At 59.8% G+C, this 57499-nt stretch carries 56 protein-coding genes (2 of these 56 cut by a window edge); 17 read left to right on the forward strand and 39 right to left on the reverse strand.

What is annotated here, in order from left to right:
• The 6 genes from ACZ25R_RS03155 to ACZ25R_RS03180 form a co-directional block, all read left to right on the forward strand.
• On the forward strand, positions 1 to 67 hold the 3' portion of the coding sequence (locus ACZ25R_RS03155) for an extracellular solute-binding protein (RefSeq protein ID WP_472460018.1). The gene continues 1172 nt to the left of window position 1, outside the view; only the last 67 of its 1239 coding nucleotides appear in the window; its start codon lies off the left edge, out of view; it ends in the stop codon at positions 65 to 67.
• A 216-nt stretch (positions 68 to 283) separates the two neighbouring features.
• Positions 284 to 1165 (forward strand): carbohydrate ABC transporter permease, encoded by an 882-nt coding sequence (locus ACZ25R_RS03160; protein ID WP_464664817.1) that lies wholly within the window; start codon positions 284 to 286, stop codon positions 1163 to 1165.
• Entirely contained in the window at positions 1165 to 2010 is an 846-nt protein-coding gene (locus ACZ25R_RS03165) for a carbohydrate ABC transporter permease (RefSeq protein WP_130271882.1), read from the forward strand. The genes ACZ25R_RS03160 and ACZ25R_RS03165 overlap by 1 nt, the downstream gene beginning before the upstream one ends.
• Positions 2007 to 3029, forward strand: a complete 1023-nt coding sequence (locus ACZ25R_RS03170; RefSeq protein ID WP_472460019.1) for an SIS domain-containing protein — start codon at positions 2007 to 2009, stop codon at positions 3027 to 3029. The genes ACZ25R_RS03165 and ACZ25R_RS03170 overlap by 4 nt, the downstream gene beginning before the upstream one ends.
• 4 nt (positions 3030 to 3033) lie before the next feature.
• Positions 3034 to 3969 carry a PfkB family carbohydrate kinase gene (locus ACZ25R_RS03175; protein WP_472460020.1) on the forward strand — a complete coding sequence of 312 codons (936 nt, stop codon included), beginning with the start codon at positions 3034 to 3036 and terminating at the stop codon, positions 3967 to 3969.
• A complete protein-coding gene (locus ACZ25R_RS03180) occupies positions 3966 to 5042 on the forward strand; it encodes an ABC transporter ATP-binding protein (RefSeq protein WP_472460021.1) in 1077 nt (358 codons plus the stop codon). Before ACZ25R_RS03175 ends, ACZ25R_RS03180 begins: the two co-directional genes overlap by 4 nt.
• Here ACZ25R_RS03180 and ACZ25R_RS03185 read toward each other — a convergent pair.
• From ACZ25R_RS03185 to ACZ25R_RS03245, 13 genes are all read right to left on the reverse strand, one after another.
• Positions 5039 to 5941: an AraC family transcriptional regulator gene (locus ACZ25R_RS03185; protein ID WP_105733355.1), complete on the reverse strand. Its 903-nt coding sequence runs from the start codon at positions 5939 to 5941 to the stop codon at positions 5039 to 5041. The genes ACZ25R_RS03180 and ACZ25R_RS03185 overlap by 4 nt on opposite strands.
• Positions 5942 to 6077: 136 nt before the next feature.
• Positions 6078 to 7004 carry an ABC transporter ATP-binding protein gene (locus tag ACZ25R_RS03190; RefSeq protein WP_472460022.1) on the reverse strand — a complete coding sequence of 309 codons (927 nt, stop codon included), beginning with the start codon at positions 7002 to 7004 and terminating at the stop codon, positions 6078 to 6080.
• Positions 7001 to 7816 carry an ABC transporter ATP-binding protein gene (locus tag ACZ25R_RS03195; RefSeq protein ID WP_472460023.1) on the reverse strand — a complete coding sequence of 272 codons (816 nt, stop codon included), beginning with the start codon at positions 7814 to 7816 and terminating at the stop codon, positions 7001 to 7003. Before ACZ25R_RS03195 ends, ACZ25R_RS03190 begins: the two co-directional genes overlap by 4 nt.
• Positions 7813 to 8691 (reverse strand): ABC transporter permease, encoded by an 879-nt coding sequence (locus ACZ25R_RS03200; protein WP_223614936.1) that lies wholly within the window; start codon positions 8689 to 8691, stop codon positions 7813 to 7815. The genes ACZ25R_RS03195 and ACZ25R_RS03200 overlap by 4 nt, the downstream gene beginning before the upstream one ends.
• Positions 8692 to 8706: 15 nt before the next feature.
• Positions 8707 to 9684 carry an ABC transporter permease gene (locus tag ACZ25R_RS03205; protein WP_105733352.1) on the reverse strand — a complete coding sequence of 326 codons (978 nt, stop codon included), beginning with the start codon at positions 9682 to 9684 and terminating at the stop codon, positions 8707 to 8709.
• A 55-nt stretch (positions 9685 to 9739) separates the two neighbouring features.
• On the reverse strand, positions 9740 to 11392 hold the full coding sequence (locus tag ACZ25R_RS03210) for an ABC transporter substrate-binding protein (RefSeq protein WP_472460024.1): 1653 nt from the start codon (positions 11390 to 11392) through the stop codon (positions 9740 to 9742).
• 33 nt (positions 11393 to 11425) lie between these two features.
• On the reverse strand, positions 11426 to 12451 hold the full coding sequence (locus tag ACZ25R_RS03215) for a glycoside hydrolase family 3 N-terminal domain-containing protein (RefSeq protein WP_472460025.1): 1026 nt from the start codon (positions 12449 to 12451) through the stop codon (positions 11426 to 11428).
• A gap of 38 nt (positions 12452 to 12489) precedes the next feature.
• Entirely contained in the window at positions 12490 to 12969 is a 480-nt protein-coding gene (locus tag ACZ25R_RS03220; RefSeq protein ID WP_472460026.1) for a GNAT family N-acetyltransferase, read from the reverse strand.
• Positions 12970 to 13220: 251 nt separating this feature from the next.
• Positions 13221 to 13592: a YbaN family protein gene (locus tag ACZ25R_RS03225; protein ID WP_472460027.1), complete on the reverse strand. Its 372-nt coding sequence runs from the start codon at positions 13590 to 13592 to the stop codon at positions 13221 to 13223.
• Between the two features lie 95 nt (positions 13593 to 13687).
• On the reverse strand, positions 13688 to 14113 hold the full coding sequence (locus tag ACZ25R_RS03230) for a hypothetical protein (protein WP_223614728.1): 426 nt from the start codon (positions 14111 to 14113) through the stop codon (positions 13688 to 13690).
• A gap of 166 nt (positions 14114 to 14279) precedes the next feature.
• Positions 14280 to 14978 (reverse strand): hypothetical protein, encoded by a 699-nt coding sequence (locus ACZ25R_RS03235; RefSeq protein WP_403181982.1) that lies wholly within the window; start codon positions 14976 to 14978, stop codon positions 14280 to 14282.
• A gap of 414 nt (positions 14979 to 15392) precedes the next feature.
• On the reverse strand, positions 15393 to 16439 hold the full coding sequence (locus ACZ25R_RS03240; protein WP_464664804.1) for a glutamine synthetase beta-grasp domain-containing protein: 1047 nt from the start codon (positions 16437 to 16439) through the stop codon (positions 15393 to 15395).
• A 364-nt stretch (positions 16440 to 16803) separates the two neighbouring features.
• On the reverse strand, positions 16804 to 17058 hold the full coding sequence (locus ACZ25R_RS03245) for a hypothetical protein (protein WP_223614725.1): 255 nt from the start codon (positions 17056 to 17058) through the stop codon (positions 16804 to 16806).
• Between the two features lie 238 nt (positions 17059 to 17296).
• Here ACZ25R_RS03245 and ACZ25R_RS03250 point away from each other — a divergent pair, with 238 nt between their 5' ends.
• The 3 genes from ACZ25R_RS03250 to ACZ25R_RS03260 all read left to right on the forward strand — a co-directional run bounded on the left by ACZ25R_RS03250 (position 17297) and on the right by ACZ25R_RS03260 (position 20765).
• The gene (locus ACZ25R_RS03250; RefSeq protein ID WP_223614724.1) at positions 17297 to 17854 is read left to right on the forward strand and encodes a TetR/AcrR family transcriptional regulator; all 558 of its coding nucleotides are present in this window, start codon (positions 17297 to 17299) and stop codon (positions 17852 to 17854) included.
• A 297-nt stretch (positions 17855 to 18151) separates the two neighbouring features.
• Positions 18152 to 19084 (forward strand): helix-turn-helix domain-containing protein, encoded by a 933-nt coding sequence (locus tag ACZ25R_RS03255; RefSeq protein WP_223614723.1) that lies wholly within the window; start codon positions 18152 to 18154, stop codon positions 19082 to 19084.
• Between the two features lie 592 nt (positions 19085 to 19676).
• Entirely contained in the window at positions 19677 to 20765 is a 1089-nt protein-coding gene (locus tag ACZ25R_RS03260; protein ID WP_223614722.1) for a porin, read from the forward strand.
• A gap of 82 nt (positions 20766 to 20847) precedes the next feature.
• Here the strand turns inward: ACZ25R_RS03260 and ACZ25R_RS03265 are convergent, their stop codons facing one another.
• The 3 genes from ACZ25R_RS03265 to ACZ25R_RS03275 are packed head-to-tail and all read right to left on the reverse strand — an operon-like array spanning position 20848 to position 26161.
• Positions 20848 to 23937, reverse strand: coding sequence for an efflux RND transporter permease subunit (locus ACZ25R_RS03265; protein WP_472460028.1), 3090 nt, complete (start codon positions 23935 to 23937; stop codon positions 20848 to 20850).
• Positions 23934 to 25019: an efflux RND transporter periplasmic adaptor subunit gene (locus ACZ25R_RS03270; protein ID WP_472460029.1), complete on the reverse strand. Its 1086-nt coding sequence runs from the start codon at positions 25017 to 25019 to the stop codon at positions 23934 to 23936. The genes ACZ25R_RS03265 and ACZ25R_RS03270 overlap by 4 nt, the downstream gene beginning before the upstream one ends.
• The gene (locus ACZ25R_RS03275) at positions 25016 to 26161 is read right to left on the reverse strand and encodes an efflux RND transporter periplasmic adaptor subunit (RefSeq protein WP_464664800.1); all 1146 of its coding nucleotides are present in this window, start codon (positions 26159 to 26161) and stop codon (positions 25016 to 25018) included. The genes ACZ25R_RS03270 and ACZ25R_RS03275 overlap by 4 nt, the downstream gene beginning before the upstream one ends.
• A 103-nt stretch (positions 26162 to 26264) precedes the next feature.
• On the opposite strand from ACZ25R_RS03275, the gene ACZ25R_RS03280 reads away from it, so the two are divergent.
• Positions 26265 to 26924, forward strand: coding sequence for a TetR/AcrR family transcriptional regulator (locus tag ACZ25R_RS03280; protein WP_464664799.1), 660 nt, complete (start codon positions 26265 to 26267; stop codon positions 26922 to 26924).
• Positions 26925 to 26956: 32 nt separating this feature from the next.
• Here the strand turns inward: ACZ25R_RS03280 and ACZ25R_RS03285 are convergent, their stop codons facing one another.
• The 6 genes from ACZ25R_RS03285 to ACZ25R_RS03310 all read right to left on the reverse strand — a co-directional run bounded on the left by ACZ25R_RS03285 (position 26957) and on the right by ACZ25R_RS03310 (position 32827).
• On the reverse strand, positions 26957 to 27931 hold the full coding sequence (locus ACZ25R_RS03285) for a beta-ketoacyl-ACP synthase III (protein WP_472460030.1): 975 nt from the start codon (positions 27929 to 27931) through the stop codon (positions 26957 to 26959).
• Positions 27928 to 29208, reverse strand: a complete 1281-nt coding sequence (locus ACZ25R_RS03290) for an adenosylmethionine--8-amino-7-oxononanoate transaminase (protein WP_472460031.1) — start codon at positions 29206 to 29208, stop codon at positions 27928 to 27930. The genes ACZ25R_RS03285 and ACZ25R_RS03290 overlap by 4 nt, the downstream gene beginning before the upstream one ends.
• The gene (gene bioD / locus ACZ25R_RS03295) at positions 29205 to 29843 is read right to left on the reverse strand and encodes a dethiobiotin synthase (RefSeq protein WP_472460032.1); all 639 of its coding nucleotides are present in this window, start codon (positions 29841 to 29843) and stop codon (positions 29205 to 29207) included. Before bioD ends, ACZ25R_RS03290 begins: the two co-directional genes overlap by 4 nt.
• Positions 29840 to 30985 (reverse strand): 8-amino-7-oxononanoate synthase, encoded by a 1146-nt coding sequence (locus ACZ25R_RS03300; protein WP_472460033.1) that lies wholly within the window; start codon positions 30983 to 30985, stop codon positions 29840 to 29842. Before ACZ25R_RS03300 ends, bioD begins: the two co-directional genes overlap by 4 nt.
• Positions 30982 to 31986, reverse strand: a complete 1005-nt coding sequence (gene bioB, locus ACZ25R_RS03305; protein WP_472460034.1) for a biotin synthase BioB — start codon at positions 31984 to 31986, stop codon at positions 30982 to 30984. Before bioB ends, ACZ25R_RS03300 begins: the two co-directional genes overlap by 4 nt.
• Before the next feature lie 172 nt (positions 31987 to 32158).
• Positions 32159 to 32827, reverse strand: a complete 669-nt coding sequence (locus ACZ25R_RS03310) for a GntR family transcriptional regulator (RefSeq protein WP_346308006.1) — start codon at positions 32825 to 32827, stop codon at positions 32159 to 32161.
• 292 nt (positions 32828 to 33119) lie between these two features.
• Here ACZ25R_RS03310 and ACZ25R_RS03315 point away from each other — a divergent pair, with 292 nt between their 5' ends.
• The 3 genes from ACZ25R_RS03315 to ACZ25R_RS03325 all read left to right on the forward strand — a co-directional run bounded on the left by ACZ25R_RS03315 (position 33120) and on the right by ACZ25R_RS03325 (position 35299).
• Positions 33120 to 34196, forward strand: a complete 1077-nt coding sequence (locus ACZ25R_RS03315) for a porin (protein WP_403181937.1) — start codon at positions 33120 to 33122, stop codon at positions 34194 to 34196.
• A gap of 84 nt (positions 34197 to 34280) precedes the next feature.
• Positions 34281 to 34853, forward strand: coding sequence for a hypothetical protein (locus tag ACZ25R_RS03320; protein WP_472460035.1), 573 nt, complete (start codon positions 34281 to 34283; stop codon positions 34851 to 34853).
• Positions 34829 to 35299: a sensor histidine kinase gene (locus ACZ25R_RS03325; protein WP_472460036.1), complete on the forward strand. Its 471-nt coding sequence runs from the start codon at positions 34829 to 34831 to the stop codon at positions 35297 to 35299. The genes ACZ25R_RS03320 and ACZ25R_RS03325 overlap by 25 nt, the downstream gene beginning before the upstream one ends.
• Here the strand turns inward: ACZ25R_RS03325 and ACZ25R_RS03330 are convergent.
• The 15 genes from ACZ25R_RS03330 to ACZ25R_RS03400 all read right to left on the reverse strand — a co-directional run bounded on the left by ACZ25R_RS03330 (position 35269) and on the right by ACZ25R_RS03400 (position 50737).
• Positions 35269 to 37419: a carboxy terminal-processing peptidase gene (locus tag ACZ25R_RS03330; protein ID WP_472460037.1), complete on the reverse strand. Its 2151-nt coding sequence runs from the start codon at positions 37417 to 37419 to the stop codon at positions 35269 to 35271. The genes ACZ25R_RS03325 and ACZ25R_RS03330 overlap by 31 nt on opposite strands.
• A 195-nt stretch (positions 37420 to 37614) precedes the next feature.
• The gene (locus ACZ25R_RS03335; RefSeq protein WP_472460038.1) at positions 37615 to 38514 is read right to left on the reverse strand and encodes a ribokinase; all 900 of its coding nucleotides are present in this window, start codon (positions 38512 to 38514) and stop codon (positions 37615 to 37617) included.
• 18 nt (positions 38515 to 38532) lie between these two features.
• A complete protein-coding gene (locus tag ACZ25R_RS03340; RefSeq protein WP_472460039.1) occupies positions 38533 to 39180 on the reverse strand; it encodes a TenA family protein in 648 nt (215 codons plus the stop codon).
• A 4-nt stretch (positions 39181 to 39184) separates the two neighbouring features.
• A complete protein-coding gene (locus tag ACZ25R_RS03345) occupies positions 39185 to 40027 on the reverse strand; it encodes a BtpA/SgcQ family protein (RefSeq protein ID WP_464664787.1) in 843 nt (280 codons plus the stop codon).
• A 51-nt stretch (positions 40028 to 40078) separates the two neighbouring features.
• Positions 40079 to 40843, reverse strand: a complete 765-nt coding sequence (locus tag ACZ25R_RS03350; RefSeq protein ID WP_472460040.1) for a glutamine amidotransferase — start codon at positions 40841 to 40843, stop codon at positions 40079 to 40081.
• A gap of 42 nt (positions 40844 to 40885) precedes the next feature.
• On the reverse strand, positions 40886 to 41908 hold the full coding sequence (locus ACZ25R_RS03355; RefSeq protein ID WP_472460141.1) for a phosphotriesterase family protein: 1023 nt from the start codon (positions 41906 to 41908) through the stop codon (positions 40886 to 40888).
• Positions 41909 to 41958: 50 nt separating this feature from the next.
• Complete coding sequence (locus tag ACZ25R_RS03360; protein ID WP_472460041.1) at positions 41959 to 42963, reverse strand: ABC transporter permease; 1005 nt, start codon at positions 42961 to 42963, stop codon at positions 41959 to 41961.
• Positions 42960 to 43775, reverse strand: a complete 816-nt coding sequence (locus tag ACZ25R_RS03365; protein WP_464664786.1) for an ATP-binding cassette domain-containing protein — start codon at positions 43773 to 43775, stop codon at positions 42960 to 42962. The genes ACZ25R_RS03360 and ACZ25R_RS03365 overlap by 4 nt, the downstream gene beginning before the upstream one ends.
• Positions 43772 to 44725, reverse strand: coding sequence for an ABC transporter substrate-binding protein (locus ACZ25R_RS03370; RefSeq protein WP_346306291.1), 954 nt, complete (start codon positions 44723 to 44725; stop codon positions 43772 to 43774). The genes ACZ25R_RS03365 and ACZ25R_RS03370 overlap by 4 nt, the downstream gene beginning before the upstream one ends.
• 39 nt (positions 44726 to 44764) lie before the next feature.
• A complete protein-coding gene (locus ACZ25R_RS03375; RefSeq protein ID WP_472460042.1) occupies positions 44765 to 45787 on the reverse strand; it encodes a LacI family DNA-binding transcriptional regulator in 1023 nt (340 codons plus the stop codon).
• Between the two features lie 185 nt (positions 45788 to 45972).
• The gene (locus tag ACZ25R_RS03380; RefSeq protein ID WP_403181894.1) at positions 45973 to 46470 is read right to left on the reverse strand and encodes a GAF domain-containing protein; all 498 of its coding nucleotides are present in this window, start codon (positions 46468 to 46470) and stop codon (positions 45973 to 45975) included.
• A 179-nt stretch (positions 46471 to 46649) separates the two neighbouring features.
• Entirely contained in the window at positions 46650 to 47822 is a 1173-nt protein-coding gene (locus ACZ25R_RS03385) for an ABC transporter permease (RefSeq protein WP_472460043.1), read from the reverse strand.
• Positions 47823 to 48016: 194 nt separating this feature from the next.
• Positions 48017 to 49036, reverse strand: coding sequence for an ABC transporter substrate-binding protein (locus ACZ25R_RS03390; protein WP_288192113.1), 1020 nt, complete (start codon positions 49034 to 49036; stop codon positions 48017 to 48019).
• A 43-nt stretch (positions 49037 to 49079) separates the two neighbouring features.
• On the reverse strand, positions 49080 to 49946 hold the full coding sequence (locus ACZ25R_RS03395; RefSeq protein WP_223614693.1) for an ABC transporter permease: 867 nt from the start codon (positions 49944 to 49946) through the stop codon (positions 49080 to 49082).
• Between the two features lie 14 nt (positions 49947 to 49960).
• A complete protein-coding gene (locus ACZ25R_RS03400) occupies positions 49961 to 50737 on the reverse strand; it encodes an ABC transporter ATP-binding protein (RefSeq protein WP_472460044.1) in 777 nt (258 codons plus the stop codon).
• 115 nt (positions 50738 to 50852) lie between these two features.
• On the opposite strand from ACZ25R_RS03400, the gene ACZ25R_RS03405 reads away from it, so the two are divergent.
• Genes ACZ25R_RS03405 through ACZ25R_RS03420 form a run of 4 tightly spaced genes read left to right on the forward strand, consistent with a single transcriptional unit; the run spans position 50853 to position 54406 of the window.
• Positions 50853 to 51518, forward strand: a complete 666-nt coding sequence (locus ACZ25R_RS03405) for a response regulator transcription factor (protein WP_403181881.1) — start codon at positions 50853 to 50855, stop codon at positions 51516 to 51518.
• Positions 51505 to 52896 carry a sensor histidine kinase gene (locus tag ACZ25R_RS03410; protein WP_472460045.1) on the forward strand — a complete coding sequence of 464 codons (1392 nt, stop codon included), beginning with the start codon at positions 51505 to 51507 and terminating at the stop codon, positions 52894 to 52896. The genes ACZ25R_RS03405 and ACZ25R_RS03410 overlap by 14 nt, the downstream gene beginning before the upstream one ends.
• Positions 52897 to 52914: 18 nt before the next feature.
• Positions 52915 to 53451, forward strand: coding sequence for a DUF1003 domain-containing protein (locus ACZ25R_RS03415; RefSeq protein WP_472460046.1), 537 nt, complete (start codon positions 52915 to 52917; stop codon positions 53449 to 53451).
• A gap of 19 nt (positions 53452 to 53470) precedes the next feature.
• Positions 53471 to 54406, forward strand: a complete 936-nt coding sequence (locus ACZ25R_RS03420; RefSeq protein WP_472460047.1) for an alpha/beta hydrolase — start codon at positions 53471 to 53473, stop codon at positions 54404 to 54406.
• A 22-nt stretch (positions 54407 to 54428) separates the two neighbouring features.
• Here the strand turns inward: ACZ25R_RS03420 and ACZ25R_RS03425 are convergent, their stop codons facing one another.
• Positions 54429 to 56729, reverse strand: coding sequence for an FdhF/YdeP family oxidoreductase (locus tag ACZ25R_RS03425; protein WP_472460048.1), 2301 nt, complete (start codon positions 56727 to 56729; stop codon positions 54429 to 54431).
• Between the two features lie 260 nt (positions 56730 to 56989).
• Positions 56990 to 57499, reverse strand: partial view of a DUF992 domain-containing protein gene (locus tag ACZ25R_RS03430; RefSeq protein WP_223614686.1) — the 3' portion only. The gene runs 9 nt beyond the window's last position; 510 of the gene's 519 nt are visible here — the last part of the coding sequence; its start codon lies beyond the right edge, outside the window; the stop codon is at positions 56990 to 56992.

A 57499-nucleotide genomic window follows, 5' to 3' on the forward strand; every position in this document is an offset into this window, starting at 1 on the left:
ATCGCTGCTCGGCCAGGCCAAGCCGGAAGATGCGCTCAAGACAGCCGCCGCAAACAGCGGCCTGTGATACCGCGACGTGCTGCTTCACCCCCCTCTGCCCTGCCGGGCATCTCCCCCACAAGGGGGGAGATCACATCGACATGAAGCTCTTGAGCGATTTGTCATGGTGAAGTGTGCTTGATGTCGCTTAAGCTGGCTGATCTCCCCCCTTGTGGGGGAGATGGGCGGCAGCCCAGAGGGGGGGTGAATTGACACCACGAATTGATGAAACAGGCGTTCCTTCATGACGAGCAATTGGATTACGACACGCGCGTGGCTCCTGATGCTGCCACTTCTCATCGTCATGATTGCGATTATCGGCTGGCCGCTGGTCGATACCGTGCGCCTTTCCTTTACCGATGCCAAACTGGTCGGCACGGCAGGCAGCTTCGTTGGCCTCGACAACTACGTGAAAATGCTGTCCGGTTCGAATTTTCAGCGGACCCTCGTTACCACCACGCTGTTCGCCGTGCTTTCGGTCGCAGCGGAAATGGTGATCGGCGTTCTCGCCGCTCTGCTCCTGAACCAGCAGTTCTATGGCCGCTCCGTCTTGCGGGCGCTGATGATCCTGCCATGGGCCCTCCCCACTGTGGTCAATGCCACCTTGTGGCGGCTGATCTACAACCCGGAATATGGCGCGCTTAACGCGGCGCTCACGCAGATCGGCCTTCTCGATACCTATCGCTCATGGCTCGGCGAGCCCGGCACGGCACTGACCGCCCTCATCGTTGCAGACTGCTGGAAGAATTTTCCGCTGGTGGCGCTGATCGCGCTCGCCGCGCTGCAGGCCGTGCCGCGTGACATCACGGCTGCGTCGATGGTGGACGGTGCCGGTGCCTGGTCCCGGTTCCGTTTCGTCATCATGCCCTATCTCGCCGGCCCGCTGATGGTGGCGCTGGTCCTGCGCACCATCGAAGCATTCAAGGTCTTTGACCTCATCTGGGTGATGACGCGCGGCGGCCCGGCTAACAGCACCCGCACGCTGTCCATCCTCGTGTATCAGGAAGCCTTCTCGTTTCAGCGCGCAGGGTCCGGAGCGTCGCTTGCCCTGATCGTCACGCTTCTCGTCACCGTTCTTGCCGTCGCCTATGCCGCCTTGATCCGAAAAAGCGCAGGAGCCTCCTGATGGAACGCCGCAGCCTGACAGCCACGATCCTTGTCCATGCCGCAGCGCTCCTGCTGGCGGCGGTCATCCTTGCGCCGGTGGTCTGGCTGTTCATCATGAGCATTTCGTCGACCACCGACCTCATCACCAAGCCGTTGCGCTGGTGGCCCGAAACCATCGACCTCTCACGCTATGGCGTTCTCCTGTCGAGCGTCGCCAACAGCGCCGGGGAGGCATTTGTCGCCTCGCTTTTCAACAGTCTCAAAGTGGCGGGCATGGCAACAGCGGCGGCGCTTGTTGTCGCCATACCCTCGGCCTGGGCGGTGTCGCGCACGCCAAGCGTCGGCTGGTCCCTCTATGCGGTCATCGCCACCTACATGCTGCCGCCGGTGGCGCTCGCCGTTCCACTCTATATGGCACTGTCAGCCCTAGGTCTTCTCAACAATGTTTTCGGACTGGCCCTGGTGTATCTGACCATCCTTGCGCCCTTCACCACATGGCTGATGAAATCCGGCTTCGATTCCATTCCGCGCGAAATCGAAAGCGCCGCGACGGTCGATGGTGCGCGGCTTGACCAGATCCTGCGCCTGATCACCCTGCCGTTGGCTGCGCCCGTTATGGCCACGGCGGCGCTCTTTGCCTTCCTGCTCGCCTGGGATGAATTCTTCTATGCCCTGCTGTTCACCTCCGACCAGCGGGCCAAGACCCTCACCGTCGCCATCGCCGATCTTGCAGGCGGCCGGGTCTCCGATTACGGACTGATCGCCACAGCGGGTGTGCTGGCCGCCCTGCCGCCGCTGATCATCGGTCTGTTCATGCAGCGTGCCCTGATTTCGGGCCTGACCAATGGCGGCGTCAAGGGATGAGCATGACATCTGACCAGAACCGGCCCGCCGGCCTTGTGGCGATCGAAAAGGAAATGGCGCGGCAGAATGCCGATGCAATCGCGTCCTTCGAAGCGGCAAAGCCGCTTGCCACAACAATCGCCCAATCGCTGCGCAAGACCGGACGCCTCCTTCTGCTCGGCATGGGGGGCTCCCACGCGGTCAGCCGGGCCGTCGAGCCGCTCTATCGCAGCCTGGGGATCGATGCGGTGGCACTGCCCCTGTCGGAACAGCTCGGGCAGCCGGTGCCGATAAGCGGCAAGACAGTGTTTGTAACGTCCCAGTCCGGTGAAAGCGCCGAAGTGCTGCGCTGGTTTGCCGAAGCGGGCGTGGCGCCCGATACGTTCGGCCTGACGCTCGAAGGCGGATCGACGCTGGCCCGCACCGTGCCCTCGCTCGTGGGTGCCGGCGGCACCGAAAACGCCTTTGCCGCTACACGTAGCCTGACCGTCAGTTTTGCTCTGCATCTTGCTGTTTTGACAGCGCTTGGCGACGATCCCTCGGCAGCGCTCGAGCGCCTTCAACGCGGCAGCACAGCGCAGATCGATGCGGCCGTCAAAACACTCTCCGATGTTTCCTCGGTGGTTACATCGGGGCGCCGTCTGCAGGGTGTTGCAGAAGCCATAGCGCTCGGCCTCACCGAACTGTCGCGCATCCCCTGCTTCTCGCTGGAAGGCGGGCAACTGCGGCACGGGCCGATGGAAATGCTTGGCCCAAAGGTCGGTGTCGTGCTGTTCCGCGGCAAGGATGCCACCGCCGGACTGGTTGCCGGAATGGCTGTGTCTGCGTGCGAAGCAGGATCGCCTGTGGTGGTGTTCGAGGCCTCGGGCGAAAAGCCGATTGATGGCGTTACCACCGTCAATGCCGGAGAAGCTGCCGGGATCGCCGCCATTTTCGCGCTGCTGCCCGCCGCGCAGCATTTCATGATCGCCTTTGCCGGTGAACGGGTCGCCGATGTCGGAACGCCCGTGCGCTCCACCAAGATTACGCGGAGCGAATAGGATCATGCGCCCACTGGCCGTCATTGGAAACGTCAACGTGGACCTGATCCTCGGCCCCGCCGACCCCTGGCCGACGCCCGGCACCGAGATCATGGTCGATTACGACGAACTGCGTGTCGGCGGTTCGGCCGGCAATTCGGCTTTGACCTGGGAAGGGCTCGGCATCGACTTCCAGATCGCCGCCAATGTCGGCAGCGACCAGTTCGGCCAATGGCTGCGCGAGGAATTCGGCGTGCGCGGCCAGCGCTGGCCTGTCGCCCCGATGGGAACAACCCTGTCCGTCGGCATTACCCACCCCAATGGCGAGCGCACGTTCTTCACGACGCGCGGCCATCTCGGCGCCCTGTCCTGCCCGGATGTGCTCGCCATGCTGGACACGCACCGGTTGCGCGGCGGTCATGTCCTCCTGTGCGGTTCATTCCTGACCGATGCGCTCGTTGCGGACTATGACGCGCTGTTTGACTGGGCCGATGCCAACGATATCCGCGTCGCGCTCGATACCGGCTGGCCAGCCGACGGCTGGAGCGACGCCAACCGTGCGGCGACCCGCCGATGGCTGTCGCGCTGTCACTGCGCCCTGTTCAACGAGGTGGAAACAACGCGGCTTGCCAACAGCATCGAGCCCGCAGACGCGGCGCGCACGCTGAAGGCGCTGATGCCGGAAAACGCCATCGTCGTGGTCAAATGCGGATCGGACGGTGCCCTGGCCATCGGTCCGGACAATCAGCTGGTGACGACCGATGCACCGATGGTGTCCGTTGCCGACACGATCGGCGCCGGCGATGTTTTCAATGCGGCCTTCCTGGCCGCCCTTGCGCGGGAAATGCCCCTGCAACACTGCATCGCCGCCGGTGTCCATGTGGCGTCCAAAGCCATCTCGACCGTACCGCGCCGCTATGACAGCCATGACCTCGACACCACGCCGGAGAATGCGCAATGAGCGCCCTTGAACTCATCGACATCAGGAAACGCTACGGCGTCATCGAAACCCTGAGAGGTATTGACCTGTCGCTTGCCAGCGGCGAGTTCCTGGTGCTGCTCGGCTCCTCCGGCTGCGGCAAGTCCACGCTCCTCAACATCATTGCGGGGCTGGCGGAAGCAACCGAAGGCGACGTGCGCATCGGCGACCGCTCCGTGACCGGCGTGCATCCGAAGGACCGGGACATCGCCATGGTGTTCCAGTCCTACGCGCTCTATCCGAACATGTCGGTGGCGCGCAACATCGGCTTCGGGCTGGAAATGCGCAAGGTTCCGGCGGCCGAACGCACGGACGCCGTGCGCAAGACCGCAAAAATCCTGCAGATCGAAAACCTGCTTGAACGCAAGCCTTCCGAACTTTCCGGCGGCCAGCGCCAGCGCGTCGCCATCGGCCGGGCTCTGGTGCGCGATCCGCAAATTTTCCTGTTCGACGAGCCGCTGTCGAACCTCGATGCGAAACTGCGCATGGAAATGCGCACCGAACTGAAGCGCCTGCACCTGATGCTGGGGACGACGATTGTCTATGTCACCCATGACCAGATCGAAGCGATGACGCTGGCAACCCGCATCGCCGTGATGCGCGACGGCCAGATCGAGCAATTGGCAACGCCTGATGAGATCTACAACCGCCCGGCCACCCGTTATGTCGCCAGCTTCGTCGGCTCGCCGCCGATGAACATGCTGGAGGCCACGGTCGCCGAGGGTATCGCCCATATTGACGGATCGCTGAGCGGCTTTGCGCTTCCCGCCGATATCCGGGAAAAGGCCGGTCAGGCACGCGATGTCGTCATCGGCATCCGCCCCGAAAGCCTCAGCCTTGCTCCGGCTGGCGATGCGGCGCTCGGCATCGATGCCATGGTCGAGGTGGTGGAGCTGACCGGCCCCGAACTGGTGGTCACATCAACCATCGGCAGCCAGCGCCTGACCGCCAGCCTGCCACCGAAATCGGCGGTGACAGCCGAGATGGCCCAGCGCTTTGCCATCGATGCCGGTGCCCTGCACATTTTCGACAAGGCGACCGATAGGCGGCTCTAGCCTTCCAGCAGATAGTCCGGCATGTCCTTCAGCCGGGCGATATCGCGCAGCGGCGGCTGGCCGAACAGGCGCGCATATTCGCGGCTGAACTGCGACGGACTGTCATAACCCACCGCGTGGCCTGCCGTTGCCGCGTCCAGCGACTGGCTGAGGATCAGCCGCCGTGCTTCCTGCAGCCGCAATTGCTTCTGGTATTGCAGCGGGCTCATCGACGTCACCGCCTTGAAATGCTGATGGAAGGAGGACGGGCTCATATTGGCTTCGGAGGCCACATGCTCGATGCGCAGCGTCTTGCGGAAATTGCGCTTGATCAGTCCGATGGCCTTGTTCACCTGATGCAGGCGGCTTTCCGACTGGGCGATCTGGCGCAGGCGGCCGGACTGTTCGCCCGTCAGGAGCCGGTAGAGCAGTTCACGCTCGGTCAGCGGCGCCAGCATGGAAATGTCCTTCGGCGTATCGAGAAGGCGGACAAGCCGCACGACATTGTCGAGCAGGTCCGGCCCCATCGGATTGAGCGACATGCCGCGGTCGGGCAGCTGGTTGCTGAAACTTTCCTTCGGCGCTTCCAGCAGCAATGCGCTGAGCATGGTGGGATCAAGGTCAAGGCGCAGCGACAGATAGGGCTCGTCTTCCGACGCTTCGATGACATGACCCACAATCGGCAGATCAACGGAAACGGTCAGATAGGTCGCCTTGTCATAATAATAGACCTCGTCACCCAGCATGGTGCGCTTGCGGCCCTGGGCGATCACACAGACCGCCGGTTCATGCACCACATGGTTCGGCTCCGTCGGTGCCGTGGCACGGGCGAGGTTCAGGCGCGGAATATCCGTCGAAAACAACCCATCGGCACCCGTGTGCTTTTCGATCAATTGTGCAAGCTCGGTAATTTTGTCCACGGCAGCTCTCCTCGGGTAATGCCCACCCTATCTAGGTGTCATCACGCGCGCGAACCAGAGCCGAACCGCCAGCTTTGATCCGCTTTGGAGGATTGTGCAATCATCCGGCAGTTTTGGTCAATCGCGACGGCGCGCTCTACGCCGCCCTGCCGCTTGCGATCTGGCGGATGAAATGGCCGGGCTCGATAGCGACGATGCGATCCTGCGGCACCGCTGACAACCGCCGGACTTCGTCGACATTGGCCGCCTTCAATTGCGCCTTCGGATCGTCGAACCGCATCTGCGGATCGGGCACCGCCGACAGGAGAAGCCGGGTGTAGGGATGCTGCGGGTTGTCGATGACCTTGTTGACATTGCCCCATTCGACGATCTGGCCGGCATACATGACGACAATGTCCTCGGCGACGTAGCGGGCAGTGGCGATGTCATGGGTGATATAAAGTAGCGCAAGCTTCATGTCCCGCTTCATCTCGTTGAGCAGGTTGAGCACGCCGAGACGCACCGAGACATCCAGCATGGATGTCGGCTCGTCCGCCACGATCACTTCGGCGCCGACCGCCAGCGTGCGGGCGATGTTGACGCGCTGGCGCTGTCCACCCGACAGTTCATGCGGGTGTTTGCGCGCGACGATTTTCGGGTCGAGCTTGACCCGGGTCAGCAGTTCCTCGATGGCAGCATCAACCTGTTTTCCCTTGAGGTCACGCCGGTGCAGCTGCAGCGGGCGGCGCAGGTGATAATCGATGGTATGGGCCGGGTTCAGCGAGGAAAACGGATCCTGGAAGATCATCTGCACCGAGCGGCGATAGGCGGCGAGCGCCCTGGCGTTGTCGGTCGCGACAGGTTTGCCCTTGAACAGCAGCTGGCCTTCGCTTGGCATGTATTCCCGCATCACCAGCCGGGCGCAGGTGGTCTTGCCGCTGCCGGATTCACCGACAAGCGCAAGGGTCCGGCCGGCATGCAGCTCGAAGGAAACCGACTGCGCCGCATTCACCTTGAAGGGCGCCGTGCCGAAGGACTTCGACACGCGGTCGAGCGCAAGGATAGCGGTTTGCGGATCGCTCATATCGATACCTTCTCCATCACCGGTTCTCCGTGCAGCGACGGGAAGGAAGCCCAGAGCTTTTTGGTGTAGTCGTGCTGCGGCGCGCCAAAAATGTTTTCCGCGGTGTTCTGCTCCACGAGCCTGCCCGCCAGCATGATGCCGATGCGGTCGCAGAACTGCACCATCAGGCCGAGGTCATGGGTGATGAACAGCACGGAAAAACCGAAGGTGCGGCGCAGTTCGTTGATGCGCTGCAGGATTTCGCGCTGCACCACCACATCGAGCGCGGTGGTCGGCTCGTCCATCACGACGATCTTCGGATTGAGCGCGAGACAAATGGCAATGACGATACGCTGGCGCATGCCACCGGAAAACTGGTGCGGATAGTCCTTCATGCGATCCGGCGGAATATCGACAAGACGCAGCATCTCCGCCGTCCGCTCGCGCGCCTGCGCCCTGTTCATCTTCTGGTGCGTGCGCAGCACGTCATAAAACTGTTCCTGGACGCGCAGCACGGGATTGAGCGAATTCATGGCGCTCTGGAACACCATGGCCACTTCACGCCAGCGGAAATCCCGCAGCTGTGCCGGGTTGAGATCGAGCACATCCCTGTCCTCGAGCAGTATCCGGCCGGAGCGGATCAATGCCGGCGGCTTGTGCAGCCGGCTGATGGCAAAGGCGATGGTGCTCTTGCCGCAACCGGATTCTCCGGCAAGACCGAAGACTTCGCCGCGGGCGACGTCGAAGCTGACATCGTCCACAGCGCGGAAATCCAAGGTGTCGCCGATATAGTCGATGGTGAGGTTTTTCACCTGAAGCAGCGGTGCAGTCACAGGCGGCCCTCCCCGGAGCGGATCAGTGCCGACCAGCGGCTCATGCTGTTTCCCGTGCGAAGGCGCGGATTGGCGATCTCATCGACGGCAAAGTTCAGCAGCGACAGGCCGATCCCCAGCAGCGCGAGAGCAAAACACGGGGTCAGGATATCCCACCAGGCGCCGACGGACAGGGCTGACGCTTTTTGCGCGTTATACAGCATCATGCCCCAGGACACGGTCTTGGGATCACCAAGACCAAGGAACTCCAACGTTGCTTCCGTGATGATCGCAAAAATAACGCTGCCGATGAAGTTGATGCCGACGATGGAAATCAGATTGGGGAAGATTTCAAAGGTCATGATGCGCCAGCGCGGCTCGCCCATCATTTCGGCCGATTTGACGAAATCCTTCTGCTTGACCGACAGGGTTTCGGCGCGGGTAACGCGCGCGCCCCAGGCCCAGGACGTGCAGCCGAGGATGATGGCAATGACCAGCGGGCTGGCCTGACCGATGAAGGAGGCAAGCACCAGCAGCAGCGGCAGGTTGGGCACCACCAGCACCATATTGGTGAAGAAGCTGATGACTTCATCCGTCTTGCCGCCGCGATACCCGGCAATGATGCCGAGCGCCGTGCCCAGCACCGTGATCAGGAGCCCGGCGCCGAAGCCGACGGCAAGCGATGTCCGCGCCCCGTAGATCAGCCGGGCAAAGACATCCTGGCCGATGCGCGTGGTGCCGAGCCAATGCTCGGCCGATGGCGGCTGATGCGGCCGGCCGACGCGCGCTGCCGGGTTATACTCTGTCAGCAGCGGTGCCGCGAGGGCGATCAGGACGATGATCAGAAGAATGATCATGCCGACCAGGGCTTTGCGGTTGCGGACAAGTCCGGCGATGAGAGGTTGCATGGCTCATGTCCTCCGCAGGCGCGGATCGAGCAGCACATAGCTGATATCCACGATGAAATTGGCGACAAGCATGGCGATGGTCATGATCAGGAGCTGGCCCTGAATGACGGGATAGTCGCGGGCGAGAATGGCCTGATAGAGGATATTGCCGAGGCCGGGATAGTTGAACACGACTTCGGTCACCAGCGAACCGCCGAGCACGGTGCCGATGGCGATGGCAAGACTGCTGACCGTTGGCAGCAGTGCATTGCGCGCCGCATACCAGATCATGACCCGGCTGTCGGAAAGCCCCTTGGCCCGCCCCATGACTATATAATCCTCGCCAAGAAGATTGATCATGTTGTTGCGCATGGTGACGGCAAAGCCGCCGGTCAGCACCGTACACAGGGTCAGCATCGGCAGGATGCCGTGATAGAGCACGCTGAGGATATAGGTCAGGGAGAACGCGGGATCGAGCGCCGGATCGGCGGAATAGCCGGTCGGGAACCAGTTGAGCGTGAAGCCGAAGAAGAAGAGTACGATGAGCGACGTGACCACCGCCGGAACGGAGGTGGCGAAGATCGCGCCGACGGACACGACAACGTCGAAGACACTGCCGCGCCGCCAGGCGGCGAGAATGCCGAGGAATGTCCCAAGCGTGAAACTGATCAGCGTGGCGGTTCCCATCAGCGCCACGGTCCAGATCAGGGCGTGGCCGAGAACCTCCGTCACCGGCAGCGGGAAATATTTGATCGACCGGCCGAGGTCACCGGTAAAAATGCTCTTGAGATAGGTGAGGTACTGCTGCCAGAGCGGCCCGTCGACAAAGCCGAACGTCAGTTTCAGCGACGCGAGATTTTCCGCCGACAGTTCCGTGCCGGTGCTGGAAAACATGATCTGGATCGGATCCCCCGGCATCAGGCGCGGCAGGAAGAAATTGATCGTGGCAGCCGCAATGAAGGCAGCCAGATAGAATCCGAGGCGTCGAAGCAAAAAAGCCATATGCATCTCCCATCGCGGCGGGGACAGGTTTCACCCGTCCCCGCCTGTGCGATGCCTATTTGACCGGCTCGAGCGCCAGGAGGTGGATGAGACGCGCCGGGTTGTTGCGGGTGATCGACGGATTGACGAAGGGGTGCTCCTTTGTCGACCAGCCGGTGAACCGCTTGGTGTTGTACTGATACCAGTTCGGATTGTTGAACACCGGCATCATCGGCAGGTTTTCCGCAACAATGCGCTGGGCCTTGTTCATCACGGTCTTCTGTTCAGCCGGATCAGCGGTCCGCGTGAAATCCACCATCAGCTTGGCAAGATCAGGGTTGAACCAGCGCTGCGCGGTAAAGCGGGTCTTGCCCTTGTCCTGCTCGTTATAGGCGCGCTGATAGGGATAGTAAGGCGAGGCCGCCGCCGGCAGGCTGTTGATGGCCATGTCGAAATTGCCGTTGATCAGGTTACCCGACCAGACGGCTTCTTCCGGCGTTGCGATCTTCACATCGAGCCCGGCCGCCTGCATGCCTTCAATGGCGATCTGCACCGTGTCGATCCAGTCCGTCCAGGCATTGGGCACGATCAGCGAGAACGACAGCTTGGTGCCATCGGGGTTGTCGCGGAAGCCGTCGCCGTCCTTGTCGACATAGCCCGCCTCGTCGAGCAGGGCCTTGGCCGCGTCCGTGTCATATTTGCCGTATTTGCCGAAGTCGGTGAGCACAGACGGATCGGACCAGTTCTTGTACAGTTCGCCCATGCCCGAGGGATCGTCGTTCAGCGTGGGATAGCCGTAACCGGCCACGTCGATCATGCCCTTGCGGTCCAGCGCCATGCTGACCGCGCGGCGGAATTTCACGTCGTTGAAGGCCTTGCGGTTGTTGGCGTTGGCCGTTTCCAGATTGAACAGGAAAGCAACCATGCTGCCCGGCGTGTACCAGTAGTGGAAGTTCTTGGGGTCCTTTGCCACATAGGTGTTCTCGATATCCGGCAGGAACGACACACCCCAATCGAGCGTGCCATTGGCGGTTGCGGTCAGGATCTGGTTGTTATCGGCCAATTGCGGGAAGCGCATGCAGTCGATCTTGAGGTCCTTGGCATCCCAATAGTTCGGATTGCGGCACTGGTCGTAGGTCTGGCCGGTGAACCGGGCAATCTCGGTCATCGGGCCGCTGCCGACCGGATTCTCGTTGGCGAAAGTCACCGGATCGGCAATGTCCTTCCAGACATGTTCCGGGATGATCGGAACCTGCACCAGCTGGTCGGCGGCCAGCGAGCTTGGATTGACCAGCGTGAACCGAACGGTCTGCGCGTCGACAACCTCGACGCCGCTGATGAATTTCCAGATGCTGACGAAATCCAGCGCCGGGAACTTCTGCAGATAGTCATAGGTGAATTTGACGTCGGCCGAGGTCAGCGGCTTGCCATCCGACCATTTCATGTCCGGCCGCAGCTTGAACTCGATGCTCTTCAGATCGTCCGCCAGCTTGAAACTTTCGGCGAGGCGATAGTTCGGCTTGTTGTTGTCGAAGCGGTTGAAAACGACGAGCGGCTCATAAATGAAATCAAGCGTGCTCTGACGGGCCGACGTCTGGTTGAACGGATTGAAATTGCGCACCCAGGTGGTGGCCGGCTCGATGTTGACGGTCAGCACTGTCTGCGCCATGGCAGGCACAGACAGGAGCATCATTGCAGAAGCTGCTGCAAACAGACGGTTTCTCGACATGCGTATTCCCCTGTTTTTATTGATTAAAGACGATCAGCTGACCAGTGCACCCGCAAACATGTCTTCCACTTCCGCATGCACCGCCTTGACATCGACTTTCAGCGATCCAAGCCGGGCATTGGCGGCGGCGATGCGGCGGGCGGCGTCTGCGGTCAGCGGGCGGGATGCCTTCGCCGCCGCTTCGCTGTCCGCAAGATCGCCATGGCTGTGCAGCGCGATATCGAAGCCCGCGTCGAGAACCTGCGCGACGCGCTCCGGCATGGTGCCGGTCAGAGAATTCATGAAAATGCAGTCGGAGATGAGGACGCCGTCATACCCCAGGTCCTTGCGGATGACATCCAGCATGACGGGAGAGACGGAAGCTGGCTGCTCCTTGTCATAGGCCGAATAGACCACATGGGCCACCATCGCCCAGGGCGTATCCTTGAGATCGATGAACGGCTTGAAATCCGTGGCAAGGAGGGTTTCCTTGCTCGCATCGACGACCGGCCGCTCCTTGTGGGAATCCAGCGTGGCGCGGCCGTGGCCCGGGATGTGCTTCATGACCGGCATGTTGCCCGTCTCCAGCAAACCGTCGATGACCTCGCGGCCGAGCAGCGTCACGCGTTCCGGATCAGCCCCGAACGACCGGGCGCCGATGACGTCGCTTGTGGTATCGAACACCAGATCGAGTACCGGCGAGCAGCCGCTGGAAAGACCAAGCTCGGCCATCATGGTGCCCATGGCACGGGAAGAGAGCCGCAGCGCCTTTCGCGCCAGCTCAAGATCATGCCGGGCGAGACGGGCAAACTCGCCAAAACTGCGGAACAGCGGCCACGGACCGGCGTCGAGATGCTGAACGCGGCCGCCCTCCTGGTCGGTGAAGACCGGCGCATCGGCACGCCCGACAGCCTCGCGGAAACTTTCGATCAATGCCTTGACCTGCTCGGGCTCACGCTGGTTGCGGCGGCCGACAAAGAGGCCGAGCGGGTTGGTCTCGCGAAACAGCGCGATCTCATCGGATGACAGGACCGGGTTGGGAATGCCGACGAACAGGGCGAGAGGCAATTGGCTGGACACTGTATTCACTCCATGGGAACTGTGATGGGGGATAGGCTTCAGGTTCGCTTGGCGCGCAACATGCCCTGATAGATGCCTTTGTTTTCGGATGGGATTTCGATGGCGCCGGCGGCCTTCACGTAGAAGTCCACCGGACCGGCATCACCGATGAACGCATAGGCATGGCCGAGCGTTTTCATGGTTTGCAAGGAGGCTGAAAAGAGGGCAAGGCCGAAACCCTTTCCCTGCTTGTCGGGATGGACGCCCGTCGGGCCGAAAAAGCCGCGCGCTATCGCGTCGTAGCAGGCAAATCCTGCAAGCGCGCCATCCTCGATGGCGATGAGACAGGCCGAGGGCTGGCGGGTGATGGCAACCGTGACTTCGCTGGCCCAATTGGCGCTGAAATGTTCGCGGACCCAGTCCGTGACCAGTTGCGCCTCGGGCGCAAGCACCGGACGGATGGTCACAGCAACGCCGTCAGCCTTGGTCTTCAGTTCGGCCAGCTTGTCGGTGTACAAGCTTACAAGTAAATCAGACACCGCTGCTCCTCATCCAAATAATTCCATTGTAATGGAATATATCCCCTTTTAATGTAATAGAGTTGGATTTTTGCGCACGCTTGTCAACTGTTTTTCGGGGCGGCATCTCTCCCGCGCGCCCGCTGTCCACCCGATTCCTGCAACTTCCGGGTTTGCGCGATCCCGCTTATCCGCAGGACGGAACCTCCCTGCATCGCCGACGGGACGTCAATGGCCTTGAATGGGCGTTTCGATTCGCACGAGGTCGCCCGTCATTTTCCGGTCGGGCGGGAAACGACATAAACGGCGCAGGCGATGAAGAACAACATGACGACACCGCCGAGAAGCGGCGTCGGCCGAGCAAAATACCAGAAGGAGCCGTAACCGAACGCCATGCCGCCGGAGGCAATCCATTTCACCCGGAGCGGAATGGCGCCGTGGTGCTGCCACTGCACCAGAGTCGGGCCGAAGACCGGGTGTTCCAGCAGCCATTTCTCGAAACGCGGCGAAGAACGGCCGAAACACCAGGCGGCGATGATCAGGAAAATGGTGGTGGGCATGACCGGAAGGAGCGCGCCGATAAAGCCGAGCGCCACCATCACCCAGCCAAGCGCGAAGTAAAACGCGCGTCGCGTTCCGTTCATTCTGCCCGCTCCTTCGCTAGCCCCTGGCGATACGAGAAGCGGTTTATCCGGTGGCGATGCGGTTGTCAGCAAGCAACCGCATCAACCCCATTGCTTCAGAGACCAAAATGTCCCTTCAGGCCGGGAACCGACGCAACGATCTTGTCGACCAGCTGCGGATCGGCGGATTGCTTGGCATGGGCGATCACAGCGGTACCCGCCTGCTGAATCTGCTCCACCGTCAAGCCGCTGGCCTTGAGCGCCGCCATGCCATTGACCAGCGCGCCGACTTTTTCACCCGCAGCGCCGCTGAGAAACCCGGTTATGCTGGAGATGAGCCCGCCCGACTGATTGCCAGCAGCCATGACGTCGAAACTCTGCGCCAACTGGGCCGCGCCCGGCATCTTGGCAAAGAGGCTGGCTGCCTGTTCCGGAGCTTCATGCTGGAGCACGGACAGCACGGTTCCTGCCGCCTTTTCCGCTGCCTGCGGATCGAGATTGGCTTGGGTGGCTATGGTGTTCACCAGATCCTGGATCGGCATGGCATTCTCCTGTTTGCGAGCGCAGAGCCGGATATTATACCGCCTCTGTGAGCGTTGGATGACGCCAGAAATGCCACGACGTTGCAAGCAGAAACGCCCGGACAGGCAATTGGCCGTCCGGGCGTGCTTGGAATTCAATCGCGGCCTGCCGAATGGCAGGTTGTTCCTATTCAGACTTCAGGCGGGTGTTGCAAGCACTCCAGTATTGCGGCCATGTCTGGCCGGCGACCTTGTTGGCAGCCTTTGCCTTCTGCCACTCATCGCCGCATTCGCGAATGCGGGAACGGAATGCAATTTCACCGGCAGACAAAGGTTTGCCGTTGGCGGCGGTTTCGGTGGCTGCGCCCGCTTTGCCGGCGGTCGCCTTGGCTGGCGCGGCGGCCGGTTCCGGCGGCGTTGCCGCATCGGATTTGTCTGCCTTGAGGCTGTCGCTGCACGCCGACAGGAATTGCGGCCACTTCTGGTCCTTCAATGTACCGGCGGTTTTGGCTGCCTGATACTGGGTGCTGCATTCCTTGGTCACGGCTTTGGCCGACATGGTTCCGGCTGCTGCCGGCGCTGCTGCCATTGCCGGGGTCTTGGCCGGCTTGGTGGCATCCTGGGCCTGCTTGACCGCCGGTGCCGTGGCCGCAGGAGCCGGTGCCGCAGCATCGGTCTTCAGGCTCGCACTGCAGGTCGACAGGAACTGCGGCCATTTCTGGCCATTGAGCGTACCCGCCTGCTTGGCCGCATTGTACTTCGTGCTGCACTCCTTGGTGACAGACTGGGCAGCGGTGCTCGCTGCGGATGCAGGGAGGGCAAATAGTGTCAATCCGGCGCCGACAATCACCGATGCGGCGAGCGTATGTGTCAGAAACTGGTTCATCTTCACATGTTCCTTGCGATCTGGTTCGCGTTTCCCCCGGGCACGCACCATGCGTTCCGGTTTAACAATGCCTTGATGCCTCCCGTCCCTGGGGAGTGAAGCGCATTTTCAACGCACCACTCGAAGTCATCAAGTGGAATCTGCACGTCGATTGTGGCTGAAAATGTCTCGCTTCCAGGAATATTTGCAGGTGAATTGCGCATCAGCGTGACCCGGCATGATTGATCCATGGCATTGCAAACACAGCATGATCTTCTCACTTACTGATTGCAAGTGAGTTCATATTCTACCGGAGGTATGGCAAAGGGTTGGCTGCGAACAGGCCTGCAGCCGACTTCGGATCTCGATCGATTGGCATCGCTCATCCGAGGGAAGCGGCATGGCGCGAGAAAACCCGCGCCATGCCCGAACAACTTAAGCGACGGCAGCGAGCCTGTCTTCGACCGGCTCCGGAACCGATGCGATCGTGCGCAGAATCTGCGACGCGATCTGGTAGGGATCGCCCTGGGAATTCGGACGGCGATCTTCGAGGTAGCCCCGATAGCCATTGGCGACAAAGCTGTGCGGCACGCGGATCGACGCACCGCGATCGGCAACGCCATAGCTGAACTGATGGATGGACTGGGTCTCGTGCTTGCCGGTCAGACGCAGATGGTTGTCCGGTCCGTAGACGGCAATATGCTCGTCGCAGGCGGTTTCGAACGCAGCCATGACCTGTTCGAAATAATCCTTGCCGCCGACTTCGCGCATATAGTCCGTCGAGAAGTTGGCATGCATGCCGGAACCATTCCAATCGGTATCACCGAGCGGCTTGCAATGGTATTCGACGTCGATACCGTACTTTTCGCACAGACGCTGCAGGAGATAGCGCGCCATCCAGATTTCGTCCGCGGCCTTCTTGGAGCCCTTGCCGAAAATCTGGAATTCCCACTGTCCCTTGGCCACTTCGGCATTGATGCCTTCGTGGTTCAGACCGGCAGCAAGACAGATATCGAGATGTTCTTCGACGATCTTGCGGGCGACATCGCCGACATTGCTGTAGCCGACGCCCGTATAATAGGGGCCCTGGGGTGCAGGAAAGCCGGCCTCGGGGAAACCGAGCGGGCGGCCGTTCTTGTAGAGGAAATATTCCTGTTCGAACCCGAACCATGCGCCTTCATCGTCATTGATGCTTGCACGCGTATTGGAAGGATGCGGTGTCTTGCCATCGGGCATCATCACTTCGCACATCACGAGAACGCCATTCTTGCGCTCGCTGTCCGGATAGACGGCAACCGGCTTCAAAACACAGTCCGAACTTCTGCCTTCGGCCTGCATCGTCGAACTTCCGTCAAAGTTCCAGAGAGGCAGCTGTTCCAGTTTGGGGAAAGCATCGAATTCCTTGACCTGCGTCTTGCCGCGAAGGTTGGGGACCGGCGTGTAACCGTCGAGCCAGATGTATTCGAGTTTGTATTTTGTCATTATGGCTTCTCTCATAGGTAGTTGTGCGTGCTGATCCTTTTTGCGGGTGCTGCGCCCAATCGTGCGCCATCACCTGCGGATACACTAGCCAAAGCAATTTGCGTGCCACTTTCGACGGAGGCTTAATTGCGGCCCCGCCCGGAGGCGTAAAAACAGCAAATGATAGCTTGCCAGCAAACAAAACCGGGCCACCAAGGCAGACAGCCGCGCTCAACAATTGCACATTGTCTGCCGATATTTTGTGCAACTGCGAAAATCCTGTGCAGCATCGCTTGCTGCAAAACAAAACCGGCAGCTCCCATGGGAACTGCCGGCGATCATTTGCATTGGCAATCCGTGGACTGCCCGAACTCCAACCCGAACGCTAAACGGACCCTTCGCAGCAGGCCGAGCGAACGCGCGCGCCCATGGCAAGCAGGCTCTTGGATACTGCGGGTTGATCCACCGTAAACGGGCGCTGCCAATTGTTGGATGCGACAGCCTCGATATTTTTTCGCGCCACAGATTTCATAAGGAGTTCAAGCTCGCTGCGGGTCACATGGTCAGCGCGCATGACGGCGTTGATCATGGGATCTGATAAAGCTTCAGCAAGGGTAAGATCGGCATATGTCTGTGGCATGATGCTCTCCTTCTGCGCGGCAACGGCGCCGCAATAACGAATAGAATGGTAAATCAGTACTTTTGTAAGGCGTCGGCCCGAACACCAATTTGAAAAATTGACATGAGAACCAAATGCGTGTTACCGGTAAGTAACAACCCATAGTTACTGGACGGTAACATCTATGTCAAGCGCGCCTACGCAGGAAATTTCGAAACCTCACGATACTGTTATATCAGGGGAATCCGACGGCAGCCGAATGCCGCCGCGCGCCCGCATCGTGGCCAGTGCCATCGAGCTGTTTCGCCAGCAGGGCATCAAGGGCGTTGGTGTCGACGCAATTGCCGAGGCCGCCGATTCCAATAAGATGACGCTGTATCGCCACTTCGGATCGAAGGACGACCTGATCTGCGAGTGCCTCAAACAGGTTTCCGCCCGGCGCGAACAGATCTGGCGCGATCTGGAAACGGCCTTTCCGGATGATCCGCTGGCGCAGATACGCGGCTGGATTCATGAAGCCGCCGAATGCGTGTTCAGTGACCCGCGCGGCTGCGACCTGGCCAATGCCGCCATTGAACTCAAGGAAGCGAATCACCCCGCTTTCAAAGTGATCGTCGATGCCAAGAAAGTGCACAAGCAGCGCCTGATCGATCTTTGCCGCATGGCAGGGGTCACACAGGCCGAACAATTGGCGGATGCGCTTGTGCTGCTTGTCGAGGGGGCCCGCGTGTGCGGCCAAAGTGCTGGCGTGGAAGGCCCTCAGCAACAGTTGAAGCGGGCGTGCGACGCCATGATTGCCGCCTATTCCGCCAAGTAACGGCTATGGACGCCCTGTCTTTACCGTCCCAAACCTGACCATCCCGCCGAGACCAGTCGCGCAACAGGCAAGACCGCTTGCGCGGGGTGAAGGCAATGTCTGCACCCGGGGAAGCCAGACCACACGCAAGGCATGCCGTTTGATTCACGCACTTGTTATCAGCGTTCATCGCAGGAGCATGTACATTGCGTGATCAGGACAGGGCTCCCCGACACCCGCCGAACCAACTGCCCGCAAAGGGCAAAACGACACTGGTGCAAATCCAGACGGAGTGGCAATCGAATGGGAATAGCCTTCATGAACGACCGGATGCCCGAAACCCTTCCCTTCATAAGTCATGAAACACGTTCCGAGTGGCTGCTGCAGCGCGTCGCGATCCTGCGCCAGCATCCCAATTTCAGCGAAGCAGCGGCGGACTATGCGGACGACGCCGTCGGAATTTTTGAAGGCCGCTACATGGCCAACAAGGTCATGGCGAATGTCGCCCGGCAAGTCATCTGCATGTCGATTCTCGCACTGCATTTCACGCGCGACAATGGACATCACGGCGCAACCATTTCCAGCATCCAGAACATAACGTCGAGCCTGAAGCTCTGCAGCAAGAACACCACCTCGGCGACAATCGATCTTCTGGAGAATATCGGGCTCGTCAGCCGCGTGCTCGACGAAACCGACCACCGGAACCATCTGATCCAGCCGACGGACAAGCTGATATCCGGCATGCGTAGGATTGTCGGCGTTGCCATTGCTGCGGCCGACAAATTGTTTCCTTCGAGACATTACAAGCAATTGATCGACGGCACGGACGGCTTCCTCGAACGCTATTTCGCCTCCAGCTTGCATTCGCTGCTCAATGTCAGCACCATGATTTCCAACCTGCACAGTTCCCAACTCTTCGCCATCAGCGATGGCGGCGGAGTCCTGCTCTGCAAGCTGATGACAATGAAGGAGCAGCAACCGGCAGACAGGGAGAATATCGTCAGCTTTCCCTATGATGAAATCGGCAATCTTTTCGGCGTGTCACGCACCCATATTCGCCGGCTTATGAAACGGGCCGAAGCGGAAGGGCTGGTGCGCTTGCTGGAAGACGGCGGCCGGCAGATCGAGATATTGCCGACCCTCAATGATGTCTTCGAAAACATGGTCGCCGCCCATATAGCGCGCGCCCAATTCGACATTCATCTTGCCAACGGGGATTACGATCTGTTGCCCATAGATCGCAACGCCTGAAGACCTTCGCTTGCGGAAAGCGCACGCGCCGCGCCACCCGATCTCGACCATCATGCTCAAAAGAAATGACCCTGCCCCTTGGAAAGGCAGGGTCGTTGAGCATTGACTGGAGATCAATTGAACTCATTTGCCTTCCTGTTCAACGCAGTCTTGCCGCGTGAACGAGAATTTGCCGGTTCACGTTGCATCTGATTTTCCAGGCAGTCAAAGGATAAAACTGGTGGCTTTTTGCTACCAACTTTGCGCCGCCACATTGCGCCGGATGCGGCTTTCCCGCGACATTTGCGGAAAATTGCGGCTTTCCTGAACGGGATTCGTCGGTGTCCTTTGGCGAGACGCGGACCTTACAAAGATTTGATTTGCATCGAAAAACAGTAAGCCGGCTGGGCGTTTCGCGCAGCCGGAAAGACAAGGCCGACACGCCATGACGGCATTTTGCGTCCGGGCGACTGGTGCAAATTGGCAACATTACGTCTGGTAGCAATATACCACCAGTTATGTCCTTTGACCAAAAGGGTACCAAAGTAAGACATAAGTGAGGCACTGCGAATTTGGCTTGCCCTAGAACAATGATCCTTCACTGGAGATCGACATGAATATCAAAACTCTTCTTCTCGGCTCTGCCGCTGCACTTGTTGCAGTATCGGGAGCTCGCGCTGCAGATGCAGTTGTTGTCGCTGAACCAGAAGCCGTCGAGTACGTCAAAGTGTGTGACGCATATGGTGCCGGCTTCTTCTATATCCCGGGCACCGAGACATGCCTGAAGATCGGCGGTTACATGCGCTACGATGCCGGCGGCGGTGATGACCCCTACAAGGGCGGACACATGGGCGGCCAGAACGACACCTATTACAAGCGTGCCCGTGCCGAGGTGCGTTTTGATGCCCGGACGGAAACCGAACTTGGCACATTGCGCTCCTACATCCAGACGCGTTTCCAGTATACCGATGGCAATCAGGATGGCGCGTCCATTCCGCAGGCCTTTATCGAACTGGGCGGCTTCCGCGTCGGCGTGGCCGACGAAATCTTCGGCTCGTGGGTCGGATATGCCGGTAACATCATCAATGACGACGTGATCCAGTACAACAGCTTTGCCAGCAACCAGATAAGCTACACATATAACGCCGGGAATGGCTTCTCGGCGATCATCGCCGCCGAGCAGGGCGAAGTGGATCAGGGTTACGATTACCGCATCGATGACTACATGCCCCACGTGCTCGTGGGCGCCAAGTACGAACAGGGCTGGGGAACGATCTCCGGTATCGCCGGTTATGACTCCGCCGTGGAAGAATGGGGCTTCAAGGCTCGTCTGGATGTCAAGTTCACCGATACGGTTTCCGCCTGGGTGATGGGCGCCTACCAGACCAACTATGACGACCAGTCCTTCAACACCAATGTCAACCGCAACTGGTTCGGCACATGGGAAGGCGACTACGCCATCTGGGGCGGCCTGGCTGCCAAGGTTACCGACAAGGCAACCGTCAATGCGCAGGTTGCTTACGAAGAACAGGGCACGATTGCCGCTGCTTTGAACGTGGCTTACGAGCTTGTTCCCGGCTTCACGATCACACCGGAACTCAACTATACCAAGTTTGACGGCGCACGTAAGGACTACTCCCTTGCCCATGGCGGCAACGACGATGCCTTCGGTGGTATCATCCGCTTCCAGCGCAATTTCTAGTCATCGCAGAAGCTGATTGTCCGGGGCCGCAAGGCCCCGGTTTTTTTATGGGCGGAAAGCTGGCTCCGCCCGCTTCAACCAATCATGCATTCACGCTTGCCGGTTCCTGATGCCCCGCGGGCGGAACAGTATTATCGGGCGCCTTGATGCGGAACCACGCGATGTAGAGTGCAGGCAGGAACAGAAGCGTCAGCACCGTACCCACGATAATGCCGCCCATCATGGCATAGGCCATCGGCCCCCAGAATATTTCCCGGGCAATCGGGATCAGCGCAAGGCTGGCCGCGGCTGCCGTCAGCATGATCGGCCGCATGCGATGCTCCGTCGCTTCGACCACGGCACTCCACGGATCCTTGCCTTCCCGCCGGAGATCCTCGATCTGCACGACAAGGATCACGGAATTGCGGATCAGAATGCCGATCAACGCCAGGACGCCCAGCAAAGCCACGAAGCCAAGCGGAGAATTGCTGGAGAGCAACGCGGCAACGACGCCGATGATGGCCAGAGGCGCAACCGCAAAGACCAGGAACAGCCGCTGGAAGCTTTGCAACTGGATCATCAAAAGGGTCACCATGGCAAACAGCATGAGCGGAGCAACGGCTGCGATGGGCGCCTGGGCCTTGCCGCTTTCTTCCACCGCACCGCCCACGACAACACCGTAACCCGGCGGCAGCTTGCCTGCGAACTCGGCGACCTTGGGCGCCAACTGCGTCACCACTGTTGCCGGCTGAAGGTCGCCGACGATACCGGCCTTGAGCGTTATGGTGGGCTGGCGCGCGCGGCGCCATACCACCGACTGCTCCAACTCGTAGCGGAAGTTTGCAACGGCCGCAGCCGGCACGGACTGGCCGTTGCTGGTCGTCAGCTGGATGTTGCGAAGCTGGTCGATCGAGCCGCGTTCATCGGCGCGGGCGCGCACGACCACGTTGATCAGATAGATCGAATCCCTGACCTGCGTGATCGTCGAACCGCCGACAACGGCATTGAGCGACGAGGCAATCGATTCCGAGGTGATCCCGAGCTGACGCGCCTTGTCCTGCAGCACGTCGACCTTGATGACGCGGGAAGGTTCGTTCCAATCGAAGGTAATGTCGCCGATGGATGGATTGCCGGCAACCAGATTGGCCATATCATGGGCGTAGTCGCGCACCTTCTGCACATCCGGCCCGCTGACACGGTACTGGACCGGACGGCCGACCGGCGGTCCGATATCCAGCAGATGGACAAAGGCGTCGGTGCTTGGGAACTCGTTCTTCAGCCATGCCTGCAACGTCGTCCGCAGCCGGTCGCGTGCCTCCAGGCTCTTCGTCACGATCACCGTCTGCCCGAAGAACGGATTTGACGGCTGCACGTCGAATGACAGGAGGAAGCGGATGGCACCCTGCCCGACATAGGAACTCCAGTGATCGATATCGGCGTTGCCGGCCAGTTGCTGCGCCTCGAACTTGTCCATCTGCGCCTTGGTTTCAAGGATCGAGGCATTCTGCGGCAGGTTCCAGTCGACAATCAGCTCATGACGGTCGGAGTTGGGAAAGAACTGCTGCTGGACATGACCCATTCCGTACAGGGAAACCGCGAAAATCACGACGGTCGCGGCAATGGTCACCCAGCGGAACCGCATGCAGAGCAGGAGAATACGCTGGAACCACAGGGTAAACCGGCCGGGGTTCTCGTGCTTGTTCTTCATGGTCTTCGGCAGCAGCGTCACGCCGAGCAGCGGCGTGAAGATGACTGCCACGATCCACGAAACAACCAGCGATACAGCGATCACGACGAACAGCGTATAAGTGAATTCACCCGCCGCACTGCTGTTGAGGCCAACGGGAATGAAGCCGGACACCGTCACCAGCGTACCGGTCAGCATCGGAAAGGCAGTGTGCGTGTATACATAGGTGGCGGCCTTGCGCAGATTGTCCCCTGCCTCAAGCCGCGCCACCATCATCTCGACGGCGATCATCGCATCATCGACGAGCAAGCCCAGCGCGATGATCAGCGCGCCCAGTGAAATACGCTGGAGCGAGATGCCCATATATTCCATCACCATGAAGGTGATCGCCAGGACAAGCGGTATGGCCAGCGCAACCACGAAACCGGCACGCATGCCCAGGCTGACAAAGCTGACCGCCAGCACGATGGCGACGGCCTCAAACAGGGCGCGCGTGAAGCCGGATACCGCCTCCTCGACGATTTGCGGCTGGTCCGAAACCAGATTGACGCCAACGCCCACAGGCAGATCCGCCGTAATCTGCTGCATCTGCGCCTTGAGGTGTTCGCCAAACTTCAGGAGGTTGCCGTTCGGCTTCATGCCGATGGCAAGACCGATGGCTTCCTTGCCGTTCACGCGGAACAGGCTGGTCGGCGGATCGATATAACCGCGGGTAACCCGCGCGACATCGCTCAACCGGAAGAAGCGGTCATTGACGCGAAGATTGATGGCCTGCAGGCTCTTCTCCGACACGAACTGGCCGTTCACCCGGATCATCACCCGTTCAGGGCCGGTTTCGATGACGCCCGACGGGGTGATTGCATTCTGCGCCTGCAAGGTGCTGATGATGGCCTGCTGGTCCAGCCCGAGGGCCGCGACCTGCTTGGGCGAGAACTCCAGATAGATCGCCTCGTCCTGCGCACCCACGAGCTCGACCTTGCCGACGTCGGGAACCGTCAGGATTTTCCGCCGGACATCCTCCACGTAATCCCGCAGTTGCCGCCGGCTCAGCCCGTCGGAGGTAAAGCCGTAGACATTGCCATAGACATCGCCGAACTGGTCATTGAAGAACGGCCCGACGACCCCTTGCGGAAACTGCGGGGAAAGATCGCGGATCATGTTGCGGACGCGAATCCAGGTCTGCGTGACGGCATCGCCGCGCACCGTATCCTTGAGGTTGAGGAAAATCGTCGTCGATCCCGGCGAACTGACGCTGCGGGTATAGTCCAGCGTATCGAGTTCCTCGAGCTTCTTTTCAATCCGCTCGGTGACCTGTGTCGTCGTGTCCTCGACCGAGGCTCCCGGCCATTGGGCCGAGATCACCATGGTCTTGATGGTGAAGTTCGGGTCTTCCTCGCGGCCGAGATTGAGATAGGAGAAAATCCCGGCAATCGTGAAAACGATCATGAAATACCAGACGAGAGACCGGTGATCGAGCGCCCATTCCGAGAGGTTGAACTTCTTCATAGCGGATTCCCGTCAGTCATCTTGATTTTCTGGCCTTCGATCAGGCTATGCGCCCCGGCCGTGGCGATCCGGTCACCGTCGGTCAGTCCGGACACGACAATGGCGTCCGCATTGGTGCGGTCTTCCAGCTTGACTTCCCTGGCCGAAACCGCCGCCTGCTTTTCATCGATCAGCCACACGAACGCCTTGCCATCCTTGTCGAGGATTGCCGTTGCCGGAATGCGGATGCGCGGATCCGCTGCGGTGGTGAGATAAGCTGTCACCGTGGTCCCCAAGCGGAACCCTTCCGGCGGCTGCTGCAGCGTGATGCGGGTTCGGCGCGTGCGCGTGGCTTCATCCGCCTGCGGTGCGATTTCCCTGACAACACCTGCCGTCTGTATTGTCGGATCGGTCTGCAGGGAGACACCGAACCTGCTTCCCGCCTCGATCGCGCCAGCCACCGTTTCGGGAATATCGACCACCGCCTCACGGACATCAGGGCGTGCAACGACGGCCACCAGCTGGCCGGCCGTCACGGTCTGTCCGACATCGGCCTGCAGGGACGTCACCACGCCGTCGAAATCGGACCGCAGCACCGCATAGCCGAGTTCTTCGCGCGCCTTCGTCAGGTCAGCTTCCGAGCGCACAACCGAGGCGACGGCGGCTTCATAGGCCTGCTGCGCCTGATCGACGACAGCCTCCGTCGCCGAATTCTGGCTGAGGAGCGCCTTCTGCCGGTCGGCCGTCGACGCGGCGTTGGCAAGCTGGGCCTTGGTGGACGACAGGTTCGCCTGCGCCGCCTGCACCGCCAGTTCCAGCGCGAGCGGATCGATTGCCGCGATCTCCTGCCCGTTCGAAACCTGGTCTCCGACGGACACGTCACGGCGCACGATGCGCCCGAGGGTGCGGAAGCCGAGCTGGGTTTCAAAACGCGGTTCTATCTTGCCGGCAAATCCCCGGACCTGCAGGGTTTGCGATTTGACGACGGTCGACAGAACCGGACGCACGACATCCGGCTGCTTGGCGTCGCCTTCCTTCTGGCAGGCACTGAGAGCGATACCCAGACTGACAAGGCTTGCGCCATAAACGAGAACACGCCTCATGACGGATCACCACTCTTGATTGCTACAATCTCGGTTGGCCGCAACCGCGTTCCGCCTGTCGTCACCACCTGTTCGCCGGCCTGCAATCCGCCGCCGATCGCGACAGACAGCGACTCGTACGCCGTCACGGTCACGTCGCGCAGGCCGACGGCGTTTGTTTGCGGATCGACGACCCAAACGGCCGGCTTGCCATTGTCCGAGGTCAAGACCGACGATGGCAAGACAGCCGCCTTGACGGCCGGCAATTTGACCGTTCCGATCACCACGGAACCAAGGGCCATCTGAGGCGTCGGGTTTTGCACCGCGACCTTGACCCGCACGGTGCCGGAGGCATCGTCCACCGTCGGAGAGACTTCGCGGATAATGCCTGTGGCCGTTATGGCGGGGTTGTCGAACAGAACAATCTGGATCTGCTGATCGCCGATACTGCGCGTGACCAGTCCCTCATAGACATTGAAAATCGCGTCGCGCGGACCATCCACCGCCACCGTGAACGCAGTCGATGCGATCTGCGTCACCTGCCCCACCTCGATATTGCGCGCGGTAACCACGCCGGAAGCGTCGGCTTTCAACTCGGTATAGGACAGAGTTTCGCGCGATGTCTGCAATTGCGCCCTGGCTGCATCGAGCGAACCCTGTGCCGTGCGCTGGGCTTCTTCGGCGCTGTCATAGGCGCTCCTCGTGGTGAAACCCTGTGCGAGCAGCGCTTTTTGCCGGTCGAAGGCGGAGGTGGTCTGACGTAACTGCGCCTCGGCGGAACGGACCGCCGCGTCGGACGCGGCAACGTCGGCCTGCTGCTGGGTCGGGTCGATGCGCGCCAGGACGTCGCCGGCAGCGACATGGTCACCCACGTCCACAAGCCGTTCGGTCACCTTCCCGCTCACCCGGAACGAAAGATTGCTGTCGATCTTTGCCCGTATTTCACCGGTTACCGAAACACTCTGCGCATAATCCGTGAACACGATCTTGGCGACATTCACCTGGGCCGGCGGCTTCTGTTCGGCCGCTTTTTTCGGCTGGCAACCGGCCAGCAGGGCAAGCCCTAAAATCATCACCAGCAGCCTGGGCACGGCAGACACATCATACCGTTGCCGCTGGCGCTCAACCACAAATCCGGAGGAGAAAAAGTCAGGCCGCATCATTCAACCAATCCATGAAAAGGTGTGACGGGTATATTATTGACTGATCGTTCAGTCAATGTATAATGTTGTCCAAGTCGACTTCAAGGCTCCATTGGATGAAATCATGGCCGAAATAAAAAATGCGTCAAGCACAACCGGGCCGGACACCGCCCCCGGCGTGCGGGCGCGCCGCAAGGCACAGCGCCCGCAGGAGATCCTGCATGCGGCTTTCGACGAGTTCGTCGAGCGCGGCTATACCGCCACGCGCATCGAAGATGTGGCGCGGCGGGCAGGCGTTACCAAAGGCACGATCTATCTGTATTTCCAGAACAAGGAAGAGTTGTTTCACGATGTCGTGCGCAAGCTCTCGCAGCCGATTTTCAACGAAGAGCAGTTCCTGAGCGAGCATCAGAACCGCCCGCCGCATGAGCTCATCCGGCTTTTCCTCGATACGGTTTACGAGCACATGACCGTCAATCCCTACTCGCGGGAAATCCTGCGCTTTCTGATTTCCGACGGCCGGAGTTTTCCCGAACTGACAATGGCTCACTACAATGAGTTTGTCCTTCCCATGCTGACCATGTTTCAGAACCTCATTGAAAAGGGCGTCCGGGAAGGTGTTTTCCGGCCGGGAGCCGCGACCAGCGAGAGCAGCCATATCCTGCTCAGCCCGGCACTGACATTGACGATCGACAAACTGCTGGACTGCCAGACCAACCTGCCGCAACTCGACGACTATGTGAACGCGCATTACGACATGATCATGCGCAACATTCAGAAATAGCACCGCTCAAGGCGGCTCATTCGGACACCTGTCTAAGTGCCCCAGACAACGGCGCCGCCGGTCAGGCCCGCACCGGCAGCCGTCAGCAACAGCCGTTCACCCCGCATGAATCGCCGGTCACGCTGCGCCAGCGATAGGGACAGCGGAATGGTGGCTGCCGAGGAATTGCCATAAGCCGCTATGGTGCGGACCGTCCGCGCGGCATCAATGCCAAGATTGCCGCTGACAAGATCAAAAATACGCGCATTGGCCTGATGCGGCACGAACCGGCTGACGTCCTGCGGGCCAATACGCGCATCCGCCATTGCCCGTTCGGCGCAGCGCGTCATCATGTGCACGGCCTGCGCAAACATTTCCTTGCCGTCACGCATGGTCATCAGGCAGTCCGCCACCGCCATGTCTGGCGAAAAAGGCGTCTTCGAACCGCCGGCGGGAATGGAGATCAAATCATAGTGGCTGCCATCGGCGGCCAAATCCACACCGAGCAGGCCCGTACCCGGCTCTGCCGATGGCGCCAGAACGACAGCACCTGCCGCATCGGCAAAGAGGACGGCACTGGCCCGTTCCGCCGGGTTGATGCGGCGGCTTAAGATGTTGGCGGCAACCACGAGAACCGGCCGCTTCTGCGTGCGCACGAAGCCGTCTGCCAGCGTCAGCGCATAGAGGAAACCCGAGCAGGCGCCGGCAAGATCCACGGCACCCGAATTGACGAGCTTGAGCCGATGCGCAAGCAGCGGCGCCGACGGTGGCAGCAGATGGTCGGGCGTTGACGTGGCAAGCAGCGTCAAGGCGATATCGGCCGGTTGCAGCCCGGCGTCATCAAGTGCCGACTGTCCGGCCTTTGTGGCGAGATCGGTGAGCAGTTCGCCATCCCTTGCCCAGTACCGGGTGCGGATACCCGTTCTTCGCTCGATCCAGCCGGGCTCGAGCCCAAGGTTGACCTCTATCTCCGCGTTTTCCACGCGGCACTCCGGAACGTAGTGACCCAAACCGATGACACGGCTCATCGCCTGCCTGCCGCAAACAGGTCCGCTGCCTCGTCAATCGCGTCATAGGCACGATCAAGATCGCGCTCCTCCACGCCATAGGGCGGCATCAGATAGATGATGTTGCCAAGCGGGCGGATCAGCAGGTTCCGGGAGCGGAAGAACGCCCGCAGTCTTGGTCCGGCATCCGACAGATAACCCGACGCAGGAACGTCCAGATCAAGCGCCGCGATCGTACCCGTCTGCCGCACATTGCTGAATCGGTTATCTGCGGCGAACCGTTTGAGTTTCCCGCGATGCATGGCTTCCAGCGCTTGAATACGCGCCTCGACAGGCTCGTTTTCCCACACGGCAAGGTTTGCGAGGGCCGCTGCGCAGGCAATCGGGTTCGCGGTGTAGGAACTCGAATGAAAAAACATCCGGCTGCGGTCTGTCGACAGATGCGCATCAAAAACCGGCGCCGTGCACAGCGTGGCGGCTAGCGGCAAGGCACCGCCCGTCAAGCCCTTTGACGTGCACAATATGTCCGGCGCGATGCCAGCCTGATTGCAGGCAAAGAGCGTTCCCGTACGCCCCCAGCCCGTCATCACCTCGTCGGCGATGAGCAACGTGCCATGCCGCTCGGCAATCCGCTTCAGTTCGGCCAGCAAAAAGGCCGGGTACATCCGCATGCCCCCTGCCCCGAGCACCAAAGGCTCGACCAGCAATGCCGCGACCTGACCGCTCCGGCACAGCCTTTCAAATTCATCGAGCGTGGCCTGTTCGTGGCCGGGCGAGGGAAACGGCAAACGGTCGACGCTGAACAACAGCGACTGGTAGGCCGCGTTGAAGACACCGCGCTCCCCCGCCGACATGGTTCCAATCGTGTCGCCGTGATAGCCGTCCTCCATGACGACAATGCGCGAGCGCGGCGCACCGGTATTATGGAAGAAGCCGAGCGCCATCTTCAGCGCCACTTCCACGCAGGTCGACCCGCTGTCCGAATAGAACACATGGGTGAGGCCCGCAGGTGCCACGGCCAGCAGGCCGCGCGCCAGCTTTTCCGCCGGTTCATGGGTGAATTCGGCGAAGATGATCTGGTCGTAGCTGTCGCAGGCGGTGCGGATCGCCTCCATGATCAGTGGGTGCCGGTGCCCGTGCGTGATGACCCACCAGGAGGAAATCGCATCAAGGATGGCATTGCCTTCCGCATCGAACAGCCAGGCTCCCTCCGTTCTGACAATGCGTTTCATCGCGGGTTCAAGCGCGTGCTGCGTGAAAGGATGCCAGACCGGCGAGGATACGAGGGAGCCGGTCATGCGGTTACCGTCCGGAAATGCGCCATGTCGAAATGATCGCGAAAGGCTTGACGCAGCGCTTCGGGTGTCACGGCTTCAAGCAGTGGCAGTCGCCCGAGGCAACGGACCCGTCCCAGTTCGCCGATGATATGCTGGGTATCCGCAACTTCATCGCCAATGAAGACGACACCGAAAACCGGCACCGAGCGCTGCCGCAAGGCTTCCAGCGACAGCAAGGTATGGTTGATCGTCCCCAATCCCGTGCGGGCGCACAGAATGACCGGCATCCGCCAGCGGGAGAAGACATCGGCAAACACCACGGTTTCCGTCAGCGGAACCATGACACCGCCGGCACCCTCGACAATCAGCGGCGACGCGATCGAGGGCGGGGTCAGCAATTCCGGTTGTATCTCGACATTGTCCAGCCGGGCCGCGCGATGCGGAGAGGCAGGCGTGCGCAGGCGCCATGCCTCGGGAATGATCCTTCCGGCCGGTATCCCGCCGAGACGCATGACAGCCTCGCTGTCCGTTTCCCCCTCAAGACCGGCCTGGACCGGTTTCCAGTAACAAGCGCCGAGCGCATCGGCCAATGCGGCGGAAAAGACTGTCTTGCCGATATTGGTATCTGTTCCTGTCACGACAAAACGCTGCGTCATGCGGCCTCCTCGGCAAGGGTTATTTTCAGACAATCCAGCATCCGGGAAATCGCGGTCTCGTCCACATTCAAGGTGATCGCAACCCTCAATCGCGCGGTGCCTTCGGGTACGGTCGGCGGGCGGATCGCGCGGATGTCGAACCCTTCCGCGCGCATGCGTTCGGCGATACGCAATGCACGGATCGTACCGCCGATCATGATGGGCAGTATGTGCGAGCCGCTGCCGCCCATGCCGATTGTTTCTGCCAGATATGACCGGGCAAATGTCGAAAGGCGGCGCAGGTCCAGCCGGCGCCGCGGTTCCTCGGCAAGCATTTTCAGCGCCTCGCGCACCCCTGCGGCCATGAGCGGGGACGGGGCGGTGGAATAGATGAAGGACCGGGCGCGGTTCACGAGGTAATCGCAGACGACCGCATTTGCCCCCAGGAGCGCACCGGATACCCCCAGCGCCTTGCCGCATGTATGCAGGAGGACAACATTGTCGCGCCGCTCCAGCCCGGTGGCGAGACCACGGCCGTTGTCGCCGAACACGCCGGTGGCGTGCGCTTCGTCGATGACAAGAAAGCTGTCATAGCGGTCCGCAAGCGCTGCAAGTTCAGCAAGCGGCGCGCGGTCCCCATCCATGGAGTAGAGGCTTTCCACTGCGATCCAGGCATGGCCGCTTCCGCCCGCCTTGCGCCACTTGGCCAATTCATTTTCGAAGCTCCCGACATCATTGTGCCGCGCCGCCACCGCCTGCGCGCGGCTCGCGGCAATGCCTTCATGCGCGCTTGCATGGATCAGCGCATCGTGGACGATGAGATCGCCGCGCTGCGGCAAAGTTGAAAACAGCGCAGCGTTGGCCGCGTAACCGGTCGAGAAGTACAGCATCCGCTGTGAGCCGAAAAAGGCCGCCGCCTCTTCTTCCAGCAATGCATGTTCCGCATGATTTCCGCGCAGGAGACGCGAGCCGCCCGATCCGGCCGGGACGCCGCGCTCCATCGCGGCGGTGATGGCGCTTCTGATGCGCTGCGAATGGGCAAAGCCGAGATAGTCGTTGGAGGTAAAATCGATCCCGCCAAGCGGCATGAGGGAACGTCGCCTTCCCCTCCGTTCCAGCCCGGCCAGGGTTTTGCCGTAACCGGCGAGAAAGCCGGACATCACTGCGACGCACCCAGCGGCATAGCCTTCAGCCCCAACCGGCGGAACAAGGCCGCATCGTGGTCCTCGCCGGGGTTTTCGGTGGTGAGCAGCGTATCGCCGACAAAGATCGAATTGGCGCCGGCAAGGAAACACAAGGCCTGCATCTCGTCGCTCATGTCCGAGCGGCCGGCGGAGAGACGAACATGGGTTTCGGGCATCAGGATACGGGCAAGGGCAATGGCGCGGACAAATTCGATGGGGTCCACCGGGGCAGCGTCGGCCAGCTTCGATCCTGGAATGGGGATCAGCATGTTGATCGGCACGCTCTCGGGCGGCACGGGCAGGTTCGCCAGCGTAACCAGCATGGCGATATGATCGTCGACCGTCTCGCCCATGCCAAGGATGCCGCCCGAGCAAACCTTGATCCCGGCATCGCGCACATGCGCCAGCGTTTCGAGACGATCGGCGAAGCTGCGGGTGCTGATGATCGCGCTGTAGAAACGCTCCGACGTATCGATGTTGTGATTGTAATAGTCGAGACCGGCGTCGGCGAGCCTTGCGGCCTGTTCCGGCGAGAGCATGCCCAGTGTCATGCAGGTTTCCATGCCAAGCGCACGGACACCTTCGACCATGGCAACGATCATGCCGATGTCGCGGTCCTTGGGACCTCGCCATGCCGCACCCATGCAATATCGCGTTGCGCCGCTGTCACGTGCCTTGCGCGCTTCCGCGACAACCTTTTCGACCTGCAGAAGCTTTGAGGCCTTGAGCCCGGTGGGATAATGCGCCGACTGGCTGCAATAGCCGCAATCTTCAGGGCATCCGCCTGTTTTGATCGACAGCAGCTTGCTCAACTGGACGGCATTGGGATCGAAGCACCGCCTGTGCACCGTCTGCGCTTCGAACAGCAGATCATTGAATGGCAAATTATAGATTTTTTTAGCTTCATCAATGCTCCATCGCTCCTCCACATCATTAGCGGACGTAAAATCTTCTGGCTTCTGCGGGGAAACTTTCAACATTTGCGTGCGGCCTCGTATGCTCTGCGCCATCCAATGGCTTATTATAGATAGAATCATAAATTATCTATAATTTTATAAGGCGCATACAAAAATGCAACCGTCGTGAACGGCCGGCACAAGCGGAAGTGTTTGTCTGCTCAAAAATCGAAACGCAGGCGACGTACTGTCCTGGTCAGCCGACGATGGCGAAAACGTCGCGGGTCGAACCCGTCGGGCTTTTGACCGGCTTTTGCCCGATCCACTGCACATGCCGCTCGAGGACTGCAACGGCATTCTCGATATTGCCCTGGCGCAGGAAACCCAGGATCGCCCTGTGATCGTGGTCGGTTCGAACTTCCCATTCCGATCGCCACGCGGAAAACAGAAAGCGCGCGCTCACCGAATGAAGGTCATCGATGGCCGCCAGGAGACGCGGCATCGCACATGGCGTGAGAATCAGGCGATGGAAACGCCGGTTCGCCTCTTCCCAGGAGCGCACGTCGCGGGAATTATCGCCCGCAACGGTGGCCTGTTCGGCCTCTTCCAGAATGGACGATGTCAGGTGCGGCGCAGCGTGGCGGAGCGCCAGCCCCTCAAGCTCGGCGCGCATCAGTGCGACCTCGCGCACCTCGGCCAGGTCAAACGACGCAACGCGCACGCCCCGGCGCGGCTCACTGACGGCAAGGCCCTGCGCTTCGAGCTTGCGGAAGGCTTCCCTGACCGGGACATGACTTGCGCCGAATTCTTCCGCCACATGATCCTGCCGCAGCTTTGCGCCCGGCTCCAATTGGCCGGTCACAATCCTGTCCGCAAGGATGCGGCTAATGCGATTGGCGATGGTGTCTTCGTTGGCTGCGGTCATGGTTCATAGTTATTTTGCTTCATATCCCCTGTCGAGCCCGCGGCCGCGTTTTACCGGCGCAATCAATCAGTTCTCATCGCAAATGAGCGGCTTCTGACTGTTGCAGGAATAGCACACGGGTCAAGGCAAGACGTGGTTTTTACAAGAAACCACCTTGGCTTACTCGTCCACACCGGTTGCGTGATAAAACCGTTACAAATCTCCATTACGGACGGTACAGACAGCGATTTCATCTGTTCGTTGCAAGGCAATGCGGCTGAGCAACTCATTCAATAGAGTGTGGAGATCCCCCATGACAATCAAGAGCTTCCTTCTCGGCTCGGCTGCAGCGCTCGTTGCAGTAACCGGTGCACGCGCTGCCGACGCAGTCGTCGTTGCCGAACCAGAAGCCGTTGAATATGTTCGCGTTTGCGACACCTACGGCAAAGGCTTTTTCTATATCCCCGGCACGGAAACCTGCCTGAAAATCGGCGGTTATCTGCGTTATGACGCCAAGGGCGGCGACAATGTCTACAAGGGCGGAGAATTCGGAACCTGGCAGAAGAAGACGCGCGCCACGCTCCGTTTCGATGCCCGCACGGAAACCGAACTCGGCACGTTGCGCTCCTATATCGAGACGCGTTTCCAGTACAATAATGGTGCCAATGATACGTCCATACCGAATGCCTATATCGAACTCGGTGGCTTTCGTATCGGCGTGGCCGATGAAATCTTCGGCTCGTTCACCGGTTATGCCGGCAATATCATCAACGACGACGTGATCAACTATCAGTCGGACCACAGCAACCAGGTCAGCTATACGTTCAATGCGGGCAATGGCTTCTCCGCCATGATCGGCGCTGAACAGGGCGAAAGCGTCGGCAACAACTACTACAGCTACGACTATCGTATCGACGACTACATGCCTCACGTGCTGGCTGGCGCAAAGTACGAACAGTCCTGGGGCAAGATTTCCGGCATCGTCGGCTACGACTCCAAGGCCGAGGAATGGGCCGGCAAGCTGCGTCTGGACGTGAAGTTCACCGACACGGTATCTGCATGGGTCATGGGCGGTTACCAGACCAACTATGACGATGCACCGCTCGGCCGCCGCAACTGGTTCGGCACCTGGGAAGGTGACTACGCCATCTGGGGTGGCCTGGCTGCCAAGGTTTCGGACAAGGCCACTATCAATGCACAGCTTGCCTATGAATCCGAAGGCACGCTGGCGGGTGCTTTGAACGTTGCCTATGAAATCGTTCCCGGCTTCACGATCACGCCTGAATTCAACTACACCAAGTTCGACGGTGCCCGTAAGGACTATTCGCTTGCCCATGGTGGCAACGACGATGCCTTCGGTGGCGCGATCCGCTTCCAGCGCAACTTCTAATACCCGATGCAAGAAATTTGGCGATGCTGACATTCAAGCAGCATCGCCAAGTGGCAAAGTTGATACGATCTCCAGTCAAATCCTTTGCACAGAACGGCGAGCCTTACGGGCTCGCCGTTTTTATTTCTGCCGGTTCGTCATCAGCTGTCGATTGCTTACGATGTGCGGACCCGTATTGACATCCTTCACTTCAGGTTTGCCGGTATCGATCAAACCGCTCCATCCGCCGCCAAGCGCCTTGTTGAGGGCGATGTAATCAGCCGCGATTGCCACGCGGCTTTGCAGCAGGGCATCTTCTGGCGATTTTTCTGGACGCTCGCCCTCACCATAGCCGGGGTCATCCTTGTCGTGGTGGCAATCAGCACGATATTCGGACTGTCGCCGCCCAAGGGCGCCGCGGAAGACCTCATCGAGACGGCGATCCTGGATTCGGCCGCCACGGTATTGAAAGACTCGGGCACCGGCGCCCTGGCCAGGTTCGCCGCAGCGGCCGCATCCTTTCCGGCGAGCCGTACCAATTCGACAAACAGCCCGTTGATCTCATGGAGCTCGTCAACGCCATCGTGGAGGACGCCGCGTTTGAAGGGTAAGCGCACGGGGTTGTTCTCGAGGTCATTGGCGTCGATACCGCCGTGTCCCATGTCAATGGCGAATTGATTTACCGTGCCATCGAAAACGTCATTCGCAACGCCATCAAATACAGCGAACCGGGCGGCAAGGTCGTGATACGCACCGCCATCCTCGCCGGCGGGAAAGCGCTGCAGATCCGGGTGGAGGACACGGGGCCCGGCCTTCCCGACTCTCAGATGGGAGCAATCTTCAGGCCGTTTGTGCGGGCCGAAAGCACGGGCGATGCGCGCGCGGGGGTCGGCCTCGGCCTTGCCATCACCCGGCAGGCCATCGAGCTGCATGGCGGATCGGTCAGAGCCCACAAGGCGCAACCGAGAGGTCTCATCGTCGAGATTGTCGTGCCGCTCACATCGGACCGGCCGCAGAGATACCGGTTCGGCAAAATGCTCCACCCGGGGTTAACCGGGTGGAGCACATTATCCGGTCAAAGCCGGCGCAGCCTCTATTTGCCGTTGGTATTGGCCGGCTGCTGAACTGCAAGTTTCGGAATTCCCGCCAGCAAATCCGCTTCATCACCGAGAATATGCGCTGCTTCGTCCAGCAATACATCCTTGGCGCTCTTGCGGGCTTTCTCGATGGCGATATCAGCGCTCAGGCTGCGCTCATTGGCCTGCAGGCCGTCATCCTGGGTCGACGCATCGGCTGAATCGTCGTCGTCACCGGCGCCTGCCCCGTCATTCACCTTCTCGCGCGACTTGATGCGGCTGGCCTGCGCCGCCATCTCATTGCGGCGTTCGGTTTCATTGAGCGAGACAACCCGCTTTTCCCGCTGCGCTTTCAGGTCGGCCATATCTTCCACGAAGCGCTGGAAGTCCGGGTCCTTTTGCACCCGCGCATCGTGCAGGCTCTGCAGTTGCGGCAGCAATGCCTTCACATCGCCGATTGGCGTGTATTCCGCCGGTTTGACCTGCGCCCACGGCAAAGCATTATCGTAGCTCGACTCGCCGAAACTCTTGGGATCGGAGAAGCCGGGCAGGGTGATATCCGGCGTCACGCCGCGCAACTGGGTCGTGCCGCCGTTTACCCGGAAGAACTGTGCAACCGTCATCTTCAGCTCGCCGAATTTCGGCTTGCTGTTGCGGGCGATCTGATCGAGGTTGACGACGGTCTGCACCGTGCCTTTGCCGAAACTGGGCTCACCGACGATGACGCCCCGGCCATAATCCTGTATCGCCGCCGCAAAAATCTCGGATGCGGATGCGGAACCACGATTGATCAGGACCGCAAGCGGGCCGGTCCAGGCGGGCGCGGGAAGATTGTCCTTCTCGACATTGACCTCGCCGCCGGCGTTGCGCTCCTGCACGATCGGCCCCTTGCCGACGAACAGGCCGGTCAAATCAATGGCCTCGGCCAGCGAACCGCCGCCATTGTTGCGCAGATCGATGAGAACGTTATCGATCTTGTCCTTCTTCAGTTCGGCCAGAAGCCTGGCCACGTCGCGGCTTGCACTCCGATAATTCTTGTCGCCCTTGCGGCGCGCTTCAAAATCTTCGTAGAAGGCCGGCAGCGTGATGACGCCGATCTTGCGCGTTGCATCACCATCCTTGATCGACAGGATGGTCTTCTTGGCGGCCTGCTTGTCGAGGCTGATCTTGTCACGCACGAGGCTGATCACCCGGTGCTTGCCGTCTGGACCGGCATCGGCAGGCAGGATATCCAGCCTGACAACGGAATCCTTCGCGCCGCGGATCATCTTGACGACTTCGTCGAGGCGCGTACCGACCACTTCCTTTATCGGACCACGTTCGCCCTGGCCCACGCCGGTGATGCGATCGCCGACAGCCAGTTTGCCGGACAGTTGTGCAGGACCGCCGGCCATCAGCTCGCGAATGGTCGTGTAGTCTTCCCGCTCCTGCAGAACCGCGCCGATGCCAACCAGCGAAAGCTTCATCGAGATATCGAATTCGGCTGATGCCGTCGCTCCGAAATAATCCGTATGCGGTTCGATCGACGTGGTGTAGGCATCCATGAAAATCTGGAACACGTCATCGCTCTTGTACTTGTAAGCGCGTTCCAGCGAGTTCTGATACCGCTTGTCGAGCGTGTCGCGGATGGCAGCGTCGGTCTTGCCTGCAAGCTTCAGGCGGAGCCAGTCATTCTTGACCCGCTTGCGCCAAAGCTCGTCGCTCTCGACTTGGGATTTCGGCCAGGGCTCCTTGTCCCGGACAAAGGGATAATCTTCCTTCACACTGAAATCGAAATTCTGCTTGAGCAGCGAGCGGGCATAGGTGAGGCGTTCGACAACGCGCTGCTCATAGATGTTGAAAATGGAAAAAGGGATGCGCAAATCTTCCTGGTTGATCGCGTCATCGATCTTCGTGCTGTCGGCCATGAACTTGTCGATATCGGCCTGAACGAAGAGGAACCTGTCGGGATCGAGCGCCTTGAGAAAGCGGTCCATGATTTTGGCGGACAGGGCATCGTCAAGCGCAACGGGCTTGTAGTGATAGCGCGACAGAAACTCAGCGCTCAAGCGGGCCGCTTGCGCCTGCTGTTGCAGCGGCGCCAATACCGGCGGTGAACCTGCATCCAGTGCGTAAGTCGGAGGGGCAAACGCCAGAAACACACTGAGCAAACCATATTGTATACGCATTAAAGCTTCGATCCGATTTCGACGTTTCAGTTTCGCTATTTAATGTTGGTGGAACAATTATGGTTTTTTGGCAACCAGACAGCGGATTATTCGTGCCGTCATCCCGATAAATTCTGTTTCAGCCCGCAGGTGCAGCCAAATTATCTGCCGCAAAAGCGGCGATGACAATTCACAACGGCTTGAGGCCGCCGATTCTCAGGACGATGCCAGCAAGGCTTCCAGCTCCGACGCTGTCGGAAAGGCCGAATGGGTTCCGCGTCTGGATACGGTTATGGCAGCGCCCCGCACCGCATGCTCGATTGCCAGCCTGTCCAGGCGGCAATGACGCCGGGCCGACGATGCAAGGGCCACGGACATGAACGTATCTCCGGCCCCGGTCGTATCAACCACGACGGAGGGTTGCGCCGGTACTGCGATGATCTCCTGTCCATTCGCAAGAATGGCGCCTTCGCGCCCCAGTGTCAGAACGACATCCCGGACACCGCGTTCCAGGAGATGGTTCGCGGCAGCATTTCCACTGGCTCCAGTCAACGCCAAGGCTTCACCCTGGTTGAGAAACACAATGTCCACCAGCGCCCAGAGATCCGAGAAATAGGGGCGCAAAGGCGACGGGTTGAACGCAGTCACCATCTGAAGACCCTTGGCCTGCTCAAGGATTTCACGTGTTGCCTGATGCGACAGATTCCCCTGCAGGATCGCCAGATCACCCGGTTCAGCGGCATGGAGCTTCACAGTAACATCGGCTGAACTCAGGTTCTGCGCGGCGTCCGTTGTCGTCACGATCGCATTTTCACCGTCGGGCAGCCGGAAGATGATGGAGGTATCACTCGACTTTCCATCCAGCTCGACCAGTTCTGTCACGAGCGGCTCATTCTGCAAGCGCTGGCGGATCGCTGCCGCACGTGCATCATTTCCAACCGGCGCGACCAGTGTCGTGGGCAGCCCGCACCGGGCCATGACCACAGCCTGGTTCGTTCCCTTGCCGCCCAGATCGTGCGCTCCAACCTCGCCGAGGATGGAGGCCCCGGAGGTTGGCAGGGCGTCCACGACAATCGTTTCATCGATGGTGACATTGCCGATTACATAGGCGCGCATCGGGAGGCCTTTGGAAAGTTAGAGGTATGGCGCGTCATGAAAATCGATTTCGAGCTGCATGGCATGGCCGAAAATGCTGCTAAGCCGGACACACGCCTGCTCGGAAAGACTCGGCCCCGCCAGATCAAGCTGATGCTTAAGCCACAATGCCTGTTCGGCAAACCCCTGGCTCACATGCAGATCAACCCACTCCTTGAGAAGCGGATCACTGATGCGATGCAACGAGGCCTCCTTTGACCACGTCCAGTACATCCATTCCGCCGCAAACATGGCGGCCACGATGTCGAGAAACCCGCCTTCGGCAGCAATGCAAAGCATCCCCGACCGGAAGGCCTCAACCGCTGGAATCGTAACGTCGAATGCCGCAGGATCGATTGTGCGCCGCGCGAAGGTGCGCTCGAAATAGACGATCTGCTCATTGGCAAGCGCGTCAAGCACGGCAATGAGCCAGCGCTTCTGCTCCATGGTTTGCGCCGTTGCCGCCGCGTAGGCGAAGATGGAAATCGCCGTGTCGACAAAAGCGCCTTCATAGACGAGATAGCGGTCGAAGGCGTCCCTGCTCAGCGTGTCATGCTTTATGTCCCTGACAAAACGATGGTCCAGCATCGTTTGCAGAACAGTCGCATTTTCTCGAAGGATGCGGTCGGAGAGACTTTCGTTTTCCATCCTCTCAGTGCTCCAGCCCCGGTTCTGCAGCGGCGCGGAATGCCTTGACCCGCTCGATGTCCACCGGGTTCCACCACACCCCGCCCTGCTTCAACGAGGATGCAACGATGACACCGTTGGTCCGCTTGAGTATTTCGACGATGTTGTCGCTATTGACACCCGATCCAACCAGAAGCGGCAGATGCGTTGCCGAGCCGATCTCCTCGATCTCCTCGATGGTAGCGACGTTGCCCGTGCGCTGGCCCGTGGCGATGACACCGTCGGCATCAAAGAAAGCGAGGTCGCGGGTCAGCTCTTCGATCGTCCGGTCCGCAACGATGGCGTGGCTGCCGTGCTTCACATGGCTGTCGGCAAAGACCTTGATGTGCTCGGCGCGCAGCATCGACCGATAGCGCATTGCCTCGGCCGCCCTGCCTTCCATAAAGCCTTCATTCGCGACATAGGCATTGGCCCACTGATTGACGCGAATGAACTTGGCACCGCCGGCCATGGCAATGGCGAAAGCCGGAATGGGCGCATTGGCAAGCACATTGATCCCGAGCGGGATACCGATGGCCCGGGCAATGCGATCCGTGACAACGGACATGAACCCGGTTGTTTCGGGCCCGATATCGTCCGGCTTGCAAAAGGGGATATCGCCATGGTTTTCGATGACCAGGCCATGCAATCCCCCTTCCACGCAGGCTTCCGCGTCGCGCATGCAGGCATCGTAAATCGTATCCATATCCGCCCCCCTGTAGCGGGGTGCCCCGGGGAAGGCCGGGCAATGGATCATTCCAATGAGCACCTTGTTGGTGCCGAATATCTCCTGCACCGCGTTGGAGCTACGATCCGATATTTCCTGCATGTCGTTCCCTTTCATAGGTTTTTTTGAGATAGCGCTCGCGCGTCGAGAAAATCAGCGCGTCAGCCAGGCCAGAATGTTTTTCCAGAGCTTGCCGTAGCCTTCCCACTCGCAGAAGGCGGGGGACAGCCAATGCGGCCCGATATCGGAGGTCCAGACGGCCGTGTTGCCTTTGCCATGGCGCCCGAGAACCAGCAGCGGATGGCCGCCCTGATCGTCCGGCAGCGTCGCAACCACTTCGACATCCGCGCCGTCGCGCACTTCGACCTCATTGACCCCGAGAAGCACCGGCCATTCGCCGCCAAGACCGGCCATCACAGGGTGGTCCGGCATAACGATCTTCGCCGTCGTACCCTCGGGAATTTCAACGCGGTCATCATAGGGAAGGCAGGTCACCGGAAGCACGTCTTCCACGGGCGTCCGCCGCCAGCGCGCCTTGCCATCGATACCCTGGAACGAGAAGTACCCGCCCACCATCAGCAGCGCGCCACCCTTTTCCACCCAGGCCTTGATCAGCTTCAGCCGGTTGGGAACGGTGCGCGAATGCAGCCACACATCAGGCGGCAGCAGCAGCGAATTCGCGCCGATATCCGACAGGATGATGACGTCATAGGCATCCAGCCCTGCCATGTCATAGGGGAATTTTTCGACCGCTTCATGCGCGGGCATGTAGGTCAGCTCGAACGCGCTGCCCGCGAGCGCCTTGACCAGCGGCTCTGCACCCAGATGAAACGTTACACTGCCGAACTGATCGAAACCTTTGTAGTGCGTGGCCGAACTGACCCAGCTTTCGCCAACGAGAAGGACTTTCTTTGTCATGGGATCACCAAACTTTCGTGAATATCAAAATAGGGGTTAGCTTCAGGCTCCAGCCTGAAAAACAGCGCGCGGATTGGCCCGCATCATCTGATCAAGAGCCGTTTCATCGAGGCCGTGCCGCTTGAGGCGCGGCAGGAAATGGCGCAGCACATAGGCGTAGCCATTGCCGCCATAGCGGGTCAGCATCATCTTCAGAAACACGTCATGCGACAGCAGAACCCGGTCGAGATATCCGGCCTCGGCCAGGCGCACGATGGCGCGGGCGGCTTCTTCGTCGCTCGGGCACTGCACCTGCTGATCCGCATAGAAGAAATCCATGCCTATCATGTCGTATTCAATGAATGCACCGCGGGCGGCGAGTTCACTCTGATAGCTGAAATCATCGTGGGAGGGGTTCATGTGGCAAAGAACCGTGTGCCTGATATCGGCACCCTCCTGCGCCACGACGTCGAGCACGCGGTGGCCGAGCCGAAACCAGCCCGGCAAGTGCACCATGAGGGGAAGGCCCGTCCGCACCTGTGCCTGAGCCGCACCGCGCAACGACTTCTCCTCCTCAGCGGTGAAATCCGACGAGACGCCGATTTCACCGATGAGCCCGATTTTGACGTCGGTGCCATCCACACCTTCCACCGCTTCCCGCACGATCTCGTTGGCGATATCGCCCACGGTCATATCAGCGACTTCGGCCGGATGGGAGGAACCGAGATAGTAGCCGGCCCCCATTACCACATTCAGGCCCGCGGCTTTGGCGATGCGCCGGAGAGCCAGCGGATTGCGGCCAATGCCCCGGCATGTCGGCTCCACCACGGTCTTGCCGCCGGCATTGGCAAAGGCGCGCAGTTCTGAAATCGCCAGCGGTTCGTCATCAAGCGTAATGTTGTGCTTGTTGACGAAGGGGTCCTGCTTGAGTTCGCCCAATATTTCCATGCAGACGAAACCACCGGCAAGGTACTGCCGCTCCGGCGTTTTCGGCGCATGCCACCAGCAGCGGCAATCGTTGAGGATGTGCTCATGCATCAACGTGATGCCGAGCGCTTCCGCTGCAATGGGGCCATTGACCGTCATCACCTTGCCGGAGCGGATATGTGCTTCTGACAGATCGCTGCTCACAGGACTCACCTCTTCTTGCCGCTGCCGAAGCGGAAGTTAGCCGTGAATATCCGTGTGTTCAGCCAGATGGCGATCAGGATGATCGCACCGGTGACGATCTGAGTGAAGAATGGCGAGATGTGCATCAGGATCAGCCCGTTGCCGATCACCGCGATGGTCAGCGTGCCGAGAACCGTTCCGAGGATGGTGCCCCGGCCCCCCATGAGGGATGTGCCGCCGAGAACCACGGCCGCGATCACCTGGAGTTCAAAACCGACCGCTGCATTGGACGATCCGGACCCCAGTCGCGCTGCGATCAGCAACCCGGCCACGGCGCAGGCCACACCGGAAATGAGATAGACCGAAGCGATGATCCACTTGGCAGGCATGCCGACCCGGCGCGCGGCTTCCGCATTGGAACCGACCGCCACGACCTGACGGCCGTATTTGGTCGATGTTATCGCCACATAGCCCAGAACGGCAACGGCGGCGGCGATGATGGCCGGAACGGGGACCCCGCCAATGACGCCGCGACCCAGCGCAAAGAAACCCGGCGCATCCTGAATGGGGATCGAATAGCCCTGCGTCAGATAGAGTGCGAATCCCCGCAGGATGGAAAGACCGGCAAGCGTAACGATGAAGGCCGGAATCCCCTGGTAGGCGATGAACCAGCCCTGGACGAAACCAAGGCCGCCGCCGAGCACGATCATTGCAACCACGACCAATGGCCAGGGATATCCCATAGCCATGACGACAGCCGCAACCGCATTGATAAGGGCGACTTGCGAGCCCACCGACAAATCGATGCCGCCGGTGATGATGACGAAGGTCATGGTGATCGCAACGATCAGCAGCGGAGCCGCCTGCCGCACGATATTGAGAATATTGCCAAGGGTCAGGAACGTATCACTGCCGATCGAGAAAAAGACCATGCAGGCGACAAAAAACACGGCGATCGACAGAACCTGCGCGTGCTCGCCAAAAAAGTCGGCAAGGCGCGATCCGTGACCGCGTTCGGTATAGACGGTCATTGCTTTGCTCCTTCGCCAACGATCAGTTTGACCAGATCCTCGAGATTGGTGCCGCCGATCTGGCGTTCTGCGACCTTCGTGCCCTCATACATCACCGCAATGCGGTCGCAGACGCGGAAAAGGTCCTGAAGACGGTGCGTGATGAGGATGACCGAAACGCCATTGGCCTTCACGCGATTGATCAGGGAGAGAACCGCTTCGACTTCGGCCACGGCGAGTGCCGATGTCGGCTCGTCCATGATCAGGACGTTCGGTTTGAACGACGCTGCCCGGGCAATCGCGATGGCTTGCCGCTGGCCGCCGGAGAGGTGGGCAACCTTGCTGGTCAGTTTGGGAATACGGATTTCCAGCGCATCCAGCATTTTGCGTGCTTCGGCCAGCATTGCCTTGCTGTCAAGGAACATGCCCTTGCTTAGCTCGCGCCCGAGAAAGAGATTGCCAACCACATCGATCTCATCGCAAAGGCTCAGATCCTGGAAGACCATTTCGATATGTCTGTTGCGCGCATCGCCCGGGCCGGTGAGATGAATGTCCTCGCCCTCGATGGACATGGTGCCGCCGTCCGGAATGTAGGTGCCGGAAATGATCTTTGTCAGCGTCGACTTGCCCGCGGCATTGTCACCGACAAGCCCAAGGCATTCACCGGGATAAATGTCGAGATCAACACCACGCAATGCCTGGTGCGAGCCGAATGATTTGCGTATGCCGCGCAAGGAAATACGCGGTGCGGCATGTGCGTCGCCGGCAGATCCGGAGGGAATACCCCCTCCGGAACCGATGGCAGCAGATCTTTGCTGACCGACCTCGATCATTTGAAGACGGCCCTGTACGGGTCAACATTCGCCTTGGTGACGATGGTGACGGGAACAGCGATGTTCTTCTCGACGGTCTGGCCGGCCGCAACCTTCTGCAACGCATTCACGGCGGCGGCACCCATTGCCGACGGATCCTGCTGGATAACCGCCGCAACGAATCCGGCATCGATGCCGGCAATGGCTTCCGCTGTCAGATCCCAGCCGAACACCTTGATGGTGCCCTGCTTGCCCTGGCTCTGCACGGCAGCGATGGCGCCCATAAGGGCAGGCTCGCCGGTTGCATAGATGGCTGTCAGGTCCGGGTTGCCGGTAATCAGGTTCTCGGCGGCCGCAAGAGCGTTGTCCTGCACATTCTGGCCGTCGACGACGCCGGCAACTGCAACACCGTCAACACCCTTGATCGTCTTTTCAAAGCCTTCCTGCCGGACATTCTGGATATAGGAGTTCAGCGCACCGACAACACCGATCTTGGCCTTGCCGCCCATATTGGCTTTGACGTAGTCAAGGAAGAACTTGCCCATGTCGGCACCGGCCTTGGCATTGTCGACGCCGATCTGGGCTTTCTGCGGACCTTCGGGAAGGATCGCGTCGATGGCGACAACCGGGATACCCGCGTCGGCGGCCTGCTTGACGGCGGGCATCAGGCCGTTGACGTCGATGGCGACGACCGCAAGACCCGATACCTTTTCCTGAATATAGGTCTCCACGGCACTGTTCTGCGCCGTCGGTTCATTGTTGGAATTGAAGATAACCAGCTTGACGCCGGCGGCGTCGGCTGCCTTCTGCGCGCCCTGGTTCATCTGGTTGAAGAAAAGCGCCTGCTGGTTGATCTGCACCAGCGCGATTGTCTTCTTTTCCTGTGCGATCGCAGTCGACGAGGCGGCGCAGCTCAATGCCGTGAAGCCAGCCAATGCAATCAATGTTCTCCTGCTCAAATTCAAGGTCATGTTCTCATCCTCTGTTGGTTTTCTTACCGTTCCATCTTGTTATTTCGCCGGCGGGGCAACGGAGTTCCGCACGACGATTTCGACTGGCAGCAGTTCTTCCGAAGCGGAAGGTTTCCACTCCTGCCAGTTTGTTTCCAGAAGCAGTTCGAGCGCCCGGCGCCCGAGTTGCCGGACCGGCTGACGAATGACGGTCAGTGGCGGCGCAAAGAGATGCAGCGGCCCGACATCATCGAAACCGATGATCGAAACATCGTCGGGAACCGACACATTCCGGTGCTTGAAGACTTCGATCAGGCCGATGGCAATTTCATCGGAGCTGGCAAAGATGGCCGTTGCCGCGTGCTGCTCCTCCAGATAGCGGACGGCGGCTTTGCGCCCATAATCGATGGTGTATTCACCGGCGTAGCGATCAACCTTCGCCGTATCGCCATGCTGTTCGCGCAGCGCACGCATCAGGCCATCGAAACGGCGGCGCGCGCTGATCATGCGCTCGTCGCCGCCGATGAACAGAACATGGCTGTGCCCCTGTTGCGCCAGGTGAAGACCGGCGAGATAACCGCCATGATCATTGTCGCAGAACAGCTTCGGCGCTTTCGAACCCGGAACATCTTCGTCGACGATGATGACCTTGCCCGAGCGGTTGATAAGGCCGGCAAGCGCACCGTCATCCGGGTGGTTGGTGATGAAGATCAGCCCGTCGACATGATTGCGTTCGATCAGCTGCAGGTATTCGATTTCGCGCCCTGCCCGGTTGAGCGTCGCATGCAGCGAGACCGCCAGCTTACGCTCGTCGGCTGCCTGCTCGACAGCGGCGACCAGGGTTGAAAAGAACGGGTTGGCAATTTCAGGAACAACCAGACCGATGGTGTCCGAACGTCCCATGCTCAAACGCCGCGCATGCGGATTGGGTATGTAGTTCAGCGATTTGATTGCATCTTCGATGCGCTTCTTGGTGTGATACGGCAGATCAAGACTGCCATTGACCAGGCGCGATACTGTCGTAACCGACACGCCAGCTGCGGCGGCAACATCTTTCAGACTGGGCGTCGTCTTTTTGATCACAAGCGCTTTCCCCATTGTAAAGCGGTTTAGTAAATCGCTTTACAAGACAAACGCACTTCATGGTTCTTGTCAACTGGGATTCAGAATTGACAGAATAATCCTGTGAGAATCCCTGTCGGGGCCAATCCGAAAATCAGAAAATATGGAATTTTAACAAGGTGTTGGCCGGCGCGAAAATTTATCGCTCAATCGTCCCAATTGCATGCGGCAACATAGATTGCGGCAAGTTTTTCCATGCCGAACTGATCGATGCTGTCAAACCGGCCGGGTATCGGACTGTCCAGATCGAGAACACCCAGAATGCGTCCCTCATGGAAAAGCGGCACGACAAGCTCCGAACGGGATGCGGCATCACAGGCGATATGTCCGGGAAAGGCGTGGACATCCTCGACGAGAATAGAGGTTCCCTGCGCAACAGCCGTTCCGCAGACGCCATTGCCAACCGCGATACGCACACAGGCCGGCTTGCCCTGGAAGGGGCCGACAACGAGTTCGTCTTCGGAATAAAGGAAATAGAAGCCGGCCCAATTGAGATCGGGCACCATCTGGAAGATCAGCGCCGAGGTGTTGGCGGCATTGGCGATGGCATCGTTTTCATCAGCGAGAAGGCCGCTCAACTGAGCGCAGAGTTCGCGATAAAACTCGGTCTTGTCAGTGTGATTCATCGTCTTTGCCGCAAACATCGGACGCCTATCCTTTTCGTGCCAATCGTCGTGGCCGCCACCAGCCGCCTCTCCTGCGAGAACGGCTATCGTGACAGAGATACAGCGCGAATCTCACCTCTGCAACCGCACCGCTTCCGAGGCGGCGGGAAGGCCTGCGCTTCCATGGCGAGCCCAGCACGAAGATGAACGGGCGGGTATCAGAAATTGATCGACGCGTAGAAGATGGCAAACACACCATCGAGGACGATGACGATGAAGATCGACTTGACCACCGATGCCGTCACGCGCAGACCCAGCGACTCCGCGCTTCCGCCAACCTTCATCCCTTCGACCGCCGCGATGGTACCAATGATCATCGCCATGAAGGGAGCCTTGATCAGGCCCGCCAGGAAATACTGGACCGTGATCGCATCGCGCAGATTGGCGATATAGATGCCGGGTGATACGTCCGAATAAAGCCATAGCGCGACAGCCCCGCCTGCAAGTCCGGCAAAATCCGCGATAATCGTCAGAAGCGGCAGCGAAATGCTCAGTGCGACCAGACGGGGAAACACCAGAACGCTGATCGGATTGAGACCGATGACGTGCAGCGCATCGACTTCCTCGCGCATCTTCATCGACCCGAGCTCTGCCGTGATGGCGCTCCCCGAGCGCCCCGCGATCATGATCGCGGTCAACAGGACGCCGGTCTCGCGCAACACCAGCACGCCGACGAGATTCACCGCATAGGTCTCGGCACCATAGGTGCTGAGCATATAGGCGCCCTGCTGTGCAACAATGGCACCCATAATGAATGAAATCAGCACCACGACCGGGATTGCCCCGACGCCAAGGCGATCAATCTGGTGAAAGAATGCCGGATACCGGATCGGGCTTCCCTTGCCGCCGCGCATCTGGGAACCGGTCACGACAGCGCCCAGCACATGCATGGATTTGATGAAATCATCGCCGAAATTGATCACTGTCCGGCCAATTGTGTCGAGAAACTGAATTCCAAGATTCGGCTTGTGCAGCGGCGGGTTTGCATCGGCCGCAACAGATGCGGTTTTCCCGACGGCATCAAAAAGCGTTTCCCAGTGCTGCTTCAGCCCGCGTATCTCAACCTGTTTGCCGGCTGCTTCCAGCGCAACCCGCATGCGGTCGACCAGCCAGGCCCCCGCCGTATCCAATGCGTCGACGCCGGACAGATCGATGACGGCGTTGGAGAAATCCTTCCTATGCTCGATCTTGCGCATTTGCGCATTCACACGGCCGACATAGCGGGTAATCCAGGAGCCTGCCAGGACAACCATTGCCTGATCATTTTCGGTGTTGAAGCTGACGTTGAGCGGCTGGCCGGACATGCCGTGTTCGTGTGTCGCATCAACCATAGCCGAAATACTTTCGCTTTTTGCAGTCGCTGCTTTATCCCCCGGCTGGTCGATTCTGGCAAGCAAAACTCAAAACAAGCGCCCTGCGGGTCATCACGCGCCCTCGACCACCGGCAGCAAAAGCCGGCTGCTATCGATGATAACAGCCGGCTCATGCTCGCCATGTCAGAATACCCGGGAATGGCAGTCTTCCCTTAACTCCCGCTGCGCGCGTGAAGTTGCGGGATAAACAGGTCCGTCCAGCTTGCAGGCTTGACTTTGATCGTACCGGCCAAATGCATGAACTCGGCAAACTGCATGACGCCGTTCGGCGTCGTCGAGAACTGTGAATCCTTGTCGTTGAGCATTTCAAGAACTTCCTCAACCGACACTTTCACCTTCGAACTCTTGGCGAAAATCTCAGCGGCAGCTTGCTTGTTGCCGGCGATGAAAGCGTTTGCTTCGTCCAGAGCCGCCAGGAACGCTTCCGTGGTTTTCGGATTGGCGTCGACGAACTTCTTCGGCGCAAAGGTCACATCAAGCGTGATATTGCCGATGACATCGACAGAATTGACAACCCGGTGCACTTTCGGGTCTTTCAACTCCAGATAGGAAAACGGTGGCGAAGTGAAGTGGGCGGTGATCTCGGTCTGGCCGCTTGTCACCGCTGCCAGGGCTTCCGGATGCGGCAGGCTGACCGTCAACGGGTCGAGCTTCGCATAGTTCTCGCGTCCGAATTCGTGCGCTGCCATCATCTGCAGGACGACCGCCGACAGCGACGTCTTGATCCCCGGCAGGGCAATTTTATCCTTGGGTGTCAGATCCTTCAGCGTCTTGATCTCGGGATTGTTCGAATTCAGCCACAGCGATGTGGCGCTGAGACCGCTGATGCCGACAACTTCGACATTCGGAATGCCCTTGGCCTTGGCCCAGAGGGTGACAAAGCCCGGCGCCCCGGTTCCGGCAAAGTCGAGCGAACCGGCCATCATCGCGTCATTGATGACGTTGCCGCCATCGAGCATAAGCCATGTCACCTTGACATCGCCCAGACCGGCTTTGGCGGCCTGCTTTTCCATCAGCTTCTGGTTTTCCATGACGATCAGCGGCAGATAAAGAATGCCGTATCCCTTGGAAATCCGCACTTCGCTGACTTCGGCCCGGGCGGCACCCGTTGCACCTGCCAATCCGAGGCCGATGCCGAGCACGGCGGCACAGAGCTGTTTCATCATTTTCATTGTAGTCCTCCCTTTATACATACCGGTTCCCGGCGGTTCAAACTCAGGCCTGCATTCCCCAGCGGCGAATGGTTTTCTTTTCAATCGTGGCAAAGATCAGGTTCTCGACGGCAAGGCCGATCAAAATAACCGTGAACAAGCCTGCAAAGACGTTGGCAGTTTCCAGCTGGTTGCGGTTCTCGAAGATGAACCAGCCAAGGCCGCCGGAGCCGGACGATACGCCAAACACCAGTTCAGCGGCGATCAGCGTGCGCCATGCGAAGGCCCAACCGACTTTCAAACCCGTCAGAATGGACGGAAAGGCGGCGGGTATCAGGATATGGCGTACCAGCTTGAGACCGCGCAGGCCGTAATTCAGGCCGACCATCCGCATCGTGTTGGAAACAGACCGGAAACCGGCATGGGTATTCAAGGCGATGGCCCACAGCACCGAGTGCACCAGCACGAAGATCACGCTTCCCTGCCCCAGGCCGAACCAGATCAGCGCCAACGGCAGCAATGCAATGGCCGGGAGCGGATTGAACATGGAGGTCAGCGTTTCCAGCAGGTCGGCACCAATGCGCGACCCGATGGCGAGCGTGGTCAGGAGCGAGGCCAGCACGATGCCGATGCCATAGCCGATGAGCAGCGTTTTGATGGATGCCAGCGCCCTGGCCGGAATGGTTCCGTCGGCAATATTGGAACTGAAAGCCGCGAAGGTCTGGGAAAAGCTGGGAAACAGCAATGGATTGCCCAGCCAGCGCCCGTAAATTTCCCAGGCGGCAGCAAGAACGAACAGGATAAAGGCTTTTCGCACCGCGCCGATGCGATAGATGCGTTCAAAGGCAGAGAGCGTCTTCTCGACCTGCAGGAAATCCTTCTTGCCGTCGCCGCGCACGATCTCCGGACGTGTGTAGAGAACTTCAGTCATCGAATCTTCCAATCTCAACTGGCGAACAACATGTCGTTGATGCGGGTTTCGAGTGCCGCCTGCGTACCGGTTCCAAGCTCGCTGGGCGGTATGCTGTTCAGCTCGGCCTTCACCTGCCCCGGATGGGGTGAAAGGAGCAGAATGCGCGTGCCGATGCGGATAGCTTCCTCGATGGAGTGGGTCACGAACAGGACGGTGAAATGCGTATCGTCCCAGAGTTGCAGCAATTCATCCTGCATCTTGCGGCGCGTCAGCGCGTCGAGCGCTGCGAAGGGCTCATCCATCAGAAGCACATCGGGCTCCATGGCCATGCCGCGCGCGATGGCCACACGCTGCTTCATGCCGCCGGACAGCATATGAGGGTAGCTGTCGATGAATTTGGTCAGGCCAACCTTGTCGATGTAGCTGCGGGCGCGTTCACGTGCGTCTGCCGGCTTTGCCCGCCCGCTGGCGGTAAGGGCGAAGACGACATTTTCACCGACCGTCTTCCACGGCAGAAGCTGGTCGAATTCCTGGAAGACCATCATCCGGTCAGGGCCGGGTTCGGTGACTTCCTTGCCCTTGAGCGTGATCTGCCCTTCGGTCGGCGTGAGATAGCCACCGATGGCCTTGAGCAAGGTCGACTTGCCGCAGCCTGACGGCCCGAGAAGAACAAAGCGGTCGGATTGAAAAACCTGAAAATCGACGCGATGCGTGGCGGTCACCAGCGCATCCTCCGTCTTGTATTGCAGTGTGACGCCCTCGACGCTCAATAATGCGCCGCGAGCATCAAAGGACTGATGCAAAGTCATACTTCCTCCCAATGCGTCGTCTCTTTTGCGCAACGCCGTAACGTTGACAAAACTCCCACCTCGACTGTACTTGCGGTAACTGACACATACCTGACTCACGTTTCGGGGGCACGATTTGCGCATTCTTGTCGTGGAAGACATGCCCGATATCGCCAAGGCGATTGCCCAGCGCTTTGAAAAAATCGGCCATGCCGTTGATTGCGAAACCGATGGCCGGACCGCCAGCGAAGTGCTGCGGGTGCAGGATTATGATCTCATCATCCTCGACATGATGCTGCCCGGCGCCGATGGTTTCGAGATTCTCAAAGGGCTGCGCGGCCGCAAGGACAAGACGCCCGTTCTGGTCCTGACCGCACGATCGGCGGTCGATGACCGCGTCGACGTTCTTGATCTTGGTGCCGACGATTATCTGACCAAGCCGTTCGATTTTCGCGAGCTGGAAGCACGCGCCCGTGCACTGCTGCGCCGGAGCGCCGGCATGTCCGACAATGCCCTGCGCTTCGGGGACCTTGTCATCGACCGGGCCGGGCGCACGGCCAGCGTTGCCGATACTGCTCTTGATCTGACCCGGCGTGAATTGATTGTTCTCGAGATTCTGGCGGCACGGCCCAAGCGCTTCGTCTCCAAGGAAGAACTGGTGGAGCAGCTTTTCAACTTCGATCAGGAGCCGAGCGCCAATGCCGTCGAACAATATGTGACGCGGCTGCGGCGCAAGCTGGCGGATACTTCAATCGAAATTCGCACCTCGCGCGGGCTGGGCTATCAACTTGCAAGCAAATGATATCCGCTACTCCCTGCACATCCGGATCATCGTCTTCATTGCGCTCATTCTGGGTGTCGGTGCGGTCGTCCTTGCTCTTGCCGCCTGGCAATATGCCGGCATTGCCGCGCGTGATGCCTATGACAAGCTTTTGATTGGCGGGACAATACAGGTTGCGGAAAACGTCTACATGCAGGGTGGGGTTGTAACCCTCGACCCGCCAGCGGCCGCATTTGCGACACTGTCGGCCTATGATCTGGTCTTTTACCGGGTGACCGATCCGCGCGGCGTCGTTGTCGCCGGTTATGGCGATCTCGCGCCGAAAATTTCGTCGGAAAACATCCGCAAAGGCGTGGTCCTTGCCGACGACACCTATCAGGGGCAGCCGGTCCGCGTTGCGGCGATCGGCAAGCAGATTGATACCGGCTCCGGCACTGGCTGGGTGGAAATCGTCGTGGCACAAACCCTGCGGGCGCGGGAGTCCCTCGCCTGGGATCTTGCCGGCAAGGCTGTCGGCATGATCGCGATCATGAGCCTTCTTGCCCTGATCGCCGGTGCCATTTCCGTGCGTATTGCGTTGAAGCCGCTGACGCGTATCGAACGGGAAATCGCAGCGCGCAAGCCCGACGATCTGCGCGCCATACGCGTTACGCCGCCCTATGAAATCCGGGCATTGGTCAGCGTCCTTGATGACTTCATGCGCCGGCTTGCCGATCGCATAGCGCTGATGCAGCGTTTTATCGCCGACGCCGCCCATCAGATGCGCACGCCCTTGGCCGAACTCAATGCACAGGTGGAAATCCTGTCGAACGATGCCGACCCGAGACTGCAGGATCAGATTCAGAAACTCGGTGCAAAAGTGAACGCGCTCGGCAATCTCACTGGCCAGCTTCTCGACCACGCCATGGTCATTCACCGTGCCGGCACCGTTGGCTTCACAACGATCGATCTGAATGCATTGGCGAAAACCACGCTGGCTCAGGCCGTCCCACTGTCACTGGAACGGGAAGTGACAATTGCCTTCTTACCCTGCCCGGCAGAGCTTCATATCCAGGGCGATATGATCAGCATCCGCGAGGCGCTGACCAATCTGATCCAGAATGCCCTGATCCATGGCGCATCAACGCGCCTTTCTGTGGAGCTGGGCCGCGATGAAAGCAAGGCATGGATCAACGTGATTGACGACGGCCCCGGCATTTCGAGCGCGGAACAGACACGGCTGCTTGAACCCTTCGAGGTCGGGTCCGGTCCCGCGCCCGGCTCCGGCCTGGGTCTGGCCATTGCGGCGGAGGTTGCCAAGGCGCATGGCGGGGAACTCACCTTCCCCGCCGTCGAAAACGGTTTCTGCGTGCAACTGGCGTTGCCTGGACAGCGTTTGTTAGGCAGTGTCACCTCATGAGCCACAAGGAACGACGCGATGACACAAACGGACACTGAACACAGAGGCCTATGGGAAACGGAACGGGCGTTGCTGCATCATTTGCGAACGGTGCGCCGCCGGGACAGGGGCCTCAAGCCGGAAAAACCAGGCGACGGGCTGACCAGCGGCCAGAGAATTGCCGATCAGGTCGCTGCGACGATGGGCTCATGGTCATTTATCATCATCCAGTCCACGATCCTGTTCTTCTGGATAATACTGAACGTCACCGCCTATATCCAGCATTGGGATCCCTACCCGTTCATTCTCCTCAATCTTGCGCTCTCGTTTCAGGCGGCCTATGCGGCGCCCTTCATCATGATGAGCCAGAACCGGCAGCAGGATATTGACCGGAAAGAAGCCGAGCATGATTACCGCATCAACATCAAAGCCGAGCTGGAAATCGAATTGCTGCACGAGAAGATGGAGCTGCTTCACCAGAAGATTGATCTTCTCAAGGACAAGGAAGTTCTGGCTTTAACGGAGTCGATCCAGAGGCTTTGCGACCAGGGCCAGGCACCAAAGGCTCAAACGTGAATTTGCAGGGAAGCAAATGATGGTGACCCGTCGAACGGTATTGGCTGCACTTGGTATCGCCGCATACCCGGCAAGGCTTTTTGCCAGCACAGCCGACACGGTCATTCCGCTCTGGCCCGCAACGCCGCCCGGCGGCGGCGGTCCGGCAGGGCCGATCACTATCAGCGCCAAAGGAGCGGTCAGCAACATCGCAGCCCCGTCGATGGAGGTTTTCCAGCCGGCAAAGCCGAACGGCGCAGCGGTTCTCGTAGCGGCGGGTGGCGGCTACAAACGCATCGAAATGAAGAAGGAGGCTCTTTCGGCAGCCCGCTGGCTGATCGACCGGGGCTTTACGGTCTTCACCCTGACCTACAGGCTGCCCGGAGAAGGGTGGAATGCCGGTCCGCTGGCGCCGTTGCAGGATGCGCAACGTGCATTGCGCTTGATCTGCCAGAACGCCAGCCGCTTCGAAGTCGATCCGGAACGCCTTGGCGTACTCGGGTTTTCTGCCGGCGGGCATCTGCTTGGAATGGCTTCCGTCCGCTCGGCCTTCCCTTCCTATGAGCGGATCGATGCGGCGGACGGCCTGTCTGCCCGGCCGTCGTTTTCAGCACTGATCTACCCCATCATTACGCTGGAGCCGCCCTACGACCACACCTCGACACGGCGCATCCTGATTGGCACGCATCCAAGCCCGGAACGGACTGCGGACTGGTCGGTTCAAACCCATGTTCGCAGCGGGTGCCCTCCCGTGTTCCTTGTTCAGGCGCAGGATGACCCCATTTCCGACCCGGCAAATACCCGCATCATGGCAGACGCCTGCAAGCGGGCGGGCGTACCCGTGGAACTGCACCAACTGGCCAGCGGTGGTCACGGTTTTGGCATGGGCGAGAAGGATACGCCGACCGGCGTGTGGCCGGACTATTTTTCTGCCTGGCTGACAACTGTCGCCGCAGCGGCGTCCACGCGCCGCTGACGTATCGCGCCCTGCCCGTCGATCACGCGGCGCGGGTGATCCGGATGGGAATCGATTTGAAAGACGGCGTTCCCGACTGCTGGTCATAGTGGGACAGGGCGACCAGCGTGTTCAGTTCGGGATAGTACCCGGCAGCAGAGCCGCGGGGAATATTATACGCCACGGCGGTCAACCGCTTGACCCGGCGCGGCCTGTCATCAGGATCGGCGTGATCGCGCGCTGCTTCAACATCGAGCGTATCACCATCGGCCAAGCCGCGTTCGGCCAGGTCCTTGGCATTCAGAAAAATCACATCCCGCCGCCCGAACACGCCACGATACCGGTCATCCATGCCATAGATCGTCGTGTTGTACTGGTCATGGCTGCGGATTGTCGTCAGCGTCAGCACATTGGGTTCCAGAACACGCGGATCCTCGCTCAAGCCCTTCGCCACCAGGAAACAGGCTTTCCGGTTCGGTGTTTTCCATTCGCGATGCGCGGCGGGTACGCTCAGGCGAAACCCGCCCGGCTCTCGGATACGCGCGTTGAAATCCTTGAAGTCAGGGAAAACAACTTCAATCTTGTCGCGGATCCGGCTGTAATCCGCGATCATGGCGTCCCATTCGATGCCGTAACGGTCGCCCAAAGTCGCCTTTGCCATGCCCGCGATGATAGCGGGTTCCGACCGCAGATCGCCGCTGGGCGGATTGAGAAAGCCGCGCGAGGCATGCACCATCGACATGGAATCTTCAACGGTCACGGATTGCCGGCCCGTGGCCTGAACATCGGCGTCGGTGCGCCCGAGAACGGGCAGGACGATGGTCGTCTTGGCCGTCAGCAGATGCGAACGATTGAACTTGGTCGTCAGATGCACGGCAAGATCAAGTTTGCGCATCCCTGCAAACGTTGCATCGGGATCAGACATGGCGACAGCCAGATTTCCGCCGAGACAGACGAGCGCCTTGGACCTGCCGTCGATGATTGCCTCTATGGCTTCGATGGCATTGTGCCCCTTGGCGGCGGACGGCCGGAAACCGAACGCCCGCTCCATGCCGTCGATGAGGGCGGCATTGGGAATTTCGGTAATGCCGACTGTACGGTCGCCCTGCACGTTGGAATGACCGCGCAAAGGGCATATGCCTGCGCCTTCCCGGCCGATATTGCCGCGCAGCATCAGGAAGTTGGCAATCTGCTGAACGTTTGCCGTGCCATTCCGGTGCTGGGTGATGCCCATGCCGTAGCAAAGGATGACATTTTTCGATTTTGCATAGACATCGCCCGCACTTTCGATCGCGCTTCGGGTAAGGCCCGACATGATCTCGATGTCCTCCCAGCGCGTCGCGTCGATATCCTCTCTCAGGGCCTCGATGCCTGACGTATGTTCGGCAATAAAATCGCGGTCGAGGATTCCCTTTCCACCGCGTTCCAGATCGCGCCGGTCAAGCTCGAAAACCCTTTTCATCATGCCCTTGAGCACAGCGACGTCGCCGCCAATGCGAACCTGATGATAAGCCGACGCAATATCCGTCGAACCGAGCGTGGCCATTTCGACCGGGCTTTGCGGCGAGGCAAAGCGTTCGAGCGCCCGCTCCTTCAGCGGGTTGAAAACGATGATGGGCGCACCGCGCCGCGCCACATCGCGCAAGGTCGCCATCATGCGCGGATGGTTGGTGCCGGGATTGTGGCCGAAGCTGAAGATGGCATCGGCATGATCAAAATCTTCCAGGGTGACGGTTCCCTTGCCAACGCCGATCGAGTGCGGCAGGCCCACGCTTGTCGCCTCGTGGCACATATTCGAGCAGTCGGGAAAGTTGTTGGTCCCATAGGCCCTCACGAACAGCTGGAACAGGAACGCGGCTTCGTTCGAGGCTCTGCCGGAGGTATAAAACTCGGCCATATCGGGATCAGGCAGAGCATTCAATTCCGCTCCGATGAGCGCGAAAGCCCTGTCCCACTCAATGGGCACATAGGTGTCAGCCTCCGCATCGTAAATCAGCGGGTCGGTCAAGCGGCCCTGATCTTCCAGATCATGATCCGACCAGTTCCACAATTCCGAAACCGTATGCGATGCAAAGAAGGTTGGCCCGATACGTTTGGCGGTCGATTCCCAAGTGACGGCCTTTGCACCGTTTTCGCAGAATTCGAAAGAAGAAGTGTGTTTCGGGTCCGGCCAGGCGCAACCGGGACAATCAAACCCATCCGGCTGATTGGCTTTCAGCAGGGTCGCCGCTCCCTGGGCAACAATCTGCTGCCGGGCAAGACTCTCCGCCACAGCCTTCAATGCACCCCAACCGCCTGCCGGTGCATTGTAGCGTTCAATACCCTCCGGTCTCTTCCTGGGCATGTCGTACTCCTTGGAACCTGGTCAACGACGGACAGATCGGCCGCGTGTCATTGTAACAGATAAGTGCGATGCCGCATGCTGTTCTTCCGATGATACGACGCTTTCCCGCGCGAAACCGGAAAGCGCCGGAATTTCATGATGGGCGGCGGGAGGCAGGTTTCAGCGGCTCCCCAAACGGAAATGGGCACCGCCGAAACCTGTTCGGCGGTGCCCACTCCAATGCAACCCTCGCACCGCGGCGCGAGGAAAACCAGCCGGTCTTAGTTGGCCGAGGCAAGCGTCATCGACGTGCCGGTGGCAGCAACGTTCAGACCGATCTGGCCCGTGACGCTGATTGCCTGCAGGTGAACCGAGCCTGCAGTACCGCCGAACAGCACATTCGTGCCGATACCGGCGCCGAGTGTGGCTTCCGCTGTTGCGCCGCGATAAACGCCGCTCAGCGAACCCTGGTGATAACCAGCGGTCGGTGCAAACACAGCCCAGACGAGGCGGCTGCGTGTTGTAAACCCGAGATCGACACCCAACTTCTTGATCGCGCCGGTATAATGATCCGAACGCTCACGGCCGACTGTGGAACGGAAGACACAATCGACTTCCTTGGCCGAACCAAGCACGTAGCCGACGCCGCCATCGATATCGCAGGTGAGATAGCCGATCCTCACGCCGTTGCGCGCGTCTGGCTCCTGATAGGTCGCCGGCATATCGGCTGCAACAGCGACCGTTGCACCAGCAATTGCCAACGACGTGGTCGCAAGTGCCATAGCAAGTGT

Source organism: Phyllobacterium sp. RCAM01083 (assembly GCF_055685835.1).

Bases quoted from the DNA above. Each gene is read 5' to 3' on its own strand.
- ACZ25R_RS03160 (WP_464664817.1), top strand. From the start codon at position 284: ATGACGAGCAATTGGATTACGACACGCGCGTGGCTCCTGATGCTGCCA.
- ACZ25R_RS03165 (WP_130271882.1), top strand. From the start codon at position 1,165: ATGGAACGCCGCAGCCTGACAGCCACGATCCTTGTCCATGCCGCAGCG.
- ACZ25R_RS03170 (WP_472460019.1), top strand. From the start codon at position 2,007: ATGAGCATGACATCTGACCAGAACCGGCCCGCCGGCCTTGTGGCGATC.
- ACZ25R_RS03175 (WP_472460020.1), top strand. From the start codon at position 3,034: ATGCGCCCACTGGCCGTCATTGGAAACGTCAACGTGGACCTGATCCTC.
- ACZ25R_RS03180 (WP_472460021.1), top strand. From the start codon at position 3,966: ATGAGCGCCCTTGAACTCATCGACATCAGGAAACGCTACGGCGTCATC.
- ACZ25R_RS03190 (WP_472460022.1), bottom strand. From the start codon at position 7,004: ATGAGCGATCCGCAAACCGCTATCCTTGCGCTCGACCGCGTGTCGAAG.
- ACZ25R_RS03205 (WP_105733352.1), bottom strand. From the start codon at position 9,684: ATGGCTTTTTTGCTTCGACGCCTCGGATTCTATCTGGCTGCCTTCATT.
- ACZ25R_RS03210 (WP_472460024.1), bottom strand. From the start codon at position 11,392: ATGTCGAGAAACCGTCTGTTTGCAGCAGCTTCTGCAATGATGCTCCTG.
- ACZ25R_RS03225 (WP_472460027.1), bottom strand. From the start codon at position 13,592: ATGAACGGAACGCGACGCGCGTTTTACTTCGCGCTTGGCTGGGTGATG.
- ACZ25R_RS03230 (WP_223614728.1), bottom strand. From the start codon at position 14,113: ATGCCGATCCAGGATCTGGTGAACACCATAGCCACCCAAGCCAATCTC.
- ACZ25R_RS03235 (WP_403181982.1), bottom strand. From the start codon at position 14,978: ATGAACCAGTTTCTGACACATACGCTCGCCGCATCGGTGATTGTCGGC.
- ACZ25R_RS03240 (WP_464664804.1), bottom strand. From the start codon at position 16,439: ATGACAAAATACAAACTCGAATACATCTGGCTCGACGGTTACACGCCG.
- ACZ25R_RS03245 (WP_223614725.1), bottom strand. From the start codon at position 17,058: ATGCCACAGACATATGCCGATCTTACCCTTGCTGAAGCTTTATCAGAT.
- ACZ25R_RS03250 (WP_223614724.1), top strand. From the start codon at position 17,297: ATGCCGCCGCGCGCCCGCATCGTGGCCAGTGCCATCGAGCTGTTTCGC.
- ACZ25R_RS03255 (WP_223614723.1), top strand. From the start codon at position 18,152: ATGAACGACCGGATGCCCGAAACCCTTCCCTTCATAAGTCATGAAACA.
- ACZ25R_RS03260 (WP_223614722.1), top strand. From the start codon at position 19,677: ATGAATATCAAAACTCTTCTTCTCGGCTCTGCCGCTGCACTTGTTGCA.
- ACZ25R_RS03265 (WP_472460028.1), bottom strand. From the start codon at position 23,937: ATGAAGAAGTTCAACCTCTCGGAATGGGCGCTCGATCACCGGTCTCTC.
- ACZ25R_RS03270 (WP_472460029.1), bottom strand. From the start codon at position 25,019: ATGAGGCGTGTTCTCGTTTATGGCGCAAGCCTTGTCAGTCTGGGTATC.
- ACZ25R_RS03275 (WP_464664800.1), bottom strand. From the start codon at position 26,161: ATGATGCGGCCTGACTTTTTCTCCTCCGGATTTGTGGTTGAGCGCCAG.
- ACZ25R_RS03280 (WP_464664799.1), top strand. From the start codon at position 26,265: ATGGCCGAAATAAAAAATGCGTCAAGCACAACCGGGCCGGACACCGCC.
- ACZ25R_RS03285 (WP_472460030.1), bottom strand. From the start codon at position 27,931: ATGAGCCGTGTCATCGGTTTGGGTCACTACGTTCCGGAGTGCCGCGTG.
- ACZ25R_RS03290 (WP_472460031.1), bottom strand. From the start codon at position 29,208: ATGACCGGCTCCCTCGTATCCTCGCCGGTCTGGCATCCTTTCACGCAG.
- bioD (WP_472460032.1), bottom strand. From the start codon at position 29,843: ATGACGCAGCGTTTTGTCGTGACAGGAACAGATACCAATATCGGCAAG.
- bioB (WP_472460034.1), bottom strand. From the start codon at position 31,986: ATGTTGAAAGTTTCCCCGCAGAAGCCAGAAGATTTTACGTCCGCTAAT.
- ACZ25R_RS03310 (WP_346308006.1), bottom strand. From the start codon at position 32,827: ATGACCGCAGCCAACGAAGACACCATCGCCAATCGCATTAGCCGCATC.
- ACZ25R_RS03315 (WP_403181937.1), top strand. From the start codon at position 33,120: ATGACAATCAAGAGCTTCCTTCTCGGCTCGGCTGCAGCGCTCGTTGCA.
- ACZ25R_RS03330 (WP_472460037.1), bottom strand. From the start codon at position 37,419: ATGCGTATACAATATGGTTTGCTCAGTGTGTTTCTGGCGTTTGCCCCT.
- ACZ25R_RS03335 (WP_472460038.1), bottom strand. From the start codon at position 38,514: ATGCGCGCCTATGTAATCGGCAATGTCACCATCGATGAAACGATTGTC.
- ACZ25R_RS03340 (WP_472460039.1), bottom strand. From the start codon at position 39,180: ATGGAAAACGAAAGTCTCTCCGACCGCATCCTTCGAGAAAATGCGACT.
- ACZ25R_RS03345 (WP_464664787.1), bottom strand. From the start codon at position 40,027: ATGCAGGAAATATCGGATCGTAGCTCCAACGCGGTGCAGGAGATATTC.
- ACZ25R_RS03350 (WP_472460040.1), bottom strand. From the start codon at position 40,843: ATGACAAAGAAAGTCCTTCTCGTTGGCGAAAGCTGGGTCAGTTCGGCC.
- ACZ25R_RS03355 (WP_472460141.1), bottom strand. From the start codon at position 41,908: ATGACGGTCAATGGCCCCATTGCAGCGGAAGCGCTCGGCATCACGTTG.
- ACZ25R_RS03360 (WP_472460041.1), bottom strand. From the start codon at position 42,963: ATGACCGTCTATACCGAACGCGGTCACGGATCGCGCCTTGCCGACTTT.
- ACZ25R_RS03365 (WP_464664786.1), bottom strand. From the start codon at position 43,775: ATGATCGAGGTCGGTCAGCAAAGATCTGCTGCCATCGGTTCCGGAGGG.
- ACZ25R_RS03370 (WP_346306291.1), bottom strand. From the start codon at position 44,725: ATGACCTTGAATTTGAGCAGGAGAACATTGATTGCATTGGCTGGCTTC.
- ACZ25R_RS03380 (WP_403181894.1), bottom strand. From the start codon at position 46,470: ATGTTTGCGGCAAAGACGATGAATCACACTGACAAGACCGAGTTTTAT.
- ACZ25R_RS03385 (WP_472460043.1), bottom strand. From the start codon at position 47,822: ATGGTTGATGCGACACACGAACACGGCATGTCCGGCCAGCCGCTCAAC.
- ACZ25R_RS03390 (WP_288192113.1), bottom strand. From the start codon at position 49,036: ATGAAAATGATGAAACAGCTCTGTGCCGCCGTGCTCGGCATCGGCCTC.
- ACZ25R_RS03395 (WP_223614693.1), bottom strand. From the start codon at position 49,946: ATGACTGAAGTTCTCTACACACGTCCGGAGATCGTGCGCGGCGACGGC.
- ACZ25R_RS03400 (WP_472460044.1), bottom strand. From the start codon at position 50,737: ATGACTTTGCATCAGTCCTTTGATGCTCGCGGCGCATTATTGAGCGTC.
- ACZ25R_RS03415 (WP_472460046.1), top strand. From the start codon at position 52,915: ATGACACAAACGGACACTGAACACAGAGGCCTATGGGAAACGGAACGG.
- ACZ25R_RS03420 (WP_472460047.1), top strand. From the start codon at position 53,471: ATGGTGACCCGTCGAACGGTATTGGCTGCACTTGGTATCGCCGCATAC.
- ACZ25R_RS03425 (WP_472460048.1), bottom strand. From the start codon at position 56,729: ATGCCCAGGAAGAGACCGGAGGGTATTGAACGCTACAATGCACCGGCA.